Below are 57,671 nucleotides of genomic sequence, written 5' to 3'. Positions count from 1 at the left end.
TTAGATTAAATCCTTCTTTTTCTTTAAAACCTTGCTTCACTTGGTTACGATACTGCACTAGGTTTGTGACATCGACTTCCACCATCATCCAAGCGTGAGGAGCCTCATGCTTGCTTTTCACCATGTTAGCAGCAATTGCCTTTCTTACTCCTGACACAGGAATTTCAACATCACCTTTAGCTATTGGTATATCAACTATCGGCTCTTCTGTCAAAGGCTTAACAATAGATTGTTCCGGAGCTTGCTTCTCTCGGTTTTCTTTGACATTCGTTGCCACTGATGATGTAGTAGCTACTGTGCGCTTGCCACTATCGAGTAAACGTTGCAAGTCTTTCCGCGTAATCCGTCCTCCTTTTCCAGATCCGGTTACTTGTTCAAGATCAATGTCATGTTCTTGCGCCATACGCAAGACAGCAGGAGAGTAACGACGCTTCTGTGATTGATCCGGTTCTTGTACAGATGATGTAGAACTAGTCACTGTATCGATAGGTTGAGGGCTCTTAATGTCACGCGAATCACTTGATTCACCTTCTACTGTAATTGTACAAATCACGACTCCCACTTCTACGGTTTCATCTTCTTGAACAAAAAGCTCTTTGATTGTACCTGAATAGGACGATGGAACTTCTGCATTTACTTTGTCCGTCATTACTTCGGCAATTGGATCGTACTTATTGACAAATTGACCTGGTTCAACAAGCCATTTGCTGATGGTTCCCTCTGTCACACTTTCCCCAAGCTGGGGCATTTTCATTTCTGTCGCCAATCGGTATCCCTCCTATCGCTTAAAATTCTGCTAGCTCACGCATTGCTTTTTCGACTTTTTCAGGATTGATCATAAAAAACTTTTCCATCGTTGGTGCATATGGCATTGCTGGTACATCTGGACCAGCTAATCGTTGAATGGGTGCATCTAAGTCAAATAAGCAGTGTTCCGCTATGATCGCTGCTACTTCACTCATAATGCTGCCTTCTTTGTTTGCTTCTGTAATTAGAAGGACTTTTCCTGTTTTCGAAGCAGCTTCAATGATCGCGTCTTGATCAAGTGGATACACCGTACGTAGATCAAGGATATGTACGCTAACCCCATCTTTTTCAAGACGTTCTGCTGCTTGCAACGCAAAGTGAACAGATAAACCGTACGTGATAACCGTTATGTCTTCGCCTTCGCGTTTGACATCGGCCTTTCCGATTGGAAGAGTGTAGTCTTCTTCAGGTACTTCCCCTTTAATTAAGCGGTACGCACGTTTATGTTCAAAAAATAAAACAGGATCAGGATCGCGAATCGCCGCTTTTAATAGACCTTTGACGTCATATGGGGTAGACGGCATTACGATTTTTAATCCTGGTACATTAGCAAAAATTGCTTCAACAGATTGCGAGTGATATAGCGCACCATGTACTCCGCCTCCGTATGGAGCACGGATCGTAATCGGACAACTCCAGTCATTGTTTGAGCGATAGCGAATTTTGGCTGCTTCCGAAATAATTTGATTCACAGCTGGCATAATAAAATCAGCAAATTGCATTTCAGCAACTGGTTTCATGCCATACATGGCCGCACCAATTCCCACACCAGCAATCGCCGATTCTGCAAGTGGTGTATCAATAACCCGTGCTTCACCAAATTTTTCATATAGTCCATTCGTCGCTCGGAATACACCACCACGAGCTCCAACATCTTCCCCAAGAACAAACACGTTCTCATCTCGTTCCATTTCCTCTTCTAACGCTTGCGTTACAGCTTCAATATATGAAATAACAGCCATCGTCCTATTCCCCCTCTCTATTCCTCTGCGTACACGTAATTCATTGCACTTTCAGGGTCCGCATAAGGTGCTTGTTCTGCATATTCAGTCGCTTCATCAATAATCGTTGCTATTTCTTTCTCAAGCTGTGCAGAAATTTCTTCAGTTAAAATACCGATTCCTGTTAAATAATCAGCAAATGTAAAAATAGCATCTAGCTTCTTTGCTGCCTCTACCTCTTCTCGCGAACGATAAGCTCGGTCATCATCATCACTAGAGTGTGGAGTTAACCGGTAAGAGACCGTTTCTATCAAAGAAGGACCTTCACCATTTCTGGCCCGGTCTGCTGCTGTTTTCACTGCTTCATAGACAGCAAGAGGATCATTTCCATCAACTGTCACCCCTGGCATTCCATATCCAATTGCTCGGTCTGACACTTTTTCACAAGCAAGTTGCTTTTCAATTGGAACTGAAATCGCATATTTATTATTTTCACACATGAAAATAACAGGTAGCTTATGAACCCCTGCAAAGTTAGCTCCCTCATGAAAATCTCCTTGGTTGGAAGACCCTTCACCAAACGTTGTAAACGTGACAAAATCCTTCCCTTGCATCTTCCCTCCAAGAGCAATTCCTACCGCATGAGGAACTTGAGTTGTAACTGGAGATGAACCCGTTACAATACGATTTTTCTTTTGTCCAAAATGTCCAGGCATCTGACGACCGCCTGAGTTTGGATCCTCTGCTTTCGCAAACCCTGATAACATTAAATCTTGAGCTGTCATACCAAACGTTAAGACGACTCCCATGTCGCGATAGTAAGGTAATATATAATCCTTGTTGCGATCAAGGGCAAATGCAGCTCCAACTTGAGCGGCCTCCTGACCTTGACATGAAATAACAAACGGTATTTTCCCTGCCCGATTTAAAAGCCACATGCGCTCATCTATTTTTCGTGCAAAAAGCATTATTTTATACATCTCAAGTACTGTTTCATCAGATAAGCCTAGAGCATGGTGTCGATTTTCAGTCATCTTATTTCCTCCTTCAAGAACATGTTTAAGAATGGATCGCAAGACCGTCAACAGCTAAGGCTGCTTCTTTCATAACTTCAGATAAAGTAGGGTGCGGATGAATCATGTCAGCTATTTCAAAATGTGCTGCATCGACAACTTGCGCTAATGCCGCTTCAGAAATAAGATCGGTTACATGAGGCCCAATCATATGAACGCCTAAGACATCGTCATTTTCTTTATTTGCTATGATTTTGACAAAACCATCCGATTGTCCGTAAACGAGAGCTTTCCCGATCGCCTTAAACGGAAAGGTTCCCACTTTCACATTGAAACCTTGTTCTATCGCTTGCTTCTCTGTTATCCCGACACTGGCCATTTCTGGGGAACTATAAATACACTTTGCGATTGTATCATAATTAATTGGTTCTACTTTCTTATCAGTGATATGGTCAACAGCGACAATGCCTTCATGAGAGGCAACATGTGCTAATTGTAAACCACCAATGACATCGCCAATTGCATAGATGTGCGATTCTTTTGTTTGGTTGTATTCATTTACCGAAATCGCACCATTCTCAACTTGAATATCTGTATTCTCAAGGCCAATATCAGCAACATTCGGACTACGACCAACAGAAAGCAACAATTGATCAGCATGGAAGGTTTCCTGTGTGCCATTTACCTCAGCAGAAAACGTAACTCCTTGATCTTTCTCAAACGTTTCTGGCAAAACGTTAGCGCTTGTTATAATTTTGATGCCTTTTTTCTTTAAGATCCTTGCCGCTTCTTTGGCTATATCAGCATCCTCTGTTGGAAGAATTTGTTCGCTGTATTCAATAACCGTCACGTCTACACCAAAATCATTAAGCATAGATGCCCATTCAATTCCAATAACCCCTCCGCCTACAATTATGATAGTGGACGGCAATACTTCTAGCTCGAGCGCATGATCTGAATACAATACGTATTTGCCATCAGCTTCTAGGTCTGGCAATCCACGAGGAGAAGAACCTGTTGCGATGATAACATTTTTCGGAATAAGCATTGTGTTTTCTTGCCCATCAGAACGTTCAACTGAAATTGTTCCAGGTGTCGGTGAAAAAATCGATGGACCGAGAATTCGTCCTTTCCCTTCAAAAACATCAATTTTTCCCTTTTGCATTAAATGTTGAACACCACGATGTAATTGTTCAACAATGGATTCTTTTCTTTTTTGCACCTTCGTGAAATCAAGACTCACATCACCTGTAATTACTCCAAAGTCATCTGAGCGTTTCGCAGTAGCCAACACTTCAGCACTTCGAAGCAGTGCTTTACTAGGTATGCAGCCTTTGTGCAAACAAGTTCCCCCAAGTTTTTCTTTTTCGACTACAGCTACTTTTAATCCATGTTGAGCAGCACGTATCGCTGCAACATAACCGCCTGTACCCGCTCCTAAAATTACAAGATCGTATTCTTCAGCCATGCAATCGATCCCTCCTTGCTCCTTATGTAAGTGGTGGTACTACACGACTTATAATTGTTATGAAAAATGGCAGTGGCTTCGGTCACTCATACCGCGGATGAGAAATTAGTACTCTTAGCCCGAAACCCCAGCAAAGTCTTTCCGGTCTTTTGGTCTATTTCCGGTCACCCGTACATCTATTCATTCTTCATTCGTACGCCTGCTATCAATTCATACCAGGATATTATACAAGCTCTTTAGCGGCGAGATAGAATGTGTTGTCCGTTTTGTAAGAATTGACGTCTAGATCTTCTCATACGCTCAATTCTTTCTTCCGCCATACGATCCGCTGCTTTAAATGTTGGGATTTGATCTCTTTTTGATATATTTATTACTTTTTCTATGTTTTGATAAATCCCTTCTACTTTCTTTAGCGCACGTTCGCTATTGTAACCATTTAATTCATCTGCTACGTTAATAACGCCACCTGCATTAATAACATAATCCGGTGCATATACGATACCCATTTCGTGAATTAAGCTCCCATGGCGCTCTTCTTTTAATTGATTGTTAGCAGCACCAGCAATTACTTTTGCTTTTAATTGTGGAATCGTTTGGTCATTAATAATCGCCCCCAATGCACATGGAGAAAAAATATCACATTCCACACCATATATATCATTTACGTCAACTGCCTTAGCATTAAAGTCTGCTACTGCACGTTGGACAGATTCCTTGTTGATATCTGTAACGATTAAAGACGCTCCTTCTTCGTGAAGGTGTTTGCACAAGTTGTAAGCAACATTCCCTACTCCTTGAACGGCAATCGTCTTTCCAGCTAGGTCATCCGTACCAAACGCTTCTTTTGCTGAAGCTTTCATCCCTACGTAAACACCATAAGCTGTTACTGGAGAAGGATTTCCAGATGAACCAAAAGCAGGAGATATTCCCGTTACATAGTCAGTTTCTTCATAAATTGTATCCATATCTTGAACCGTTGTACCGACATCTTCTGCTGTAATATAACGACCATTTAGTCCTTGAATATACCTGCCAAAGGCCCGAAACATTTCTTCATTTTTATCTTTGCGTGGATCTCCTATTATAACTGTCTTTCCCCCACCAAGGTTCAACCCTGCCGCAGCATTCTTGTACGTCATTCCTTTTGCCAATCGTAATGCATCTTCAAATGCGTCTGCTTCTGTGTCATACATCCACATTCTTGTACCGCCAAGTGCCGGTCCAAGCGTCGTATCATGAATGGCGATAATAGCCTTTAAACCCGACACTTTATCTTGACATACAACGACTTGTTCATAGTCGTAATTTTCCATATATGAGAATAATTCCATTTTGTTGCCTCCTTGAATATGCCACATCGTTAAAGATGAGCCCTTTGCCTTCTTCCTGCAAGTTCCATGCCATTTGAGGAATCCAACCCACTCCAGAACTTCTTCCAATGAAAAAGTTAACTTTATCCTACTTTTTTAAAGTGAAAGACAGATCCTAGTTAAAGGCATCATTTCTCTTACATGCCTATCTTAACCCTCTTTCATTCAAAATAATTGATGATACAATTATCGTCTTCACACCAGCTCTGAAAGGAAAAAATTTTATAAGTTAAAAATAATCCTTATTAGTCTTCACAAAACGATCACATTCCAAAATGAAACATGCAATATTTTTCATTGCTACGCAACATATTGCATGCAACATTATGCAATATTGTATTTCTCCATTTTATAATAAAGAGAGCGAAGCGATATCCCTAACACTTTTGCTGCTTTCGTCCGATTTCCTTGGCATTTGTCTAACGTTTGAATAATTACAGTTTTTTCGTATTCGTTTACTACCTGTTGGAGATCGCCATCTACCTCTATCAGTTGGTTGCTTTGATTAAGAAAATTTGGTGCAGCGTTCACATGATGGAGTGGTGGTAAATGATGTCGCTCAACACACTGACTAGACGGCTCCATGTAAATCATTGTCCGTGCTAGTACATTTTCTAACTCTCTGACATTTCCCGGCCAATGATATGTCGTTAAATTATTTATCGCCTCTTTTGAAATTGATTGGACGTACCTACCATAATCTCTATTTAATTTCATTAAAAGGTGTACAGCCAATTGCTCAAGGTCATTCATTCTCTCACGTAAAGGAGGGATATAGATCGGGAACTTATCTAAACGATAATAAAGATCTTCACGAAAACGGTTCTCAACAATAGCTTTTTCTAAGTTTACATTTGTTGCGGCAATAATCCGAACATCAATGGAAATCGGCTTCGTTCCCCCAACTCTTACAATCTCTTGTTCCTGCAAGACTCTAAGCAACTTTGCTTGCATCGAACTGGATAATTCACCTATTTCATCAAGAAAAATACTTCCATTATCAGCTTCTTCAAAGAGTCCCCGCTTCCCTCCTCTTTTCGCACCAGAAAAGGCACCCTCTTCATATCCAAACAGTTCACTTTCAAGTAATTGTTCCGATAATGCCGCACAATTCACTCGAACAAATGAATGATGGCTCCTCTTACTTTCATTATGTATAGCATGAGCAAATAGCTCTTTTCCTGTCCCAGATTCCCCTCGCAACAAAATTGTTGCTGGAGTAGAAGCTGCTAATTTCGCTTGGCCAATCGCTACTTTCATCTCGTTGGACGTACCGACAATTTCATTAAACGAATATTTCGCTTCAAGCGTTTGGATTCGCTTCTTCGCCTTTTCAAGTTGAGTATGTAATGCTTTTAATTCTGATACATCATGGATAACTCCAACGCTTCCACGCTTAGCACCATCTACAATAATCGGTGCTACGTTTACGATTACGTCTTTGTTATTTGGTCCAACCTTTAATGTCACACCGCGGACTGCTTTCCCTGTTTCGAGAACTTGTAAATGCATACTTTCTCCTTCTGAAATATCAGCTGTAGCAGGATGCCCAATTACATACTCTGGCTGCAAGCCTGTTAGACGTGTATAAGCAGGATTTATCATTAAGCCAATTCCCTTTTCATCCACAACTGAGATCGCATCATCAGAAGAATGAATAATCGCCTCAAGCATTGTCTGAATGCTTTTCAAATTTGTTACTTGATCCGACATCTCAACAAGGTCTGTTATATCTTTAAAAACAGCTAGAGCTCCAATGCAACGCCCTTCCTCAAACATTGGTACTCTTGTTGTAATCACATTCGTTCCGTTCTCTAATTGCTGTTTCCGATGATGCTCGGCCTCCTGAGTTCTCATGACCCGAGGCAATCCACTCGACTTCAAAACGTCTTTTATCGGTCGACCAATTGCAACACTAGCATTCGTTCCCGAAATTCTTTCAGCAGCTTTATTAAAAATTAACACATGTCCATACGAATCAATTGCGATCATGCCATCATGTGTAGAATTTAATATCGTTTCCTGTATCGACATTTGTTCATTTAAACGCTGAATAAGCTGATCTTTGTCTTGTATTAACGAGTAAAAAAGTCTAGCAAGTTGAGACGGAACAATCATCGTCTTAGAATCGAGCGTTTTTCGTAGTTCTAGCAACACACTTGGTTTTCCCGTTGCTTCGAAAACATAATCAATCTGTTTATGACAAATCTCTTTCCAATCGGTACCCGTTAGAATGTGATGTTTTTTCGCCTCTATTATACCAGGGGCTGACGTTTGAATATCAAACATAGCTACAACTTCTATATGTTCAATATCCATGAGCATCTGAAACAGGGCTGTCCCACCTTGTCCAGCACCAATTATTATGGCTCGCTTCATTTACATCACCTTTTTTATGACTTGGTCTTAACTTCTACTATTAATTTTCCTTCTTTTACTATTACGCAAAAGACACAAAAATGCAACTACTAAGATGTACACAGTAAAGAATTTTAGATATGATAGAGTTTGGGAGGTTGATACAAATATCGACCTTGAATTTATTAAAAAATTGCTTCAATCGTTTGCGTTTGTTCATACAAGTAGTAACCAATAAGTACGCTATACTATTTGCTGATAAACAGAACGATAAGTCTAAGAAAGAGGAATGTTTGATGGGACGTTTTCTAGCGCTTATGATATTAGTTATACCAGGGTTATTTGCTGGCTATGGAATAAAATTAATGAGGGATACTTTTTTCCAGATTCTCAATTTCCCTTACCCAAATTTATCATTACAATTTCTAGTAGGTTTGATTGCTTTTATAGCTGGTTTAAGCTTTATTGGAGGATTTATTTTCTATCGTGATCGAAAAAACGGGAAAATTGCTCCTCGGTTTCAAAAGCCTAAATCTTAATGATACATTGTTAGATGCTGAGTCAAATCGGTACCCTCTCACCTTGACTCAGCGCAATAATGCAATAATTATAACCACTGCATTTCTTACAGTAACAGAGCCTCGCTGTTTACTTTCTCATCACACCAAGCTGATCGATCCTTCTTAAAAGTGTAGACTTTTCGATTACTTTAGAAAAAGAATATTTTTCAGCTAATGCAATAAACATTACGACGAACATAAGAAGGACTATTTGAAGCAGGAAACTAAGATGATTTAAACTAATCACGGCCAAAATCGCACCAATCACTGTAGCTCCGTTATCCCCCAACATTGCTTTTTTATATCCTTCTAATACATATAGAACATAAAGGATCGATAGTAACATCATAATGAAGGGAAAAGCCGGCAACGGATTAACAACAATGACAGATATGACTATACATACTGTCACCTTCCAAACTCTCAACGGACGTGTATCAAATAAGTTCATAACATGGGGAAACCCGGTTAACAAACACAAGGCAACAAACGAAGCAAAAATAGAGACAGGCTGATTCATCCACAGAAATAAAACTGAAAATGCAACAGTTCCTACTGCTTTAACTAAACCTGTTGTGAAAACACCTTTTCCAATTGCATGCATTATATGGCCTTTTAGCCCTTTTGGATAAGACTTTCCATAAATGTCATCCATTAGCCCAATAAACCAAATACTAAACACGTATAAAAAAGCAGAGAAGGATAACGTTTCATTTATTTGAGGAGGAAAAGCGTAAGCAAAAGCAAAACTATAAATAATGACAACACCTAGGCTATAAGGCACTTGCTTCCCTTCATAATTTAAAACACCTAAATTCATTGTTTGGAAAGCGATCATACTTAAATAGGCAACAACCGGTAATGAAATAAAAAATACGATCATGGCTTAGCTCCTCTGAGCTGCTTCTTTATGTCAGCCCATTGTCTTATACGATGAACAAAGCCTTTCATATCCTTTCCCATTTCTCTATGCTGCATAGTTGTAGGGATTTCTAAACACTTTGCCCCCGCCTGTAATAAATCAATTGTCATCTGTGTTTCAATTCCAAACCCATGATAAGCCTTTTTGAGTAAAACCTTCAACCACTTTCGATGAAAGACTCGTTGACCTGATAGGGGAGCCTGTAATTTCACACCAGTTTCCCTGAGAACGATAGATTGAACTCTTCGTTTGACAAACCCCATTCCAGCTTGTCTTCCAGGTTTAATTATCGAAATGGTGACATCTGCCCTTCCCTGTTGAAGCGGCTGTATAAGTGAGAAGACGTCTTTTGCCGATTCCTCTAAGTCCGCATCTAAACAAGCAATATAGGTTCTCGTTGCTAAACGCCACCCCTGTTGCATTGCGTAGCCCTTTCCTCTATTGATCGAACTTGAAAAAACCGTATCCGCATACATTTCAGCAATTTCTTTCGTCTTATCACGACTGCCATCATCAATTACAATTACCTCAGCTGAAGGAAAATATTTCTTAATAGTTTCTAATGTTTTCCCTATTCTCTCTTCTTCATTATAGGCTGGGATAATAAAGGAGATATCATTCATGACGAAGAACCCCCTTCTTCTTCGATGCTACGATACGGTCGTTCACAAGGGTTTGAATTGCTTCAACAAACGATGGTTTCTTGTGATCTTTCCTTTTTTGCCATTTGAATACGAGCCTATTGTTGCCCTCCAACGTATGAATTCCTTTTAAATCAGTTATTTTATCACCTGCTTGAATTCGGCACAGCCATGTTGAACCCATACCAGCTCGTCCTTTTTCCAGAAATTCTGTCATTCCTGTTCGACAGCCGATTAAAAATAGTCGGTCTGCTCCTGCCCAATAGGAAGCTGTAATCGCAACATCTTCACTTGTTCCAATAAATCGGATCGTGTCAACATCTAATCCTAGCTCTTGTAAGCGTTCTTTTCCTGGAGAGTGTCCATTCGGATGCTCATGGCAAATAAGCACAGCCCCACAATGAATTGCATTTTCACTTATAGAATCCATATCACCGATAATAAAATCAGGAACGACTTTATGTTTTAATAGTCCATCTGCCGCTCCATCTACTGCCACAATACACGTTTTTGATTTTGCTAAGGCGTGACGTACAGCTTTAATATCCTTTTCGTAATTTGTATTTCTCGCTACAACAAAGACTTCTGTCCCTTTTAACTTAGAAAGAGAAGCTGGTAAATCAGGAATGTCTGTAAACCAGGCAGACTCACGTTCAGCATATTGTAACGTATTTTGAACAAAATGTTGGAATTGATTGGAATAATTGCGCTCTGCTAATTTCTCTTTCTCCTCAATTAGGTGTTCTGTATACGTGAGCAAACTAGCTACATACACAGGTTCATCCTGATGTTCAACATAAAGTTCATTTTGAAAAATAATCGCTTCTTCCCCTTGATAGCCCTCTTCTGATTTTGAAGAATCCATCACATCAAAAACTGGGATTCCAGCTTGTAGTAGATGTTTTACATGATCTTGAGGATACCGACCACTCATTGAAGTCTTAGCGTTGATTACAGCCTTCACTTTCGCCTCAATTAATCCATCTACCGCCACACCGTCTAAATCTTCATGCCACAAATAAACAATAGAGCGTTTCGGTAAATATTGGAGCAGCTTCTTTGTCTGTTTATGTTCATAGATAGGTCCTTTAATTAACTTAGTCATATGAAAACCCTCTTTGCACCGTTTGGTCATAATATGAGCAGTTTTCATAAATTTATTTATCAATCATTCATGAACTTACATTTGTTCTAAATTTACTATATTCAATGTTTCGGTTATTTGGCCTTAAACCTTTAATTCATTTTCAGGAAAATTAAAAACACTCCTGAATTGGAATGCCTATAATTTTTTCTTTTTCTTCATCTGACACCAGACGAATAAAAGAATACTTGCTACCGTAAATTTCAGGATTATCGCTGTTCCGATAATGAAGATAATATTCACTCTGTTATCATTAAACAAGAAACCACGCTCCTCTCTAGATTAAATACTATATAGACAGTGGAAACCCTTTTCTTTTTTTATAATTTCAGACACTTTCTTAACAGACAATAAAAAAACACCTCTACTTTGTTAATAGAAGTGTTTTTAGATCAATCTTTTCGATCTGATTTGTTAGGGTTCTTTCAAGACACTTTATGTTCAATCCGCAATTTATCAGCAACCATAGCAATAAATTCAGAGTTCGTTGGTTTTGCCTTTGAATGACTTACCGTATAACCAAATAAACTTGAAATAGAGTCTATATTGCCACGACTCCAAGCCACTTCGATTGCGTGACGAATGGCACGTTCAACTCGACTTGATGTTGTATTAAACTTCTTGGCAATGTCAGGGTAAAGAACCTTTGTAATTGACCCTAGAAGTTCAATATCATTGTAAACCATTGTAATCGCTTCACGTAAATACATATAACCTTTAATATGAGCTGGTACACCAATTTCATGAATGATACTCGTGATGCTCGCGTCTAAATTAAAAGTATTATGGTCCTTCTTCTGTGCATTTGATATGAATGATTGCGTTGAAGATTGTTGAATAAATGATCTTGTTTGTCCACTCACTTCTCTAATATTGGAAATTAACACTTCCATATCAAATGGTTTTAACACGTAATATGCTGCACCTAGATCAACTGCCTTTTTCGTAACATCCTCTTGTCCGAATGCTGTAAGCATAATGATATTCGGTCTTTTCTTCAAATTCAGTTTATTAATTCGCTCAAGTACAGCCAGACCATCTAAATGAGGCATAATAATATCCAAGATAAGTACGTCCGGTTCTTGTTCCTCAATTAAACTCAAGCATTCTTGACCATTATAAGCTGTCCCTACAACTTGTAAATCATTCTGGGTTGATATGTATTCATTTAGTAAGTTGACTAACTCACGGTTATCATCAGCGATACACACTTTGACTTTTTGCACTTAAATAGCCTCCTCTGTTTCCTGTTTTCTCTCTTAATTTACGTTTTCGACAGCGAGCATTCAATTCCTTTTATTTTTTTTATATTATTTAAGTTTTTTTCGATTTACTCAGTGTTTCTCCAGTATACTTCCTCATTCGACCTTATTCGCATTTTGACAAATTCATAAAACTAACTTTGTCGAATTTTCTTTGCTTATTCTTATCATACCACATAATATTGAAAAGAAAAGAAGCCAAAACGATTTAACTCGCTTTGGCTCCTTGTTTATTTGCAAAATGATCCGTTACTCCTGCTTCTTCTAACATCCAACTTATATGACAACCGTATCCACTAGTTGGATCGTTGACAAAGACATGGGTAACCGCACCAATTAATTTTCCATCTTGAATAATCGGGCTTCCACTCATCCCCTGAACGATTCCACCTGTTGCTTCTAGTAATTTAGGGTCTGTTACTTTAATAACCATCCCTTTTGTAGCTGGTTGTTTTTGTGGGACTGAGCTTACAATTTCGATGTCATATTCTTCAACATCTTCCCCTTCAACAACTGTTAAAATCTTTGCAGGCCCCTCTTTCACATGAGTAGAAAGCGATATAGGCATTTTATCATCATGTATTTTATTTTTTAAATTTGCTTCTTTTAATGTTCCAAATATACCAAAGGAACTATTTTTTTCAATTGTACCTAAAACATCACGTTGTTCGGATAAACTTGCAAGCTTTTCGCCCGGGTCTCCATTGCTTCCTTTTTCAATTGAGGTAACCGAAGAGCGAATAATTTGACCATCATGGACAACAATTGGTTTTTGTGTGTCCACATCAGATATTACATGACCCAATGCCCCGTATTTTTTTGAATTTGGATCATAAAAAGTTAACGTACCTACACCAGCTGCTGAGTCTCTTATATAAAGACCCATTCGGTAAGAATGCTCTCCTTTTGCTTTTAAAGGTGTTAAGTTCTTCTCAATCGTTTGATTGTCTCGCTTTACTTCTAGTTTAAGGCTGCGACCAGCTTCACCTGCTGTTTGTACATACTCACCAACTTGACTCATTCGTTGAATCTCATGATCATCAATCTTAGTGATCATATCGCCTACTTCGATTCCTGCTTCTTCTCCTGGCGAAGCTTCTCCATCATCATTTTCTACAAGATGATGACCAACTACGAGCACTCCTTCAGTATTTAACTTAACACCAATCGATTGCCCACCCGGTATAACTTCTGTTTTCGGAAGAACATTAACATCAATGCTTTTTACAGGAAATCCTGCAACTTCTAATGACACTTTATCTGTTGGTTCAGACTCACTTGTTCCAGTCATTTGAAATGTAAGCGCTGATGGCGCAGTTGATGCCGTAACCGCTTTGAATGACTTCGTTGCATCTTCTATTGGTGACAACTCGCCTTCAAATATCGTCATCGTTGTAGGAATTTGAACCCATTCACGAACCCCATCAGAAAAACCTAGGCTTACTACAAATATAAAAACAAGGACCCCTACTGTTTTCCGTATTATATCGCCTCTCACTCACTTCACTCTCCTAGCTCCTTGCCCACACCTCCGTTATTGGCTGTACTATTAATGTTGCCTTCTGTGTGAACATTTATAACTGGAACAAAAAGAAAAAAGCTAACCTTTTTTGGATGCTACTGAAAAGGTTAGTTTTTGAGGGCACTGAAAAAGGTCGATGTTTAAGGCCACTGAAAAAGCAATAAGCGTAGCCGTTGCCTTGTATTAAAGCCCGCTATGAGTGGGTTTCTCAATCCGCGGGCGCGCAACGTGCGGAGCCATTGTGGCTTCTGGTTTGTGCCTTTTTCAGTGTTTTCTTTTTTGGGGTAGCTTTTCAAGCAGGCTGTTTATGCAATTCTGCGAGCTCCAATAATTCCTTCGCATGTTGGATCGTTAAGTCAGTCATTTCTACTCCGGAAATCATACGAGCAATTTCGTTTATTTTTTCTTCTGTTGATAGTAATTTCACTGATGTTTTGACTCGTTCATTCTCTTCCTGCTTATGAATGTACAGGTGTGAATCAGCCATCGCCGCGACCTGTGGCAAATGTGTAATGCATAACACTTGTGATCCGATAGAGATCGCATGTATTTTTTCAGCAATTGCTTGAGCAACGCGACCACTCACGCCTGTATCAACTTCATCAAAGATAACAGACGTTACACCTTGTTGATTTGAAAAAATTGATTTAATCGCAAGCATAATCCGTGAGATTTCTCCTCCAGAAGCGACTTTAGAAAGTTGCTTCATCGGTTCACCTGGATTAGTCGACAAGTAAAACTCTACTGAATCTATCCCATCTTGGCCAAAAGGGGTTGCTTGTCCATCAATAAGGGGTGAAAATTTGCTGCGAGCTTTTTCAGTAACACGTACATCAAAGATTGTTTTCTCCATATATAAAGAACGAAGTTGCCCGTGAATTGCTTCGGTTAATTCCTTTGCTCCTTGCTTTCTTATTGCTGTTAATGCTTTTGCCTCAACAAGAATATCTCGCCACAAAACATCTAATTCTGCCTTCAGTTTAATAATACGATCATCTTTATGGATAATTGAGTCTAAGTCTTCCTCTACTCTAGAAGCATATTCTAAAATATCATCGACTGACTCCCCATATTTCCGTTTCAACCGCTGAATATCGTGAAGTCGACTCTCTATAAATTCTAGTCGATTTGGATCAAATTCAATCTGTTCAACTCGGTCCCTTATTGTAAAAGCAGCTTCCTCTAGTAGAAAATAGCTATTACTCACCGATTCAAGTAATGCTTTTAACTCTTGATCAATATTTGCGGCCTCTTCAAGATGGGTCACAGCGGTACTCAGGAAGTCAAGACCTCTCCCCTCTCCATATAAGCTTGTGTAGCTATCCTGAAGTAGAGAATATAATTTTTCACTATGAGTCAGCTTATGTCGCTCATCCATTAATTGAATGTCTTCGTTCGGCACCAATTTCGCTTGTTCAATTTCTTCCAATTGGTACTGAAACAAATCTAATTTTTGTGCCATTTCCTGCTCGTTTTTACTTAAGCTTGTCACTTGATTTTGAAGCTGGAGTGCCCGTTTATATAAATTCTGATACTCTTCAAGTGTTGGAGAAAGTTTATGCTGAATAAATCCGTCCAGCATTGCTATATGCTCTTCCGGTTGTATTAGTGTTTGGTGTTCATGTTGGCCATGAATATCAACTAGCGTTCGTCCAATTTCACGTAAAATCGCTAGAGTAACCAATTTCCCATTGACTCGGCAAATGCTTTTTCCTTGTGAAGTAATATTTCTTCTTAGAATAAACATGGAATCTTGAACATCTATTCCTACTTCCATTGCCTTTTCCATAATAGGATGGTTTTCTTCCACGATGAACAATCCTTCAATTTCGGCACGCTTTTCTCCGTATCGAACAAATTCTGCTGATCCTCGACCACCAAGAAGCAACCCAATTGCATCAATAATAATCGATTTACCCGCTCCAGTTTCCCCAGTTAAAACGGTTAACCCTTTTTCAAACTGTACTGTTAGTTCCTCAATAATCGCAAAATGTCTAATTGATAATTCAATTAACATGCACGTCCCACCCTTATAGCATATCTAAAAATCGCTCGGTAACTCCCGGGCATTCCTCTTTTCTTTTGCAAATAATTAATATCGTATCATCCCCGCATATCGAGCCCATAATCTCAGTCCAATCAAGGTTATCAATCAACGCGCCAATGGAGTTTGCATTACCTGGTAATGTTTTCATAACAATTAAATTTTCTGAAAAGTCAATGCTGACAAAGCTATCCATTAAAGCACGTTTTAGCTTCTGCAATGGATTAAAACGTTGGTCTGCAGGTAAGCTATATTTATAACGCCCATCTTGCATCGGAACCTTAACTAGGTGCAACTCCTTGATGTCCCTTGATACCGTTGCTTGAGTTACGTTATACCCTGCTTGACGTAATTGTTCAACTAAATCGTCTTGTGTTTCAACCTCATTATTTGCAATAATCTCTCGAATTTTTATATGTCTTTGTCCTTTGTTCATCTTATCTCACCTATTTCTATACTATCTCATACATTCATTATCCATGTATTTTTGTAACAATACAACATTAGAGACGACAAATATTGCAAAAAAACAAGAAAACTATTTGTTTTTCTCATTTTAAGTAGCAAGTTTGCGCTATTTACAAAAATGTAAACTATCAGCATTTTAAAAAAGCCTTAGTCCATTGCTGAACTAAGGCCTCCTAATTAATGATCCGCTTCGACTTGTTTCGTTTTTAATGATTCATGAGCTTGATCAACAACATCTTGTACCGAGATCTCATCATCAATCATGCCAACTTCTTTTGTACCCTCAAAACGTAAATGCATGAGAAATTCAATATTCCCTTCTCCTCCTTTAATCGGAGAAAAGCTAAGACCTTCCACATCGTATCCTTCAGAGGTCGCAAAATCTGTCATTCTCTTTAACACATCTTCATGAACAGATCTTTCACGAACAATTCCTTTTTTTCCAACTTGCTCTCGTCCCGCTTCAAATTGCGGTTTAACTAGAGCAATCACATCACTACTTGAAACAAGAATTGTTTTTAGAACTGGTAGTATGAGCTTTAAAGAAATAAAGGAAACATCAATAGTGGCAAATTGAGGCAAGCCTTCCTGTAAGTCTTCTGGTGTTACGTAACGAAAATTAGTTCGTTCCATTACGGTTACACGCTCGTCCTGCCTTAGCTTCCATGCTAATTGATTATAACCAACATCTAATGCGTACACGGCTTTTGCTCCATTTTGCAATGAGCAATCGGTAAACCCACCTGTTGATGCACCTATATCAATCACAATTTTCCCCTCTAATGAAAGGTTAAAAAGAGAAATAGCCTTTTCTAATTTTAATCCTCCACGGCTGACATATGGAAGCGGATTTCCTTTAATCTCAAGAGGGGTATTACGATCAACCTTTATTCCTGGCTTATCGATTCGTTCTGTCCCAGAAAAAACAAGACCAGCCATTATTGAACGTTTCGCCTTCTCTCGCGTTTCAATAAGCCCTAGTTCCACAAGCAAAACATCAATACGCTCTTTCTTAGTCAATGTCCGTTACGCCCTTTGTCTTTTTTTTGGTAGCATTGTCACAAGTTGATCAAGAACATTTGCTGAAGTCAGACCAATTTCTTCAAGCAATTCAGATACACTACCGTGCTCAATAAATTTATCTGGAATTCCCATTCGTTTCACTTCGACGTTGTGAAAACCTTGGTCATGGAAATATTCCAATACTGCACTGCCAAAGCCACCTTGAAGAGCTGCTTCCTCTAGAGTTAATAGTGGAATTTCTAACTTTGCTAAATCATGCAAAAGTTGCTCATCTAATGGCTTTACCGAGTTGGCATTTACTAATTTAACTGAAATACCTTGTTTCGCTAGTTGACTTACTACTTCTTTTGCAACTGGTAGCATTGTTCCAAACGTTAAAATACAGGCTTCTGTGCCTTCATGTATCGTGTCCCATTTCCCGATCGGCAGTTTCTTCAATTCTTCATCCATTTTAATGCCATATCCATTTCCTCGAGGATAACGAACAGCTATCGGACCATCATCATATTGACAAGCTGTATAAATCATATGCTGTAATTCATTTTCATCTTTTGGCATAATAATTTTCATGTTTGGAAGGTGACGAAGATACGCAATATCAAATACACCTTGGTGTGTTTCACCGTCTGCCCCTACAAGTCCTGCTCGGTCAATCGCAAAGACAACATTTAGGTTTTGTCTACAAATATCGTGAACAACTTGATCATATCCACGTTGTAAAAATGTTGAATAAACAGCAAACACCGGCTTCATCCCTTGTGTCGCTAATCCACCAGCCATTGTCGTTGCGTGTTGCTCCGCTATCCCTACATCAAACATTCGCTTCGGAAATTCTTTTGCAAATACATCAAGTTTCGTCCCACCTGGCATCGCCGCTGTTAACGCAACAATTCGTTTATCCTCGCGTGCGATTTTCTTTAACGTTTCAGCGAAGACGCCACTATAACTAGGAGGACCTGGCTTTTTCACGACTTCACCAGACTCAATTTTGTACGGTCCAAGGCCATGCCACGTCCCCTTCGCGTCGTTTTCAGCTGGTTCATACCCTTTTCCTTTTTTCGTCAGAACATGAACAAGTACTGGTCCTTTTGTTTTCTTAGCATATTTCAAGTTTTCTGCTAAATCATCGAGATCATGTCCATCAACAGGGCCTAAATAGGTGAAACCTAATTCTTCAAAAAAGATTCCTGATACGAGTAGATATTTCAAACTATCCTTCACTCGTTCAGCAGTAGAAGCTAGCTTTCCACCAAACGCTGGGATTTTTTTAATTAATTGTTCTAGCTCTTCTTTTGCCTTATGATATTTCCCTGCCGTACGTAAACGCGCTAACACATTATGCAAGGCCCCTACATTGGGAGCTATCGACATTTCATTATCATTTAAAATAACAATTAAATCGGTTTGCTCATGTCCAATATGATTTAATGCTTCAAGTGCCATCCCACCTGTAAGAGCACCATCTCCAATGATCGCTATGACGTTCTCATCTGTACCTTTAATATCTCTTGCTGTAGCCATTCCCATAGCAGCAGAAAGAGATGTTGAGCTATGTCCAGTTTCCCAAACATCGTGCTCACTTTCGTTTCGTTTCGGAAAACCACATAATCCTTTGTATTGACGTAGTTTATCGAATTGGCCTGCCCGACCAGTTAGAATCTTATGAACATATGCTTGATGACCTACATCCCATATAAACTTATCCTTAGGACTCTCAAATAAATGATGCAAAACAAGTGTAAGTTCTACAACTCCTAAATTCGGTCCAAGGTGTCCTCCTGTAACGGATAGTTTTTCAATTAAAAAATGGCGGATATCTTCAGCGAGATCCTCGAGTTGTACTTTTGAATAATTCTTAAGGTCGCTTGGGTCTTTAAATTCCTCTAGTTTCATAAAGGAACCCTCACTTTCGAGTCAGTTTGTCTTTTTTCTTCGTTTTTCCATTTGTTGAAAATATTTTTATTTTTAATCTTACCTCTAAAAAATATAATAATCTACCTACTTGATAGATGATCGGAGTTGAGTAGTGAATCGCCAAAGTTTTCCCAACAGCTTTGCCCCCAACTGTTAAAGCAGCGACTACACTCGTAAAAAGAATAGAGATTGCAAATTGCTGGATCGACGTATCTCCATAGCCTAACTGTACAGACAGTTGCAAAACGACGTAAGCAGATGCGGTTCCACTTATAATACCAGAAATATCACCAATTACATCATTACAAAAGTTAGCAAATTTATCAGCATTTCTAGTTATTAGCACAGCATGTTTTGCTCCATATAAGCGTTCTGAAGCCATTGCATGAAATGGTTTCTCATCCGCTGCAGTTGCGGCTACACCTATTGTATCAAAGAACACACCTAAAAAGACAATAATAAAGACAATCCCCATGCCGATTGCCCAAGTAACGCCACTTAAAATAAATGTTGAAATAACTGAAAAAATAGCCGCTAACACAAGTGTGATAACGGCGATTCCCAAACTCCAATGTATTGATTTCTGAAGAGGTTTCATAATTATCTATCGATCACCTTTTTTTAAGAAAAGTACTATGTATATGTTTGGAGTGGTCATTTAAAGAGTAAACTCTGTAGCTTAGGTCCAGTAGGATTTCCCAATTTAGCTCCTTTGCGTCGCCGCAGAGGCGGTTTCCCTTTATACTAAACTTGACGTTGTCACCAATCGTCAGACTGGATTACCACTTAGTCTACACTGCAATCCTCTTTAAATGTCTCTTGAACAGTCTAGGAGATTTCCTCAGCAGTCCCTTGCCATTCTTTTATCCTCTTTTGCAGAGTAGATTTCATATGGGTCAAAGTCAAAACCTGTTGGCCGACACGTTTTGACCTCATTTCCATAATCCCCTCTCCCTCCACTCAAGGCAGGCTACGCTGCAGACAAGCTCCCTAGCTTGCCGTTGCAGGTTCATACCCTTTGCCCTTAAGCCATACTCTTGTATGGCCCGAGCAAAAGGCCTCCACGGTAGGAGGGTCAACGCCCACATGCCTTTGTGGATCGCCCTACTACCTTTTCTCCCAGTCAAGACCCAAGGCTGGGCGCCTCAAGCCAAGACAAGGAGCTTCATCGATGTGCCCTTTGGCGGATTTTTAGCCCCGCCTTCAAGAACGGAGGACTGACTAGAATACTGCACCACTCTCGGTCTCGCTATTATAGCATGAGCCATTTCTAACCTCAATGGAAATGCTTTGAATTAATGGTCACGCTCTGCTACATAGGTAGTTAATGTCAAAAGGAGCTCATGATTCATGTTAACATTATATAAATATTCTTTTGCCCGTAACATATGCTCATCAAGTTTCTTTTTAGCGCCATTTAATCCTAACAAATTAGGATAGGTACTTTTATTATTTCCATCATCACTACCACTTGGTTTTCCAATTGTCTCCGTATCCCCTTCTACATCAAGGATATCATCTTTGATTTGGAACATTAGTCCTAACTCTTTAGCAAAAAGCCTTAGATTCCTAATATCATCTGTTGTAGCTCCAGCAATAATTGCTCCTGCCACGATTGACATAGCAAGAAGCTCACCCGTCTTATGCTGATGAATGTATACAAGCTCCTCTAATGTTAAAGCTTGATTTTCTCCTTCAATATCAGCAACTTGTCCACCAACCATTCCTTCTGGTCCAGCTGCCTTGGCCAACTCTTGGATCAAGAGTAATTTTTGCGTTGCAGTTATTTCCTTTTCATTCATTGTTGCAACGAGCTCAAAGCTATATGTAAGAAGCGCATCTCCAGCTAAAATTGCCATCGCCTCACCAAAGACTTTGTGATTTGTCGGTTTCCCCCGACGTAAATCATCATCATCCATGGCAGGTAAGTCATCATGGATGAGAGAATATGTGTGAATCATCTCAATTGCACAAGCCATATCCAAGCCGCTCCTGATTGGCTTTTCAAAGCTTTTTATTGTTGCGAGTAGCAGGGCTGGTCTAATTCTTTTCCCACCAGCATTTAATGAATAAATCATAGCGTCCTTTAATACAAGTGGTGCCCTTAGTTGTTCTAGGTGTTTAGGCAATCTTTCTTCAATGTCATATTTTATTTCCTGTAGAAAGGAAGTAAGCTCTTCAGTCACTATCACTCATCCTCCTGAAAATGTAACAGTTCCAACTCTCCATCTTCATGAAGGATGTGGTCCATTTGTTTTTCAACCTGTTCAAGCTTTTCGTGACATTGTTTCGATAAATTCATTCCTTCTTGAAACATGGAAATGGCTTTTTCAAGTGGCACATCTCCTTGTTCAAGACGTTCAACGACCTGCTCAAGCTCTTGCATTGCATCTTCGAAATTCAGCTCTTTTTTCTCTGTCATTTTTTCTCCTCCTATTCCATTGGGTCTGTGTCCTCAACAAGACATAGAAGTGTCCCGTCTTTAAGACGTATATCAACCTTTGTACCAACCTCGACTTGCTTGGTTGATTTAATTAATGATTTCTCATCACGATCATAAGCCAAACTGTATCCTCTATCCATCAATCTCAAAGGACTAAGAAGATTCAATTCACCAATAGCTTTCTCAAATGGCAATCGCTTTGACTTAATTTGCTCTTTCATTGCTTTTATTAACGACTGCTGTAGTTGTTTCTTTTGGTCCTTTGCTTGTTGTACTCTTACATGTGGATGAAGCCTTGATAATGATTTATCTAAATGCGTTAATTGAGTAGATGACTGTGTAACCGTCGATACAATAGCTCGCTTTAGCCGATCAAAATAGCCATCTAACTGCTGTTCCTTTTGACGAATTAATTGTTCTGGATACCTAAACGCATAAGAACGCTTCAATCTCTCTAACTTATCAGATTCAGCCGTTACTTTATCATTCATAACTTTCTGAAGTCTTTTTCGCATCATGGATAACGACCTATGAACTTCCCGGTAATCAGGTACAGCCAACTCAGCTGCCCCCGTAGGTGTCGGCGCTCGTAAATCGGCAACAAAATCGCTTATCGTAAAATCTGTCTCATGGCCAACTGCAGATATAATAGGTACCTCTGCTGTTGCAATGGCTCTTGCAACCCCCTCATCGTTAAACGCCCATAATTCTTCAATTGAACCGCCTCCTCGACCAACTATTAAACAATCAAAACAATTAGCAAGATCCGCTTGTTCAATGGCTCGCATAATGGAATTAGGAGCCTGATCTCCTTGCACAAGAACAGGTAACAACGTAATTTGAGCAATTGGATAGCGACGCTTTAAAGTAGTTACAATATCACGAATCGCGGCACCTGTCGGAGAAGTAATGACCGCAATACGAGAAGGAAATAGTGGAAGCGGCTTTTTTCTTTCAGGCGAAAATAACCCTTCTTTTTCCAATTGCGCTTTGAGCTTTTCGTAGGCAAGATACAAACTGCCCACTCCATCAGGTTGCATTTCCTTTGCATAAAATTGATACTGACCATATGGCTCATATACATTGACCTCACCACGGAGCAATACCTTCATTCCATTTTCCGGCTTAAACGTTAAATACCGGTTATGACCAGCAAACATAACGGCCTGCATGCGTGATTTATCATCTTTTACTGTAAAATACAAATGACCACGACTATGCATCTTGACGTTTGAAAGCTCACCTCGTATCCAAACACTTTGAAGCATCACATCTTCTTCCATTAGCGATTTAATATAACGGGTCACTTCAGAAATCGTTAAAACACTCTTAGCAGCCATTAATCACCCTACGAACGCTTTCTGGCTGATAAAATTGTATTTTCAAGAAGCATCGTAATCGTCATCGGACCTACCCCGCCAGGTACAGGTGTTAAATATGAAGCTTTTTCTTTCACGCTATCAAAATCAACGTCACCACATAGCTTCCCATCAACTCGATTAATACCTACATCAACCACTACCGCACCATCTTTAACGTCGTCTGCCCCGATGAATTTTGGTTTTCCAATCGCAACAATTAAAATATCAGCAAGATTCGTCATTTCACGTAAATTCTTCGTGCGAGAATGAGTGTATGTAACCGTTGCATGTTCATTTAACAAAAGCTGTCCAACTGGCTTGCCGACAATATTACTTCTTCCTACAACCACAGCATGTTTCCCAATAAGATCTATGTTTGCCTCTTTAAGCATCTCAACAACACCAAAAGGAGTACACGGCAAAAACGTATCTTCTCCTGTCATCATTTTCCCAATGTTAATTGGATGGAACCCATCTACGTCTTTGTTAGGAGCAATTCGTTCAATGACAGCCTGTTCAGAAATATGTTCTGGAATTGGCAATTGAACTAAAATTCCATCAATTGTTTCATCATTGTTAAGACGATCAATTTCAGAAAGTAGTTCTTCTTCTGATATTGAAGTTGGCTTTTTAATTAAAACAGAATGAATCCCTGCTTGCTCACATGCTTTTTGCTTTGCTTTAACATACGATTGTGAAGCTGGATCTTCGCCTACAAGAATTACGGCTAAGCCAGGCACAATATTTTCAGAGGCTAATACCTCAACGTCTCTTTTTAATTGTTCTCTTTTCTTTGCAGCTAGTTCTTTTCCATTTAATAATAAAGCTGTCATGAATGTGTCACTCCTCTTTGGATTTGTTTAATTTTGTAACTTTTCCATCGCTTTCGATAATACACCGTTCACAAACTTTCCTGATTCTTCTCCACCAAATGCTTTGGCTAATTCAATCCCTTCATTGAAGGTAACATTTACAGGAATGTCGTCAATGAATTTCATCTCGTAAAGCGTCATACGAACGATCGCTCTGTCTACAAGTCCCATACGATCAAGTGTCCAACCTTGTAGGCTAGAAGAAATGACAGGATCAATCGTACTTTTGTGTTCAAGTGTTCCACGAACAAGGTCAAGCATAAATGAACTTGGCGTTTCTCCCTCATCTAGGACACTCTCAATCGCACCCTCACTGTCACCATCCGTTAAATCTATTTGATAGAGCGCTTGTGCAGCTCTTAGTCTTGCTACTCTTCGATTCATTAGTCAAACTCCTTCTTGTACTTTTAATATGTTGATAATAGCATAACATGTAGTGCTAAAACAGAACAATTTAGATTGTAATGTGAAGAATCTTTCGCTTTCTCTAATCACTGTTACAACTTGTCCAATAAATGGACATTCTTATTATTAATGGGTTTGTCTAAAACCATGCAACGGCTTCGCTCATTGCTTTTGGAATAGTCTCTTCTATTATAGCCCAAAATGACGAAAAGACAGCCAAGGTAACTACCCTAACTGTCAAAAACAACGCGCATTGTTTATTGGACTTCGTCTTGTTCAACCGGATCAGTTGTTTCAAATTGAACTCCAACAACGTGTACATTAATTGCTTGAAGTTCAATCGCTGTCATCGTTTGCAGAGCTTGCTTAATATTTTGCTGAATTAGATTAGCAACCTCTGGAACTGCTACACCGTACGTGATGATAACTGAAACATCCACTGTTATTCCGTCTTCAGCTAATTCAACTTTAACACCTTTTCCGTGATTTTTTCTTCCTAACTTTTCTGCTACACCCGCAGCAAAATTGCCACGCAACATCGCAACCCCGTCGACCTCAGATGCAGCAATACCAGCAATGACTTCAATTACCTCTGGTGAAATTTCAACTGTACCAAGTTCAGACTTTTGTTCTTCTAGTTCAAGAATGTGGTTATCATTCATTGTTCATTTCCTCCTATTTATAGAGTGTTCAATTGCAAAATCAAACAACTCTATTTATTGTCAGAGTTTTACAGACATCACATCATAAAGTTCAAGGAATTTTGTATTGAAGTCACCTGAAATAAACGTTTCATGATTTAACAGACGAAGGTGAAAAGGGATCGTCGTTTCAACTCCCTCAACTTCAAACTCCTCTAATGCTCGTTTCATTTTGGCAATGGCTTCTGCACGTGTTGCTCCGTGAGTAATGACTTTTGCAACCATTGAATCATAAAAAGGTGAAATCACATACCCTGGATAAGCAGCAGAGTCCACTCGAATACCTAAACCACCTGGTGCTAAGTAGTTCGTAATTTTCCCAGGAGAAGGCATGAATTTCTTTGCAGGGTTCTCTGCATTAATCCGGCATTCAATTGACCAACCATTAAAAGTTACATCCTCTTGAGTAACGGATAAGATTTCTCCACTCGCTACGCGAATTTGTTCTTTAATTAAATCGATTCCTGTAACCATTTCCGTAACAGGATGCTCTACTTGAATTCGTGTATTCATTTCCATAAAATAAAAGTTTCCATTGTTATGGTCATAAATGAATTCAACTGTCCCTGCACCAGAATAATCAACTGCCTTTGCTGCACTGACAGCTGCTGTGCCCATTTCTTTCCTTGTTTTTTCTGAAATAGCTGGGGATGGTGTTTCTTCAAGTAGCTTCTGTAAGCGCCGTTGAATACTACAATCTCGTTCCCCAAGATGAATCACATTCCCATGATTGTCGGCTAATACTTGGATTTCAACATGGCGGAAGTCCTCGATGTATTTCTCAATATATACCCCCGGATTTCCAAAAGCAGTGGCTGCCTCTTGTTGCGTAATATTCATGCCTTTTCGAAGCTCTTCTGGTGTTCTAGCAACACGAATCCCTTTGCCTCCTCCACCAGCAGTGGCTTTAATGATAACTGGGTAACCAATTTCCTCTGCAACCGAAAGACCCGCATCAATGTTTGCAACAATCCCTTTGGAACCAGGTACGATTGGTACACCTGCTTTTGCCATCGTTTCCCTTGCGACATCTTTCGTTCCCATTTGATTAATCGCTTGAGGACTCGGACCAATAAACGTAATATTACAAGCAGCACAAATTTCTGCAAAATCAGCATTTTCGGCTAAAAAGCCATAGCCCGGATGAATAGCGTCTACTTCCGTTAATGTAGCCGTACTCATGATATTCGTCACATTTAGATAACTTTTGTTAGAAGGTGTTGGGCCTATACAAATGGCTTCATCTGCTAGTCTAACATGTAAGGAATCCCTGTCTGCTTCTGAATAAACGGCCACTGTTTCAATATCTAATTCTCTACATGCGCGTATGATTCGCACTGCAATTTCCCCACGATTTGCAATTAAAACTTTTTTAATCATTATATCTCTCCTATGTTAAACAAGCTCTACCACAAATAATGGTTGTCCATATTCAACAAGCTCGCCGTTCTCAGCAAGAACTTCCGTAATCTTTCCTTTAACTTCCGCTTCGATCTCATTCATAAGTTTCATTGCTTCCACTATGCAAACAACTGATTCTTCTGTTACTTTATCCCCTTGCTTTACATATGCTGCTGCATCAGGTGATGGTGCTGAATAAAACGTCCCCACCATTGGTGATGTAATTGTATGTACATTAGCACTTGGCGTACTTTCTATTTCCTTTGTTTCTTCCTTTGCTACAGCAGCAACAGCGCTTGTTTCAACTTGAACCGGTTGTGCTGCAACTGGTGCTGGTGCTGCTACCTCTTGATAAGCTACTTTTTCTACCGGCTGTGTTGGTTCTGGGTGTTTTTTCAAGATTAACTTTGTTCCATCTTGCTCAAATTTAAGTTCATCTACATCTGATTGATCAAGTGCTTTTATTAATTCTTTTAACTCTTGAACTTTTAACATATTTGTGCACTCCCTCTTTCCCCGTATTAATTCATAAACTAGTTACACGGGTTTCAAAAATAATTATAAGAAATTATATCATAATTGTAACGCATTAATATCTTCGACAGGGATAAGCGAATCCCTTCAATACAAACTTCAAATAGAATTAGTCTGGAAAACTAAATATTATTTTAAAAGAGGGTATTCCAAAACGGGCGATCCCCCCTTATTTGCAGTCGCTTATTCTTGTGATAAGTCTTGTCCACTATTTTCAGCTTCCGCTTTTACTAAAACATCCTTCTTGTATTGACGAAAAACAGGAAACTCTGATAAATTATCAGGAATCTTTCCGTTTTCGAGTAGAATAATCTTAACAATGTTTTTATTTCTAGCCATATGATACTTATCACCATACTCATTTTCTTTCGTATAGCGTTTAAGATTTTGATAATCTTCCTCTTGAATTGAAACAGCATATGTATCTTCTTGACCTTCTTCAAATTGTTGCTCAAACCCAATTTCAAATTCGACAATCTGAATATTATCATTTTTAATATTGCGTGTTTGCTCTAGTACAGCTTTCGCACCATCTGTTAAATCATTCCATTCCATACTAATCGCTCCTTGAGATTTAGTTACTTTGCGTATTATATCATAGACAAATGAGGAGTTGCATCTTCAATTGTTTTCATCAAACTTTTTGTAATAGTAAACTTATTAGAGAAATAACGAAAAGCCACCCTAATAAGGGCGAAGCTAATGAAAAAGGTCGTTTTTTGAGGGCACTGAGCATAGCCGTTTCCTGGAATAAAAAGCCCGCTATGAGTGAGTCTCATAACGGGCGCGCAACGGAGCCATTGCCGCTTCCTCGATGGACTTTTTCAGTGGCCTCTGATTTTCATCTTTTTCAGTGGCTTCATAAAGGGCGACTCCCTATTTATTTAGCGGCTTGATGAGCAACTGTAACGGTGTTGTTCTGTCCCAAGTGATCATAAACCATGCTTAAGATTTCATTTGCTTGTTCACGAGGAAGCTCTTCTGTTTGAACAATAACACGAACTTGGTCATCCTCTGCCATAACAAGAGCATCTTCGTATCCTTTTGCTATGATCAGTGTTTCTAGTTGAGATTCTTTTTGTGATAATCGTTGTAGTTCAATGCTTTTATCATGAGCTTGCACTTTCATTTCAGCTGACGCATCTGCTGACGCTCTAATGGAAGTGTATTCTTCAGCCATTCGATCACGACTTGCTTGGAGTTCCATTCGAATTGTAGCAAATGCTTCATTTGTTGAGATACTTGAAATAACACCTGATTCAGACTCTTCTGTCTCTGCATCTGCCTCTTCTAATTCTTCAGCAATGTTAACGACTACCTCATTTGCATCATCTTCTGGCATTTCCTCCATATCCATTCTTCCTTCTTGACCTTCATCGACAAATGCAATTTCCTCACCAGGTACTGGCCCCGGGGATTGTACGTAATACACGGAAAGTACGATAATTAAACTCAACATTGTTAACAACCAAACTGTTTGCTTTTTTAAGACCATTATGAATCCTCCTTTGTTTTCTTCGGCATAACCGAAACTCTATGACTTGGTACATCAAGTGATCGACTTACTGCTTCGACTACCCAGCTTTTCACTTGGGCATTCTCTACTCCTTTAGCAACAACGAGCACCCCTCGAACGTTTGGTTTCTCCTGTTCGACTAGAATGGGTTCTTCCTTATCACCATTTCGTGTAATAACAAGCTGTTCGTCACGAGAAATATCTTCCACTTTTCTTGTGCCACCTTCACGATCTGTCTCATCCGTGTTTTGTTGCTTCTCATTTGTGTTTCTTTCATACACATTGCGCTCTGTATTGGCTAAGTTCACCATTACATTGACATCGGATACGCCTACAATTTGTTCGAGCACTTCTTTTAGCTGATTTTCATAGCGCATTTCATAGTCTTGCATTGAATTCGGTTCAGCTGATGTGTTTTTCCCAAATGCTGTTTCAGCTTCTTCCTCTTCTTCATTAAAGACGGGTAAGGTTTGTTCTTCGTCTCCTGTTGGATTGGTCAGAAGGTTGCCCGCTATCATGAGTGCAAGTCCTACACATCCAAGAAGCAAGATATAATGGAGGGGCAATCGTTTCTTTTTTCCATTTTCCGGCTTCTTAAATAGGGCCTGTAGCCATTGTTGATCCTTCTGTTCGTCGCGATTCATTTTGCTTGTTTCCCCCCTTCCCACGCTAATAAAATCTTTTCTTTCGGGATGTGCCAATTTTCTGAGAGAAGCTGTTGAACAGGAATTAAATCAGGATTTGTTTCCTCCGCATCGTTCGTTATTGATCTTCTTGTGTCAATTTGAACAACTTGTACGAGCGACACTTCACTTGATTTCTCCTGTTCATTTTCATTTACAGAGGCTTGTGACTGTACATAAACATGGACTGCCTGAATTTGCTCTACAATCTGCTCTTCGTCCATTGTTTGATCCAGATCACCCTTAAGCTTAATATCAACATGTTTAATTTCTAGTGAATGTTGATCCTCTAATGTCTCTCTTACTTGTCTCTTCAATTGGACAGCCACCTGTTCTAAGATATATGCACTTACACCCAACTCTATTTCTCTTTTTTGCAAATTAATTGAATCATTTAGTGATTGTTCTGTACGTTCGGTTTTTTTTGATAAAGAAAACAGCCATTCATCAACATCTTCTGTAAAAATTGATAGTAACGGTTGGAGCATAACAACAAGTAGAAGCAAACCGACAACCATTTTGACGTATCGTTGCATATTCGAATTTGGCAGCATCAATTCAAGTATGGTCGCAAGTAAGATTAATAGGATGATATTCGTTAGCCACTCCGTCAAAAATCCCATAGGCTATACTCCTTTCTAGAGTTTATACAAAAAGGAAAAAACGCCCTTTTTGCATTTTTTTGTGTCAATTCAAGGAGATGCAATGGCTCCGCTCGCTGCGCGTCCTTTATGAGAAACCCGCTGTTAAAGGACTTAAATACTTGCATCGGCTTCACTCATCACTTTCGAGTTTATACAAAAAGGAAAAATCGCTCTTTTTGTATTAACTCTTCTACCTCATCATTAGAGACAAATTTCCTGCAGCTACCATAATTGTGATTGCTAGAAAGAACATAAGGCATACAACTGCCATTGCTGCGAATACGAAGATTACGGCCTTACCAATGATTGATAAACATTCAATGATTGGGCCACCTCCTAATGGTTGGAGAATGGCTGCAGATAAATTAAAGATAATAGCGAGAGTCAATACTTTTATTGCAGGAAATGCACAAAGCATTAATAATATCCCAAGCCCAGCAATTCCAATCGTGTTTTTCAATAAGAGAGAGGCACTTAATACGGTATCAGCAGCATCTGTGAACATTCTTCCAACCACAGGTACGAGACTTCCAGCAAGAAATTTAGCTGTTCTAACCGTTATCCCGTCTGACACTGCCGTTGCTGCCCCTTGCACGGATATAACACCAAGGAAGATCGTCAAAAATACTCCTAATGTCCCTACGGCTAAGTTACGCAAGAAAGTTGCTAGCTTCGTCACTTTATAATGGTCTGTAAGTGTACTGACAATACTAAGAACAGCAGATAAGAACAACAACGGAAGGACAATATGCTGAATAAGTAAGCCGCTCGTATTGACTAAAAAGATAATTAAGGGATGAAATAGAGCTGCAGATGTAATATTTCCAATTGCCGCCATCATAGCTAGCAATAACGGCAATAACGCAATCATGAAATGAATCATACTACTAACAGCTTCTTGTGCGTATGTGATCGCAACATGAAAGCTATTTAACGCAATAATCATTAAAACCATATAGGTGATGGCATATGCAACTTTACTGACTGTTTGCTGTTCAAATGCATTTTGGAGAGATTGCAAGATCATACAGAAAACGGTCAGCAATATAAGTGAACCTAACAATTTGCCATTTACGATTAACTCATGCAGAAAGTAGCGGACAAGCCCCATTCCCCATTCTTTAATCGAAAATTGCTTTTCTCCACGAACAAATTCCATAAATGATCCTTTTTGACTTTCAGGTAAAAATCCACCATACTCGTTAGAAATTTGTTCCCAAAATGAGCGGACTTCATCTAATTGCAGTTGTTCTATTTGTTTATCAACAAACCCCTGCTCATCCAACGGTTCCGTTTCAGCTAAGCTGACTGGTGCAAACAGTATTAAGACGATAACTACGACTATTCCTTGAACAATGAACCGTTTGTTCACGCTTGTCCCTCCCCCAATCTAGCTCTCTATTACGTTGGTAAAAGTGCGAGAACCATTTCAATAACTGCTGTTAAGATTGGTATTGCCATCACTAAAATAAGAATTTTCCCAGCAAGTTCAATTTTAGAAGCGATAGCAGCTTGTCCTGCATCCTTAGCAATTTGCGAGCCGAACTCTGCTATGTACGCTATTCCTATGATCTTTAAGATCGTTTGCAAGTACATCATATTCATATTTGCTTGCTCAGCGATGCCTTCAAGCATGTCAATTATTTTTACAATTTCATCTATTAAAAACAGAAAAATAAGGATTCCAACAAAAACAGTTAGCATGAAGGCAAATAGCGGTTTTTGTTCTTTAATTACTAGGGCTAGGAAGGTTGCGATAAGCCCTAACCCGACAATTTGGATAATATCAATCGCAACTCACCCCCCTACCCTTGGAACAGGAATACCCCTTTTATTTTCTGAAATAAATCATCTACAATGGTCGCCACCATATACAAAACGACGACAAACCCAATTAACGTAACCCAATGAGCCCAGTCTTCTTTTCCCATTTGCTTTAAAACCGTATGAATCATTGCTACAACAATTCCAATTCCTGCTATTTGAAAAATGGTGTTGACATCATACACCACAGCCCTCTCCTCCTGTCCGTTACTACTAGATCATTAAAATAACAATTAGTATTCCAGTGAGAAATCCTAAACTTTTTATCATCCGTTCATATTTATATTGACGGTCCTTCGCCTCTTGTTCTTCGCGCTCAAGATGAGACAAGGTTAATTTTATTTGTTTTTGTTGCTGCTCACGGTCATGTTGACCAAGTGTTGAACCAAATTGCATCATGACTTCCCTTTCACTATCGAGCATCGCTGTATGATTCCACGTTTCATTTACACTTTCTTCCCATGCTTCAAAAGCGGTTTCTTGTCTGTTTATTAACCGGTAGGAAAAATTTTCAAAGAGATAAGACACTGGTTTGGGCATTTGTTTAGCAATATGCTTACTTGCTTCAGCCAGCGGGGTAAGACCATACATAATTTCTGCTTCAAGCGACTGAATCGCTACTTTCAGTTGACGTAACTGCTTCGGTCGCTCACTAAGCCGTTTGGCACATTCAAACCCTATCCAGGTTGTTGCGAGAATGATGATGACAGCTCCGATCAACTTCACGTCATTTTCACCACATCTTTCCTCTCTTGATTACGAATTCGCTTTATGACACCAGCTTGAGTCGTTCTCGTCAACTCAACACAACGTTCAAATGCACCTTGGTCGAGTAACGACTTCAACTCGGGCCTTCGTTCAATATCTTCGAGAGAGAACCCGTGTGCTGTTGTCATCACCTTCACTCCAGCATGGAGCGCTTCTTGGACAGCGAAAGCATCTTCTTTTCTCCCGATCTCATCAACAATAATGACATCTGGACTCATAGAACGAATCAGCATCATCATTCCTTCAGCTTTTGGACAACCATCAAGCACATCAACACGCGACCCTAACTCTAGTTGAGGAATTCCTTTCATACTTGCAGCAATCTCAGATCGTTCATCTACGATTCCAACTTTTAACGGTGCAATCTTTCGACTTGGCATCCCTTGGCTTATTAATCTCGCTACATCGCGTAGCAATGTCGTTTTCCCTGTTTGAGGAGGACCGATAAAGATCGTATTTAGCCATCTTTGATCATATAACTGGGAAATGAGTCGTTCTGCTACTCCGATTGTTTGCCTTGCAATTCGTATATTAAACGAGCTTATATCTCGCAATGTTTTAACTTGTCCGCGGTCGAGTACGACTTTGCCAGCCAACCCAACTCGGTGTCCTCCTTTGATTGTGATAAAGCCCCTCCGTAGTTCCTCTTCAAAAGCGTACATAGAGTACTGGCTAAGTTGATTTAATAAATACTTTGCATCCTCGGCTAGGACAATGTAATGACGATCTTGAATTGACGGATAGTACGGTTTCCCCCCTGAAACGACTTCAAGAGGTCTGTTGACACGAAGACGGATTTCTTCTGTTTTTTGTACAACATTTGGTTGTAGGCGATTGATTATTTCTCGTATGTTCTCTGGTAAAATGGCTGCTATATCTTGTAACATTTCTACCCGCCTCCCTTACTTTCTGATTCCAATTAGAATCAATACAACTCCAGCACCTATAAAGATAAATTTCGATGCCGATAATTTGTCAGACATTCCGATTAAACCTAACGCGACAGAAGCAATAAAAATAGTTGGGCCAATAATAGCTAGCATCGCATTTAACGCAACTGCCTTTTCAATGCTATTAAACTTCAGAATTAAACCTGCAACGGTTAATTCAATTAGCCCCGAAAGCAACCTTAGCCCGACCATCACAAGCAATGTCATTTCCACCGTGTAAAACCACGTCTTCATTGTTCCACCTCAACTAAAATCACTTTGTACAACCTTATGAATGGAACGTCCTATTCAGAACAAAAAAAAGACGAGCTAGCGAGCAGCTCATCTTTTTTTAATAGTTTGAATGCACATATTCAATTAATTTTAAAATTGTAGATTGCTGATTCAAAAAAGACTGTGAGACAAATTTATGTCTGACAGTCTTCTTGTAGTATTACAGTTATTACGCACGTGACACATATGAACTACTACGTGAATCGATAATTAAAACATCACCTTGATTAATGAAGAAAGGAACTTGGACCGTTAAACCAGTTTCTAACGTTGCTGGCTTCGTTCCACCAGAAGCGGTATCTCCTTTAATTCCTGGCTCCGTCTCAGTCACTTCAAGTTCAACCGTATTAGGTACTTCTACACCAAGTGTTTCGCCTTGATAAGTCATAATTTGAACAACCATATTTTCTTTTAAGAATTTAAGTTCATGTTCAATTTGAGCAGTCGGTAACTCAATTTGTTCATACGATTCATTATCCATGAACGTATGCATATCTCCACTCGCATAAAGGTAAGCCATGCGACGGTTTTCAATGTGTGCTTTCGATACTTTCTCGCCCGCGCGGAATGTTTTTTCTTGCACCGATCCTGTACGAAGATTACGTAGTTTAGAGCGCACAAAAGCCGCTCCTTTACCTGGCTTAACATGTTGGAATTCCATTACTTGCCAAATCCCATTGTCTACTTCAATTGTTAATCCTGTTTTAAAATCATTTACAGAAATCATACCTTTATTCCTCCATCTTTTCCATTCAAATAATTGAACGTTCAGTCATACTTTTACTATACCATAGCTTGGAAAAAGTTTCTTATCTTATTTTTTTTACAGCTATTCGCCTAATACAAGCAGTTCTTTCGGTGAATGAGTAAAAGAGCAGTTTCCGTCTTCTGTTATTAGCGTATCATCTTCTATTCTCGTTCCACCAACACCTGCGATATAAATTCCAGGCTCAACTGTTACGATCATACCTGGTTCAAGTACTGTGTTTGATTTTATAGACAGCGAAGGTCCTTCGTGTACTTCCATCCCAAGCCCATGCCCAGTAGAGTGACCGAAATAATCTCCATACCCTTTTTCCGTTATATAGTCCCGTGTCAATGCATCTGCTTCTTTTCCTGTCATGCCTGGCTTAATGCCATCCATACCTCGTAGTTGCGCATTGAGAACTGTATTATAAATATTCTTTAATTCATCACTTACCTCACCAACGGCAACAGTCCGAGTAATATCTGAGCAATATCCTTTATAGTAAGCTCCAAAATCAAGTGTCACTAGTTCTCCTTTTTCGATCATCTTTTCGCTCGCCACACCATGCGGGAGTGCTGATCTGTAACCAGACGCGACGATAATATCAAAAGATGAACTAACTGCACCCTGTTTTCTCATGAAAAATTCCAACTCATTAGACACTTCTAACTCCGTAATTCCAGCTCTAATATATGTAATAATGTGTTCAAAGGCTGCATCAGCAATATTTGCTGCGTCTTGAATCAGTTGGATTTCTTCCTGATCTTTAATCATTCTGACTTCTTCAACTAAACCAGCAACAGGAATTAATTGGACATGTTCCATATTACGTGCATACACTTGATGTGCTTCATATGTAAGGTGAGCTTGCTCGAAACCAAGTTTTTTTAAGCCAAGCTTCTCTACTTGTTTTGCAACTTCTTCAAAAATAGGTCCAGTATGTTGAACAATTTCATATCCTTTTGCTTGTTCCTTTGCTTGCTCCATATAGCGAAAATCTGTAATGAAAATTGCTTTTTGCTCTGAGATAATTACCACTCCTGCAGTTCCAGTAAACTGTGTCATATACTGTCTGTTATAAGAGCTTGTTAACAATAACCCATCAATTTCGTGTTCTTTGAATTTTGTTCGCAATGCCTCAATTCGTTTCAATATTATCCCTCTCCTTCACTCGAGTCAGATAAAGATCGTGTTTCTCCTGTAAAGTTTGGAACTTAAACAAAAAGACAATTTAGTTCCTTCACAAGTATTTTCACTCATCTTTCAATATAATTGTAGCATAAACGAAAAGAGGCTGAGTGATCGTGTAAAATGTTTAGTCATTTCGATGCTGCTCTGCATATTCATAAGAAATAGAGTATCCAATGAAGGTACCATATAGGACATATAAGCATATTGATGTAATAATAGTATTAAAATCAAGGTTTTGTACTGATTTAAGTCCAGGGAAGAATGGATTTAGTAGGTAAAAGACGATAAGCCACAAAACAAGACCGAAGCCAATTCCCACCCATAGCTTTTGAAATTTTTGTAATACTAGTTTATATAAAAAAGCTAGTCCAATTGATAAAATCGCGATAACTGCCACACCAACAAGCTGACCAATGTACGTATCCTTCCAATCCCCAACGACAAAAGGCATTAAAGCAAGAGCTGGACCGACTCTTATAAAATTAAAATAGAAGGCAAAATAACCAACTAACGACCAAATCAACCCTCCAAATAAGCCAATTAATGCTACTTTTACTGAAAATGACATTTGTTCTTCCTGTCTGTTTTCTTGTTGTTTTTCCACAAGAACCACCTCCATCCGTAGTATGTCCGATTAGAATGTTGAAAAGTCATGAAATTTATGTTGTCCATATAGAATGAAGGCTATCAAAAGTGGGTATACTATAAAGAAATTGTTTTTTTAAATTGGGTAATGACCAAGCATTTACATTAGAGGATTTTTTCAGTTTCATGTAGAATTAAATTTATAGAATAGATAAGTTTATTCCCTCATTATTACGTCAAAGCTTTTGAAACTTGGCGCAAAGATATAGTGGTACTCGAGATGTATTTTAACAGAAAAGTTTCAAAAAACAGAAACGGTGTAGCCTGTGACATCATTACTCTTTGGAGGTGTAGACAATGCGTTCGATAATGAAATACATCATACCTGCTGTTCTTATTTTTGCTATTATTGGTCTTGGTTACGAATTATTATATAATCCTTTAGGTTTCTTAACTCGAATTCTTATGATGGTTGGGTTCATCGCTGTATTCTTTCTTATTTACCGCTGGTTTATGGCGCGACGTTACGGAACCCCGCTATTTCCATCACAGTCGGGTCCAAGTCGTGCACAACTTCGTAAAGCAAAGCGAACGAGTTTAAATCGTCAATCTTCTCCTTCAAAAACGGCAGCGTTTAAACCTAAAACAACAAATGTCGTTAGCGCTAAAAAGAAGCCTGCCCGTCCAAAACGTCGACGAGAAGATCATAATTTAACTGTCATTGAAGGCAAAAAAAACAAAAAAAAGAACCGCGCATTCTTTTAAAAGGTTGTTCAAAAAGGTCGTACCTTTTTGAACAACCTTTATTAGTAACTCCAGTTTTTCAAAAAAAAATTCGTCTCTTCTCTCCCTAGTACGATAAGATTTTCTTTCTGCTTTTCAGTTAGCTCAAAATCCGTCGCCTTTACATCCAAAACAGGAATAAATACAATGTTACGAGCGTGATCCTGATCAATGTATCTTATATCATGTGCTGAACTCATCGTTTCGAATAATGCACGAAACATTTCTACAGCATTATTGATTTTATTTGCAGGCATTTCACTTAATTCAGGTGTTAATTGAAATCCAATAGCAGGACGTTTCCATCTCTTCGTATTCCCATCCATAAATAACCACATTGGAAAATTACTGAGGATTCCCCCATCTACAATATAAGATGGTTTTCCCGCACTAGCACGATCATAGATTTTTACTGGTTCAAAGAAAAATGGAATACTACAGCTCATTCTGACAGCTCTTGCAACTGGAAATTTTTCAGGGATAACTCCGTATTGCCTTAAATCATCAGGTAGCACCAATAACTTCCCTTTTGATAAATCAGATGCAATAATTCGTAATGACCCTTTCGGCAAATCACCAAAAGTACGGACCCCTTTAGCTTCAAGTACTGTTTTCAGCCAAGACTCTAGAGCATTTCCCTTGTACAACCCTAACCGAAAATACATGTGTACCCACTTAGCGAGAGAAAATGGAAGGAACGACATCCGTTCATCTTTAAACGACTCAACATCTAAGTCATCTAGCATTGTAAAGATCTCCTCACTGCTATACCCGACTTTTATTAATGCGGCCACGATGGAACCTGCACTTGTTCCTGCCAAGCGCTCAAACACATATCCTTCTTCTTCCATCACTTGTAGCGCTCCGACAAACGCAAAGGCTTTTACACCTCCACCCGCAAACACCCCGTCAATTTTCATCAGATATCGCCTCCTACCTTATCCATATGTCTATACCAAAGTAGGACGTCCCTATAAATTTCTAGAAAACCATGACTTCACCAAAATCGAATTTAATAAAACTATTCAAGTCAATAACAACTTTTGTCCCTGCTCCCTAGCCAAATTATTCTTTTTTTAAACACAAAAAAACACCCGTTAGCAGGTGTTTTCTCTTACGATTCATCTTCTTCATTACTTTTTTGAATATCTCTAAGTTCTGTTACTCGTTGTTTCTGTTCTTGAAAAAATTGAACTAAATCTCCAATTCGATCAATCGCATCCCAACTAAGATGATGCTCAATTCCTTCAACATCTTGATAAATATGCGCTTCATCAACCCCTATAAGCCTCATAAAATCCTCTAGAAGTTCATGACGGTAGACAAGTCTTTTCCCTATTTTCTTTCCTTTTGCTGTTAGAACAAGACCACGATATCGTTCATATATTAAATAATCACTTTTATCCAATTTTTGAACCATTTTTGTCACTGATGAAGGATGGACTTCTAATGCCTCTGCGATATCGGAGACCCTTGCATAGCCTTTCTCCTCAATCAACATGTAAATTCTTTCTAAATAATCTTCCATACTAGGTGTTGGCATAGTGTCCCCTCCATTTTTGTCGCCAAATTACCCTGTTTGCAGGCTACTACGGTGTTTATACAAAAAAACTCTGTATTATATACCTATTCTGGCACATTTCAAATGCTACTCGAAAATGTGCAACAGTTTTATTTTACACTACAATGTAGGAAGAGGACAATGACTTGTATCACATTAAGTAAAGTATTCAATTTTTGCTTCTGGAAAGAAACGATCAATATAGGATTGGATTGTTTCTTTTAATTCCCCTGCTTGTTCATCTTGATAAACATACTTGCCGCGTCCATATTTACCCCATTTATACTTTCTTTCTTCTTCATTCATTTCAAGTTTCGATTTAGGATAACGCTTTTGAATAATATTTTTGGCTGTTTTTGTATAACGATGTTGGATTAATTCAAATGTAAGATCTTTCTTTGCATACAGCGGTAAAATGGCCTCTAATCGTTCAAATAGTTCATAATAGCCTGCATTCCAACCCTCATGCAAAATTAACGGTGCCACGATAAATCCTAATGGATAATTTGCTTTTGCTACTTTCCCCGCCGCTTCTATTCTTTCTAAAAAGCTGGACGTCCCTGGTTCAAATTGTTTAATTACATAGTCAGAATTCACACTAAAACGGAAGCGAGTATTTCCATTATGTTTGGCATCAAGCAAATGATCAACATGATGATATTTTGTTACGAAGCGTAAGCGTCCTAGGTCTGTTTGACCAATATGTTCAATCGTCTTTTTCAAAGAGTGCGTTAAATGATCAATTCCAACTACATCTGACGTACAAGCAGCCTCAAAACGAGTGATATCAGGTGCTCGTTCCTGTATATATTGATCTGCAGCATCAAATATATCTTCTAAATTCACGTAAGTACGAATATATGGCTTATTTCCAAGTGTCGTCTGTAAGTAACAATAATGACAATGCCCCATACAGCCTGTCGCTAGTGGTAGTGCATATTCTGCGGAAGGTTTTGATGTATCGAACTTTAATGTTTTCCGAACACCAATTACAAGTGTAGATTTCGCATTTCGATATTGTTGCAATTCGTTCTTCCCCGGAATGTTTCGGACTTGATTATGCGAAGTCGTTTCTCTAATCTCCACACCTTCTTTTTCAAACTTCTCTTTTAATTCACGACCTAGCGCGTACTCTAATGCACCAGGTTCTATGTAAACCAATTGCGGCTGAAAAGCCCTCATCATACATGCACCTCTTTCTTTTTTTTATAGCTTGTGCACGTCTTATTGATTCACACTGCCATTTACTAACAAAAGGGGGAACTGCAACAACCCACTAACAAATGCAAAAAAGGACTCAATCTATGTAATGTGATTGAGTCCTTTTTTATATGATTATTCATCTTTTTTCCTGTTCCTTAAAGACCACACTTTAACTGTGCACCGCAGCTTGTGCATGTATTACAACCGCCAATATCTTCAACTTGACCTTCACGACAAACCGGACATGTATTCCCAACCTCTGATCCAATCGTTACGTTTGTTGATCTCACTTCAGAAATCGTATCGATTAGGACAACTTTCTTCTTTTGTTCCGTATGTGTAGACTCTTCCTCAAAGCGATTTTCTTCCGCTTTTAAGGAAAGAACTTGCGCATCACGACTTCCATCTACATATACTGTACCACCTTTTGCACCGCCACGGTATAGACGCTCATAGACACCTTGAACCTGTTCAACTGTATAGCCACGAGGTGCATTTACCGTTTTTGAAAGAGAGCTATCTACCCAGCGTTGAATAATACATTGGACATCAGCATGCGCTTCTGGAGAAAGCTCCATAGTCGAAATAAACCATTCTGGTAGTTGATTTTCATCTGCACCAGGATTTGCTTGTAAATACTCTTCTACTATGCCTGCTTTTACTTCAATAAACTTCCCAAGTCTTCCACTGCGGAAGTAAGAGAAAGAGAAATACGGCTCAAGACCCGTTGACACGCCTACCATCGTTCCTGTACTTCCTGTAGGGGCAACCGTTAGCAAGTGTGAATTTCGGATACCATGCTCTAATATGCCTTGACGGATATCTTCCGGCATGTCCTTCATGTACCCAGTGTTAATGAAGGCGTTACGTAATTCCGCTGTTTCTTGTGCTGTCGATCCTTCTAAGAAAGGAAAGCTCCCTTTTTCTTTCGCCAGCTCAATACTTGTACGATATGCAGTTGTTGCAATCGTCTCAAACACTTTATCAACAAGCTGATTTCCACTCTCTGATCCATACACTGATTCACAATAAATCAATAGATCATGAAGACCCATTACTCCTAAACCAACACGGCGCTCACCTTTTGCTTGCTTCGTGTTATCCTCTAGGAAGTACGGCGTTGCATCAATGACATTATCTTGCATACGCACACCGACTTCAACGGTCTTTTGTAATTTTGCAAAGTCAATTTCCTTTGTTTCTTTATTGGCCATTTCTGCTAAATTAATAGCCGCTAAATTACATACAGAATAAGGAGCAAGTGGTTGTTCCCCACACGGATTAGTTGCTACTACTTTTTGACCGTAGGCCTTAGCATTCGTTTTGTCATTTGCATTATCAATAAAAAATATGCCTGGTTCTGCACTATATGTAGCGCAAATGTTAATCAAATTCCATAACTCTTTTGCTCTTAGGATCCGATACGTTCTGACACCGTAACCTAGTTCTTTCCACTCGCGTACATCACCAATTTCATGCCACTTTTTATTATAAGTAGCCATCTCTTCTTCCGTATAGTTTTCAACATCAGGGAAGCGTAGAGCATATTCTTCATCATTTTCAACAGCTTCCATAAATTCTTTTGTTAAACATACAGAAATATTTGCACCTGTTAAAAATTCTGCATTGTTAACAGAATACGTTCCGCCAACTCGCAGCTTTTCTTCTGCATCTCGGATGACTTTGAGATCAAATCCACCGTGACCCGCAATGGTCTTATAATTCACAATCCCTTGGTACATAGACTCCTCTACTACACTTAATGGAGTAAACGAAAGCTTGTCTTTTACGAGCTTTTGAATGTATTCATCTTGTGTATTTTCAAGTAAGAACCGTAAAATACGAGGATTTTGCATTTTAGAAATAATAAATTCCAATATGTCAGGATGCCAGTCGGAAAGCATAATCATTTGAGCACCACGTCTTGACCCACCTTGCTCAACAAGATGCGTTAGCTTTGCAATATCATCAAGCCAAGAAACAGATCCAGATGATTTTCCGTTCACTCCACGAGCGAGCGTATTACGAGGCCTTAATGTAGAACCGTTTGTTCCAACGCCCCCACCGCGACTCATAATCTCCATCACTTGCTTGCGATGTTCTGAAATTCCTTCGCGTGAATCTTGTACATACGGCATTACATAACAGTTGAAATACGTCACATCCGTCTCAGCCCCTGCACCATATAACACGCGACCTGCTGGAATAAAGTTCATTGAAACAAGTTGCTCATAAAATTGTTCAAATGCTTCTTGTCTTTTTTGTTCAGTCGTTTCCACCGATGCAAGGCCTGTAGCATTACGCTTTGCAATTTGTTCATAATAAAGCTCAAGTGGCTTCTCAATCGTATCAAGTGAACGCGTTACGACACCACTTTCTGCTTCATCGCCTTCAAGCACTCCACGAAATTCTTCGTCTACTAGTACTTTTGCTTGATTTTTGACACGATCTAATTCCATGATAAATCCGTAACCACGAGCTGGAAACTTCGGATCGTCTTTTACAGTTAATACGACAAAATCTCCTTCTTTTAATGTTTTCTTTTCCGTATCTTTGAATGTATAGCGGTCTAACATTACCAGTCTCGATACACCTTTTTTTGTTATGTGCATATCACTTGTAATAGGGTGAACTTGAGGAAACTGCTCAATATCCTCATTTAATCTTTCTACATTTAGGCGCATTACTTTCGACATTGTCATTGCCATTCGCCTCTCCTCCTCTTTCTCATGGAAATCTATTAAAACATACGTACATCTAGTTGTAGATGAAGTCGTTGTGCATATCCATATTCAACATTCTTGGGTAAGCTTACCACAAAGATCAGTTCAGATTCAATATATTGTGCTCATTTTTATTTTTAATACACCATATATTGTGTTTAATTCTATTTTGATGCTATTTGTCAACTTTGTAAAGAATCAAAAAAAGAAGCATTTACGAGTTTATTAGATTTTTATCCGTTTTTTTACGTTATTTTGAAGAAATTTGTCTCTTGCTTAAATAAGGATAACTTCAACTTCATGTTTCATCATTGTTTGCTCGGCAAGGTCAAAATGATTGACAAAATTTTTCATGGATGCTCATACTATATGATATTCTAGTAACATGCAATAAATAGAATCCAACCAAATACTTACATTTTAAAAGCTGGAGGAATCGTGATGGAATATATTATTCAAAATGAAACACTTATACCAAAAAAAGAAGCTACGGTTAATTTGGATGACCGCGGTTATTATTTTGGTGATGGTGTTTATGAAGTAGTAAAGGTTTATGATGGAAGTCCATTTGCTATGGACGAACATATCGCGCGTCTACTTTCGAGCCTAAATAAACTAGATATTCCACTAGCTTTTTCAAAAGAAAAACTAGTCGAATTAATCCATTCACTAATTGAAAAGAATTCAATTGAAAATGGCCTTGTTTATTTCCAATTCACTCGCGGAGTTGAACCTCGCAATCACCTATATACCAGAGAGTCAACACCTGTGTTCACAGCATTTACACAGGCAGCTCAAAACCTTGAAGACATTCAGAAAAACGGCATTGATGTTTGGTTAACTGATGATATACGCTGGCTCCGTTGCGATATTAAAACAATCAATCTGTTAGGTAATGTTATGGTTAAACGCGAGGCTTCAGATAACAATTGCCATGAAGCGATTTTACATCGTAGTGGCACGATTACAGAAGGTTCATCATCAAATTTATTTCTTGTTAAAGATAAAGTTCTATATACCCATCCTGCAACAAACCTTATTTTAAACGGAATTACAAGGCAACTCATTATTGACTTAGCAAAGCGTCATAATTATTCAGTAGTTGAAGAGCCTTTCCCAGTTGATGTTTTAGAACATGCCGATGAAGCATTTATTTCTAGTACCTCCGTTGAAATTGCTCCAATTAAAGCTGTTAAAGGACAATTGTCAACTACATTCGAAATTGGTCAAGTGACACAAGACCTCCAACTCAAGTTTAAGGAACTGCTACCAAAAGCTTAAATAGATAAAGAGGGTACCCAAAAGCCAGCGTTTGGAATACCCTCTTTTTTCAAATAATTGATATTATTTTCTAAAGTTCCATTCATCCTTGCCATAACGGTCTCTCGCTATTTGGCTAACAACTTCTTCTTCTTCTTCTGTTAACGTGTAAGCTTCTAACTCAATGTTTAAACCCTTTTCAAATCCTCTTTTAAATGCAGCCTTTGCTTCTTCCATTGTTAAAGAGTCACTTCGTAATGCGTTAATTGCCACCGCTTTATTTTTAAAGTTCTTTTGCATTCTCTCACGTAGGCGGTCACTAGAATACTTAAACAAATCAAACAATTTATCCTCATCAATATCTAAAATAATCGATCCATGCTGCAAAATGACGCCCTTTTGTCTCGTCTGAGCACTCCCTGCAACTTTTCTTCCTTCTACAACCAGTTCATACCAAGAGGGAGCATCAAAACAAACAGCTGAACGCGGATTTTTCAGTGCACTTTTCTCTTCATCCGTGCGAGGAATCGAAAAATAAGCGTCCAGTCCTACATTCTTAAAGCCTTCCAATATCCCTTCTGAAATCACTCGATACGCTTCAGTAACAGTCGTAGGCATTTCTGGATGATCTTCAGAGACAATAACACTATACGTTAATTCTTTATCATGCAAAACTCCTCGGCCTCCAGTAGGTCTACGAACGAAACCTAAGCCGTATTCACGAACCTTATCCAAGTTAATTTCTTTTTCAACCTTTTGAAAATATCCAATTGACAATGTTGCTGGATTCCATCCGTAAAAACGAATAGTTGGCGGAACTAAACCTTTACTATGCCAATCTAGTAAAGCTTCATCTAAAGCCATATTATAAGCAGGAGAACACTCTCCTGAATCAATGTAACGCCATGTTTCCTTCATCAGCCATCGCCACTTTCCACTCATTTATCTTGTCATTTTAACAAACAGCTCACTTTTAGCCAAGCCATTTGCCTAGTTAACTTATTGCGTATTTGCCTCCCGGCTATTATAATATATCATGACGGAAGTACGTAAAGGAGTGTAGAAATTACCCAATGGAATTCTTATGGCTTATCTTACTTGGATTAGTGGCGTACACGTTGTTTAAGCGCTTTTATAATCCAAAATATTTGAAGACATTAACACAGGAAGACTTTATTAAAGGCTATCGAAAAGCACAATTGATCGATGTTCGCGAACCACGTGAATATGAAGGGGGACACATTTTAGGTGCACGGAACATCCCCATGTCACAACTTCGTCAACGAATCAATGAAATTCGTAACGATCAACCTGTTTACCTATATTGTCAATCAGGTGCACGCAGTAGACAAGCTGCCCAAATGATCAAAAAGAAACGTGGCACAGACGACATCTCCCATCTAAAAGGTGGATTTAAAAAATGGTCTGGTAAAATAAAGAAGAAGAGCTAATTCAAAAAGACGATGTTCCCCTTTTGAATAACTCTGAGTGGGCTTTCTTACTTCATTGATTGACTTAAAGCCTGAGCAAATGCTCAGGCTTTTTCATATTTTAAAATTGGCTTACGCGCAGCTGTTGTTTCATCTAGCCTTGAGATAACCGTTGTATGAGGAGCCTCTTGAACAATCTCCGGATTCTCTTCTGCCTCACGTGCGATTTGGATCATCGCATCAATGAATTCATCTAATGTCTCTTTCGACTCTGTTTCAGTTGGCTCAATCATCATGCATTCCTCTACATTTAACGGGAAGTAAATCGTAGGTGGATGATAGCCAAAATCTAATAATCGTTTCGCGATGTCTAAAGTCCGCACACCAAGTTTCTTTTGTCGACGGCCTGAGATAACAAATTCATGCTTACAATGCTGTGTGTAAGGCAAATCAAAATGTGGTTCAAGTCTACGCATCATATAGTTTGCATTTAAAACCGCATATTCAGATACTTTCCGCAAACCATCTGGACCCATTGTACGAATATAAGTATATGCACGAACATTAATTCCGTAATTTCCATAATACGGCTTCACACGTCCAATAGAATGTGGACGATTATATTCAAAGTCATATACACCATCTTCACGTTTTACAATAACCGGTTTTGGTAAATACGGAATTAAATCCTTCTTCACCCCAACTGGACCAGACCCTGGGCCACCACCACCGTGTGGACCTGTAAATGTTTTATGCAAGTTAAGATGAACGACATCAAAGCCCATGTCACCAGGTCTTGCGATACCTAAAATCGCATTCGAGTTCGCACCATCATAGTACAGCTTCCCACCTGCTCCGTGAATGATTTGTGCCATCTCTACAATATAGGTCTCAAATAATCCAAGTGTATTGGGATTAGTTAACATAAGAGCAGCTGTGTCTTCTCCAACGACTTCACGCAAATGAGCTAAATCAACAAGTCCATTTTCATCAGTTCGTACCGTAACCGATTCAAAACCAGCGACCGTTGCTGATGCGGGATTCGTTCCGTGAGCTGAATCTGGTACAATGACCTTTGTTCGTTGGAAATCTCCATTGGCTTCATGATAGGCACGAATCATCATTAACCCCGTCCACTCACCATGTGCACCAGCTGCAGGTTGAAGAGTAACTTCATCCATCCCTGTGATTTCAGCAAGCGATGTTTGAAGCTCATAAAGCAATTCCATCGCACCTTGGACTTGCTCGACTGGTTGATATGGATGAATATGAGCTAAGCCTTCAAAGCGTGCTACATTTTCATTGATCTTTGGATTGTATTTCATCGTACAAGAACCAAGTGGATAAAAACCAGAATCTACACCATGGTTTCGCTTGGATAGCGCTGTGTAATGACGCATGATCTCAAGCTCTGAAACTTCCGGTAACTCAGGTTCTGACACTCGTAAATACTCTCTAGGAATTAACTCTTCTATAGCCTGTTCTTCAATATCGAGTATTGGCAAGCTATGTCCAACACGTTCTGGTTTGCTACGTTCAAAGATTAGCGGTTGGTCTTTTGTCATCATACTAACGCCCCCAATTCCTTAGCAAAAGTATCTATCTCTGCTTTTGTTCGTACTTCCGTCACAGCTAGAAGCATTTGACCTGATAATAGATCATCGTCACGACCTAAGTCGTACCCTCCGATGAATCCTTTTTCAAGCAAAAGCTCATTTACTTGTGAAACCGGTCCTTTCACATCTACAACAAATTCATTAAAAGTTGGTTGCTCTGACACGATTTCCACTCCATGTTCCTTCAACTTCTGTTTCAAATAAGCCGCTTTCTGAACATTTTGATAAGCCATTTCTTTTACACCTTTTTTCCCAATCGCACTCATTGCCACCGAAGCAGCTAAGGCATTTAATGCTTGATTTGAACAAATGTTTGATGTCGCTTTTTCACGTCTAATATGCTGCTCACGTGCTTGCAGGGTTAGAACAAAGCCTCGTTGCCCGTGATCGTCTGTTGTCTGCCCGACTAAACGACCAGGAACTTTTCTCATGAGCTTCTTCGTTGTTGCAAAATAACCACAATGCGGCCCCCCAAATTGAGTCGCAATTCCAAATGGCTGTGCATCACCAACAACGATATCAGCCCCAAACTCTCCAGGTGGCTTAAGTAGACCTAGAGCCAATGGATTACTAGATACAACAAACATCGCTTTATTACTATGTGTAATTGTTTCTAATTCTTTTAACGGTTCAAGGTTTCCATAAAAGTTAGGATGTTGTACAACAACACACGCTGTGTCATCACCATATAACTCTTGTAGTTGTTTGAGATTAGTCACACCTTTGTCAGTATCAATCTCAATCACATTTAAACGCTGACCTATTGCATTTGTTAGCAACACTGCACGAGCTTCTGGATGAACTGCCTTGGACACTAAAATTGTTTTCTTTTTCGTTTGCCCAGCACTAAGCATCGCAGCTTCAGCAAGAGCAGTCGGACCATCATACATAGATGAGTTCGCTAGGTCCATTCCCGTTAGTTCACAAATCATAGTTTGAAACTCAAAGATTGCTTGAAGTTCTCCTTGTGAAATTTCTGGTTGATAAGGAGTGTAAGCCGTATAGAACTCAGAACGTGAAATGACATGATCAACAATTGATGGAATGTAATGCTCATATACACCTGCACCTAAAAAAGATGGTGTTTGTTTCATCGACACATTCTTGCCAGCTAACCCTTTGAAATAAGAAATAAGCTCAGGTTCTTTTAACGCTTCCTTTAACTTCATTTCTCCTTTAAAGCGGATTTCTTTTGGTATATCAGAAAACAAATCTTCAATCGACTGAGCACCAATTGTCTCAAGCATTTCTTTTTGATCAACATCTGTCATCGGTAAATAACGGTGATTCATATCAGTTCCTCCCCTAAGCCTTCTTATAAAATGGTGTTTGAACGACTTTTGCTTTTAAGCGTTTTTTTCGAACTTGTACTTCTACTTCTGTTCCAATAGCCGTAAAGTCAAGTTCAATGACAGCTAGTCCTATATTTTTCTTTAATGTCGGCGATTGCGTTCCCGTTGTAACAAAACCAACTTGCTCTTCATTTACAAACACCTCGTACCCTGTACGTGGAATTCCTTTTTCAATCATCTCAATTCCAACAAGCTTTCTTGAAAGTCCATCTTCCTTCTGTTTCTTCAAAGCATCTTTCCCGATAAAATCATCTTCTTTATTCACTTTAACAGCAAACCCTATACCAGCCTCGAGTGGTGAGATATCTTTTGTTAATTCTTGTCCATAAAGTGGAAGTCTCGCTTCAAATCGTAATGTATCACGCGCTCCTAGGCCACAAGGAACAAGTCCATCTGGTTCACCTGCTTCAAGCAAGGAATTCCAAAGCTTAGAAGCTTCTTTGCCGTTACAATAAAGTTCAAACCCATCTTCACCCGTATAGCCCGTTCTAGATACGAGTGACTTCACACCAGCAATATTGACTTGATCTGCAAAGCGAAAGAATCGAATTGATGACAAATAAAAATCCGTTTGTTTTTGTAAAATCAGCTCCGCAAGAGGGCCTTGGATTGCTATTTGAGCGATATCGTTAGAAATATTCACTAACGAAACATCATCAATCAGATGTTGTTTCATCCACGCGACATCTTTCTCAATATTTGAGGCATTAATAACTAACAAGTAATCATCCAATGCCTTTTTATAAACGAGAAGGTCATCGACTGTTCCTCCATCCTCATAGCACATCGCGGTATATTGAGCCTGCCCATCAACCAGTTTGGAGACATCATTTGTCATTAGCTTTTGCAAATAAGGTAGGGCCTGCTTTCCTTTAACTTCTACCTCACCCATATGGGAAACATCAAATAATCCAGCTTTTGTACGAACTGCTTCGTGCTCATCCTTAATACTTGAAAATTGTACTGGGAGATCCCATCCTCCAAAATCAATGGTTTTCGCTCCCTTTTTTTTATACTGTTCAAACAAAGGTGTTCTCTTTAATCCTGACATGTATAATGACCTCCTTAGACTTTCCCAAATTGATAATCGTACGCATGAATCCTTATTAAAATAAAACAAAAAAGGACAGAGTTATACACACAATCGTGTATAACTCTGTCCTGATACCAGAAAGTTTCCTATATTCAATCATAGCAGAATATAGTGTCTTCGTAGGTGGCTCTATTTTCGAGCACTCTCCAGAGTTGCGTCAAATAAGAGTCTGTTTGCCTGAGAGATTCGTGTTGATAACACACTATCTAACCACTTGCTCCTTCGGCGTTGCAAACATTCTTGCAAGCTCTCCCCTTATTCTCATCCGCAATCGAATTCAATTGTTAAAGAATCATACTCATGAATTTGAATATTTGGTACATACTACATGTATAAGCATTTAAAGATATGGTAATTCGGATTTATATTAATATCCTACCAAGATGAACGACCAGACGCAACTATTTATTTCTGAAATCAGATTATTTTATAGATTTTTTAGTTTTTCATTCGGATATAGACGTAAAGTTATTCGAAAGGATGATAAGAAATGAATATCGAAATCCATTTTGACCAAGAATGGTCAGATACCTTTAAAGATCGATTAGACCAAGATGGCCCTTGGTCTAATTGGGAACTTTTCAAACTTGCATATGAAGCTGAGGAGCATCAAATCATTCCTGAGTTTCATGGTTTACAAGCTCCAAAACACTTACCGCAATTAGAGCCGTTCCCTCATCAAATAGAGGTAGCTAATACCGTCATTGAGCAAATGAATGGCAAAGCGATTTTAGCGGATGAAGTCGGGCTTGGCAAAACGATTGAGGCTGGCTTAATTTTAAAAGAATATATGATTCGTGGGCTTGTAAAAAAAGTATTAATTCTTGTCCCAGCATCACTAGTCTCTCAATGGGCAATTGAATTAAATACAAAATTTCACATTCCTGCTGTTGCACAACGAAAATCTTATGTATGGGAACAATGTGATGTTGTCGTTGCTTCAATTGACACTGCAAAAAGACAGCCCCATCGAGATATCGTACTTGACCAACCATATGATTTAGTAATAATCGATGAAGCTCATAAACTAAAAAATCCTAAAACAAAAAATTACGAGTTCATCAAACGTTTAAAAAAGAAGTTCTGTCTCCTGCTGACAGCAACACCTGTACAAAACAAACTAGAGGAAATCTTTAACTTGGTCTCCTTATTAAAACCTGGTCATCTAGGCGATATTACTTCATTTGAACAAGAATATCGCACAAAAAAGCGATCACCTAAAAACGAAGAAAAGTTAAAAGAATTAGTCAATAAGGTAATGGTCCGTAACCGTCGTGAAGAAACAGGAATTGAATGGACAAAACGAATTGTCGAAACAGTACCAATTGAATTCAGTGAATCAGAGCGTGCGTTTTATAATGAGATTGAGCAATTAAAAGATGGCTCAAGCCATTTTGCTCTGCTCACCTTAAAGAGAGAGGTTTGTAGTAGTAGAGAAGCGGCATTTATGACCTTAAAAAATATGGTTGAACGTGCGCATGCCGACGGTCGTACTCTACCTGATGCTGAAAGATTGTTAAATAAAATTGGCGAAATCGATGGACATGCTAAAGCGGAGAAAGCTCTTGAACTTATCAAAGAGATCAATGGGAAAGTAATTATATTTACTGAATACCGTGCAACCCAACTTTATTTACAGTGGTACTTAAAACAGAACGGTATTTCATCTGTACCATTTCGAGGTGGTTTCAAACGTGGAAAGAAAGATTGGATGCGTCAACTTTTCCAAAATCAAGCACAAGTCTTAATTGCTACAGAAGCAGGTGGTGAAGGAATTAACCTTCAATTTTGCAGTCATATTATTAACTATGACTTGCCATGGAATCCAATGCGGATCGAGCAAAGAATCGGTCGAATTCATCGCTTAGGACAAAAAGAAGATGTTCGTATTTACAACTTTGCCGTCACCGATACGGTAGAACAACACATTCTTAAGTTATTATATGAAAAAATTCATCTCTTTGAAGCTGTAATAGGCGAACTAGATGATATTCTAACAAAAATAAACCTCCCTTCTGTTGAAGACCATGTTCAGGATATTCTCCTGCAATCGGACTCAGAAGGAGAAATGCGAATTAAATTTGACCATCTTGCCGCGATTATGAATGATGCCGCACAAGAAGCAGCGAACTCGAATGAGGAGGAATCAGGCGATGCTACAGCCTCAAGTTCATGATTTTTTAGAGCGTTATTTTGAAGCAAATGACAGCCCTATTCTTGAAAATGACTCAAGTTATTTAAAGGTTCAACTATCAATTGAGCTTGATAAATTATTAATGAATCGTCCTTTTTATTGGCATTATCTAGAGAAAACGGGGGGCGAGCCCCGACCAATGCAAGTAACATTTATAACCGATCAAAACAAGGCACCGGACGATTTAAGAGGGGAACAAATTCACTTTGGCGCACCTCGCCTTCGTCAATTATTCGCATCTACCCGTGAGCTTGGCGGTTATATTCGACTTTACGAGAAAATTGATGCATCAGGCCGACAATCAATTCCCCTACAGCCATGGCTTTGTCTTAACGTAAAAGTTTCCTTTCAATGTGATCGAAAAAAGGATGTTTTGTTATCACTTGGATTAAATTTAATTCACGGTCAAATTGTTCCTCAGTTTTATGAGAAAATACGACAAAAAGACCTTACACCTACGATCTCTGATTTTTGTTTTAAATTATCACCTTTAATTACGGTTCATAGTGGTTTAATTCGGTTACAGAAAATGGTCCAAACGTATGTTGAAAATGAAGATAAAGTGTGGGCGGAAGAGGCCATTGAGAGATGGAATACTGATCTTGCTTTACTTGAAAAATTTTATGAAGATGAGGAAGAAAAGCCTGAAAGTTATCACGTTGAAAAACAAGCGTTAAAAGAACAATATGAACCGAATATCCATGTTTCAATCGTTAATGGCGGCATGTTCTATATCCAACAGCAAGTATTTTAGACTCGAAAAAAGGCAAACTACATAAACGTAGTTTGCCTTTTTTCAAAGTGATCTTAGTGAGCTGTCGGAGCGCCCCCGCCTGTTGTAATGATTGATATAATTGTTGCAACTGCAAACCAGCCAAATACAACAAATGAGATACCTGCAAAGCCGACTGCAAAAAAATTTTTTCTGCGAAGTTCGCGAACAATTGCGAAAGCACTCAGTAGAGCGACCACTAAAAGTATGATAGAAAAGATCATAATAACTTCCCCTCCTTATGTAAAACTAAGAACCCAGCTTAACTAGTCCTATTATAAAGCCATCTGAGAATGTTGTCAGCTTTAATTTTGACGAAGCTAGTACAATTACCCTCAACTATTATAATGGGCATTTTTCATTTATTTTACTCTTTTTTTTAGCGTTTGTCGAGTAGCTCCTCGTATTGTATGATAGGACTACAAACTATTTTGGAGGGAATTATATGAAATGGACACAACTTCCACTGGGACCTTTGCAAACAAATGCTTACGTACTTCAAAACGATGCGAATGAAGCTATCATTGTTGACCCAGGTGGTGATGGAACAGCCTTCATCGAATGGATTAAGTCTCAATCACTCAAACCTTTAGCTATCTTGTTAACACATGCCCATTTTGATCACATTGGTGCTGTTGATGATGTACGAGATGAATTCGCTTGCCCAGTCTATATTCATCACCAAGAAAAGGATTGGCTGTCCGATGCAAATAAAAATGGATCAGCACGATTTATGGGAGAGCAAGCTATCTCCATTAGACCTGCTGATTACATTATTGACAAAGAACAAACTCTTACAATTGGACCATTCTCATTTTCTGTATTCGAAACACCAGGTCATTCACCTGGTAGCGTTTCCTATTATGTTGAAGATGAAGTCATTGTTTTTTCCGGAGATGCATTATTTGCACAGAGTATTGGCCGAACGGATTTACCTGGTGGCAATCATAAACAATTACTAGATAGCATTCATCAGAAGTTACTTGAATTACCTGAAGAGACGATTGTAGCTTGTGGTCATGGACCAACGACAACAGTTGCAAGTGAAATGGATGGAAACCCCTTCTTAACTGGATTTTAATAGGCATGATTGTTATACATAAATGATACTGATAGCTCGGTGTTTTTCAGTAGGAGTGCAAACTTTCTTTTTTTATAATTAAAGACCTCCAATATTTGTTGGAGGTCTTTGTGGGGAGTAAATCGTATTGATGTAAGACATTGAGGGGGAGGGGGACTCCCAATCAAATACTCATCAATCTCCTTATATTTTATAAACAGTTTATCACTATGTCAATAGTATTAACTACAATAAAAAGTGAACCGCCCCTTCAGAAAAGGGGTGATTCACTTTTGCACATATGTACCCAAAATCTTAATGTCCACCAAAACTTGGTACTAACAAGAACGTCGAGTAATACGTAAAGCCTACAAAGAAAATTGTTAAATAGGCACCGAAAATGTAAATATACACACGCTCAGATAAGTTCAGATAGCTAAGAGCTAATAATGCACCCGTTTGTGCAAAAAATAAAAGTGCTACATTATACATATGTCCTACAAAGAACAGAACAGCAAAAATACCTGTCCAAAAAGCTAGAACACGATACATACGATCCATTTGTGTTTCCCTCCTTCACACACAAAGTTTTGCCTGCATGGCATTACTTGCTTAGGATATCAAATGTTAGATTACAGCCTTATTATATACGACTACCTCTTCACTGTAAATGCCTAGTACAATGGCAAAACTGTGTCATCATAAAAAGACTATAATTTCACCACCGAGTAAGAGCACGCTTTGGCTTGTGGATCTGTAATTTTCATATTGTCCCTAAGTATATGTTCTCCAAGAAAGAAAGAAAAAATGCCTTTAAATAATTCATGATGCATCGAACATAATGAGACAGAGTGCTCTGACATTAATTCTTTAAACGTACAATTAAAAATACTAAACTCAATTTCATCCTTATCTTCCACATAAGTAATCTCAGGATTTAATCCTTGATTAATCGCAATTTGTTCAATCATTCGTACTTTTTCTTCGATCGTTGAATTCGTCATATCAAACTGAAACTGTCTAACATATAACTCTGCACTTTCTCGTCCATATTTATAACCAATTTTTTTTAATGCTTCTAGCCCTGAGTCACCTAGTTCAATTAAAGATTCTAATGACATTTGCGCTAACCGTTGATAATCTCTATATGGAAACTGCAGTTGGATTACTTCATCCGAGAGTTTATAAAAACGACTAGGACGACCACCTTTTCCAGTCTTCTGAGTTTCAGAAACAATCATTTTCACGTCTTCTAACTTCGTTAAGTGTAGACGTGCAACATTTGGGTGTATGTTAAATTGATCAGCAACCTCTTGTACAGTGACGTTTCCATGTAATTTGGTAACATATTGATAAATAGAAAATCGTGTTGGATCAGACAATACGCTTGTAATTTTCAGTGTGTTTTGGTCCATTCTATTCACTCCCAAACTTCCCATACTCCTTCCATTATAGTACAGTTGAAAGAGCAAAGGAATGGCTTGTTTTCTATTTTATTAAATAATGCAAAGAGCGAGTGTCTAAGACATCCTCGCTCTATCTTCTTTCCTATTTTTTCTTAGTTCTATTTTTCAAAAACAAAGAAATCCCTAATGGAATTATCCCAAAGGCTTGCGTCGAGAGTGATTGACGCTCAGCTCGCCTCTCCTCTCTTCTTGTTAGCCTTTCTTCCTTTGGTTGATCCATTCTTCTTACAGCTTGCTGTGTTAAAAATTTGACATAGTCATTTAAGGACATAGCATTCACCTCTGTCTGTTCTAGGAGCTAGTATGCCCATATTCGTACAATCTAAGCACCGTTTCCCGGTATCACTATATATACTCTTTTTTTAACTATTTGCTGCTATTTTCGTCAGCTCTTTTTCCTTACTAAATATAAATGAAATGCTATCTGAAACTTCCCAATAATAATTAACCGTTGAATTTGTCCAATTATAATAAAAGCCTGCTATTCGCTCATGTCCTGATTCTAACTGGACTTTGACTGAAATGAAACTAACACCATCTTTATAATCCTTTACAGTAAAAGTTACTATGTCAAAACCATAAGAATATAGAATGCTTTCATTTAATTGTGGTTCGTGCTCATTTTTCAGAAATTCTTTCATTCCAACTTGAAGCAATGTTTCAAGTTGCAACAATCTTTCCTGTTCATAGAGAAATCGTTTTTCTTTCATGTATAAATTCATTTGATGCAAAACAATTGGAACCATTAATAAGCAAATGATCATTGTTACAGGATAAATAAACCCTCTTTCTTCTCTTACCATTCCTCACCTCTCCAACCATAGGGAATAAGCATTGATTTGTTGGCTTGGTACCCACTTATCAACTCAACTTGACAATGTACTACCTGGAATGAAGCAGTACAAGAAAATAGTGTAACTTGTTCAAGAAGGAGAACATGCCCTCTCCATTTCTAGTCCTCCTGATCTGGTTTGATGAAAGCATTTCAACTCTAAATTTGTCTCCGTTTGATTTAGTTATAACGACCCCATTATCAACCACTTCAACTTTAACAGCTTCTCTCACATCATGAGCAAGATGATTAAAAAATGTGGTCACTTGTTGAGAAGAGACCGTCTGAACGTGAGACCCATTTGATACTGTTTTCAGAAGTACTGGAAAAATAGAAACAATTATAAAGAAGAGGGTCAACACAATTAGCATTTCAATCAAAGTAAACCCTTTTTTATCTAGTGGCCAACAAACACCGTTCATACATCCTCCCATTTGTTGCTACCCACTCAGCGCAAAAACGTACAATCTCACCATCCACTTCTTCACTACTTAAAATCCATGACTCATCACTACTATGCGTTCTGATCGTTGAAGTTTCGACGTAATAATGGATTGTTTCTTCTAATTCATACAACACCTTTTGTTCTTCACGTATCGCTAACCTCTCTTGGTACACTGTGATTAAAATAGAGAAAGTAGAAGCACTAAACACCATTAATAAAGTGACAGCACTTAGTACTTCTATCAACGTAAAACCTTCAGATTTTCTTATACGAAACCATCCCTTTCCCTAAGTAAACAGTATATTGATAACGATGTTTCCCAATTCGCAGAAGAAATGAACCCGACCTCTTCGGATGCCCATTAGGAAGAAACGCAATTGCTGAAGGTTCCAAATTAATCGTTTCAACGAGCATATCTGGATGTTGATAAGGAGTTATGGAGTATACTTCAAATATAGAAAAGCGTATAATAAACTCTTTTGCATTATTGTCTAAACGTACGAATGTTTCTCGTCCAGTAGACATAGCAACATGTTGAGCAAGCTGAATTTCTTCTTTCAATTGTTGGGCAACTAGATCAGCTTCATGTGATGAATTAGATAAGTTGGGTAACATAATAGCTGGAATAAGCAGTAGGATTGAGAGGGTGGAGAGTGTTACGAGTAGTTCGATAAGGGTGTAGCCTGATTGGCATTTCATTATTCTGATGAAGTTTGGTTTGTTACGTCTTCCAATGTAAGCTCGTTACCATCAGCACAAGCGATAGAGTCTACAAATCCTTTTTCTACTAAGGTGTTTAATTTAGTCAAAGGCTCTTTGGGGTTCTCAAGGTTATATGCATGAACTTGCGATTGTAATAGTTTAACTGTCGCTTCACAACCCTTACTAGCTGCAACATCATTATTCTTCATCATGTTTGGTACAGCAATGAGTAATAAAACGGAAATAATCATCAGAACAACTAACATTTCGATAAGAGTAAATCCTTTTTCATTATTCAATTTTCATCACCTCAGAGGAATTTTTAATACGGGGCTTTAGAAATTGGGATGGAAGATTAAAACGTAATGCTATCTAGATCTCCTTTCTTTTCGATATTTGTTATAATTAGACATCGTATGACATATTTCCTTCTCGATTTTAAAATTTTTTTTAAAGGTGGGCTTTTTCATTATGAAAGCTTTATTATTGTTTATCATTCAAATTTATCAAAGAGTTATATCGCCACTAAAACCACCTACGTGTCGATTTTATCCGACCTGTTCCCATTATGGTTTTGAGGCAATTGTTCGTTTTGGTGCACTTAAAGGAACGTGGCTGACAATCAAACGAATATTTAAGTGCCACCCTTTCCATCCTGGTGGCATCGATCCTGTGCCTGAGAAAAAGTCGAATAGTGACTCAAATAAACAATAATACAAAAAAACCATACATATTGTATGGTTTTTAAAAATGCGGGTGAAGGGAGTCGAACCCCCACGTCATAAGACACTAGATCCTAAGTCTAGCGCGTCTGCCAATTCCG

General features: G+C 38.7%; 62 protein-coding genes and 1 riboswitch (1 of these 63 running past the window's edge). Of the genes, 8 read left to right on the top strand and 54 right to left on the bottom strand.

Features of this window, described 5'->3' with window-relative positions; translation table 11 throughout:
• The 6 genes from SLH51_RS16880 to SLH51_RS16855 all read right to left on the bottom strand — a co-directional run.
• A protein-coding gene (locus tag SLH51_RS16880) for a dihydrolipoamide acetyltransferase family protein (RefSeq protein WP_335962571.1) crosses the window boundary here: on the bottom strand, nt 1-766 show its 5' portion. The gene continues 536 nt to the left of window position 1, outside the view; only the first 766 of its 1,302 coding nucleotides appear in the window; its start codon is at nt 764-766; its stop codon lies beyond the left edge, outside the window.
• A 19-nt stretch (nt 767-785) separates the two neighbouring features.
• The gene (locus SLH51_RS16875) at nt 786-1,769 is read right to left on the bottom strand and encodes an alpha-ketoacid dehydrogenase subunit beta (protein ID WP_335962569.1); all 984 of its coding nucleotides are present in this window, start codon (nt 1,767-1,769) and stop codon (nt 786-788) included.
• 17 nt (nt 1,770-1,786) lie between these two features.
• Nucleotides 1,787-2,782 carry a thiamine pyrophosphate-dependent dehydrogenase E1 component subunit alpha gene (locus SLH51_RS16870; protein WP_335962568.1) on the bottom strand — a complete coding sequence of 332 codons (996 nt, stop codon included), beginning with the start codon at nt 2,780-2,782 and terminating at the stop codon, nt 1,787-1,789.
• Between the two features lie 25 nt (nt 2,783-2,807).
• Nucleotides 2,808-4,229, bottom strand: a complete 1,422-nt coding sequence (lpdA, locus tag SLH51_RS16865) for a dihydrolipoyl dehydrogenase (protein ID WP_335962567.1) — start codon at nt 4,227-4,229, stop codon at nt 2,808-2,810.
• Nucleotides 4,230-4,465: 236 nt separating this feature from the next.
• Entirely contained in the window at nt 4,466-5,560 is a 1,095-nt protein-coding gene (gene bcd / locus SLH51_RS16860) for a branched-chain amino acid dehydrogenase (RefSeq protein ID WP_335962565.1), read from the bottom strand.
• A 363-nt stretch (nt 5,561-5,923) separates the two neighbouring features.
• Nucleotides 5,924-7,978: a sigma 54-interacting transcriptional regulator gene (locus tag SLH51_RS16855; protein ID WP_335962564.1), complete on the bottom strand. Its 2,055-nt coding sequence runs from the start codon at nt 7,976-7,978 to the stop codon at nt 5,924-5,926.
• Between the two features lie 275 nt (nt 7,979-8,253).
• Here SLH51_RS16855 and SLH51_RS16850 point away from each other — a divergent pair, with 275 nt between their 5' ends.
• Nucleotides 8,254-8,496 carry a DUF2627 domain-containing protein gene (locus SLH51_RS16850; protein ID WP_335962563.1) on the top strand — a complete coding sequence of 81 codons (243 nt, stop codon included), beginning with the start codon at nt 8,254-8,256 and terminating at the stop codon, nt 8,494-8,496.
• Between the two features lie 109 nt (nt 8,497-8,605).
• Here the strand turns inward: SLH51_RS16850 and SLH51_RS16845 are convergent, their stop codons facing one another.
• The 31 genes from SLH51_RS16845 to SLH51_RS16695 form a co-directional block, all read right to left on the bottom strand.
• Nucleotides 8,606-9,400 carry a hypothetical protein gene (locus SLH51_RS16845; RefSeq protein WP_335962562.1) on the bottom strand — a complete coding sequence of 265 codons (795 nt, stop codon included), beginning with the start codon at nt 9,398-9,400 and terminating at the stop codon, nt 8,606-8,608.
• Nucleotides 9,397-10,062 carry a glycosyltransferase family 2 protein gene (locus SLH51_RS16840; RefSeq protein ID WP_335962561.1) on the bottom strand — a complete coding sequence of 222 codons (666 nt, stop codon included), beginning with the start codon at nt 10,060-10,062 and terminating at the stop codon, nt 9,397-9,399. The genes SLH51_RS16845 and SLH51_RS16840 overlap by 4 nt, the downstream gene beginning before the upstream one ends.
• Entirely contained in the window at nt 10,055-11,185 is a 1,131-nt protein-coding gene (steA, locus tag SLH51_RS16835; RefSeq protein WP_335962560.1) for a putative cytokinetic ring protein SteA, read from the bottom strand. Before steA ends, SLH51_RS16840 begins: the two co-directional genes overlap by 8 nt.
• Nucleotides 11,186-11,649: 464 nt before the next feature.
• On the bottom strand, nt 11,650-12,450 hold the full coding sequence (gene spo0A, locus SLH51_RS16830; RefSeq protein ID WP_335962559.1) for a sporulation transcription factor Spo0A: 801 nt from the start codon (nt 12,448-12,450) through the stop codon (nt 11,650-11,652).
• A 244-nt stretch (nt 12,451-12,694) separates the two neighbouring features.
• Complete coding sequence (gene spoIVB / locus SLH51_RS16825) at nt 12,695-13,984, bottom strand: SpoIVB peptidase (RefSeq protein WP_335962557.1); 1,290 nt, start codon at nt 13,982-13,984, stop codon at nt 12,695-12,697.
• A 316-nt stretch (nt 13,985-14,300) separates the two neighbouring features.
• Nucleotides 14,301-16,025, bottom strand: a complete 1,725-nt coding sequence (gene recN / locus SLH51_RS16820) for a DNA repair protein RecN (RefSeq protein WP_335962555.1) — start codon at nt 16,023-16,025, stop codon at nt 14,301-14,303.
• Between the two features lie 13 nt (nt 16,026-16,038).
• Nucleotides 16,039-16,488, bottom strand: a complete 450-nt coding sequence (ahrC, locus tag SLH51_RS16815) for a transcriptional regulator AhrC/ArgR (protein WP_335962554.1) — start codon at nt 16,486-16,488, stop codon at nt 16,039-16,041.
• A gap of 209 nt (nt 16,489-16,697) precedes the next feature.
• Nucleotides 16,698-17,540, bottom strand: coding sequence for a TlyA family RNA methyltransferase (locus SLH51_RS16810; RefSeq protein WP_335962553.1), 843 nt, complete (start codon nt 17,538-17,540; stop codon nt 16,698-16,700).
• 6 nt (nt 17,541-17,546) lie between these two features.
• Nucleotides 17,547-19,436, bottom strand: coding sequence for a 1-deoxy-D-xylulose-5-phosphate synthase (gene dxs, locus SLH51_RS16805; RefSeq protein ID WP_335962552.1), 1,890 nt, complete (start codon nt 19,434-19,436; stop codon nt 17,547-17,549).
• 10 nt (nt 19,437-19,446) lie between these two features.
• Nucleotides 19,447-20,055, bottom strand: coding sequence for a hypothetical protein (locus SLH51_RS16800; RefSeq protein ID WP_335962550.1), 609 nt, complete (start codon nt 20,053-20,055; stop codon nt 19,447-19,449).
• A gap of 697 nt (nt 20,056-20,752) precedes the next feature.
• Nucleotides 20,753-21,643 carry a polyprenyl synthetase family protein gene (locus tag SLH51_RS16795; RefSeq protein ID WP_335962549.1) on the bottom strand — a complete coding sequence of 297 codons (891 nt, stop codon included), beginning with the start codon at nt 21,641-21,643 and terminating at the stop codon, nt 20,753-20,755.
• 2 nt (nt 21,644-21,645) lie between these two features.
• Nucleotides 21,646-21,879, bottom strand: coding sequence for an exodeoxyribonuclease VII small subunit (locus SLH51_RS16790; protein WP_335962547.1), 234 nt, complete (start codon nt 21,877-21,879; stop codon nt 21,646-21,648).
• Nucleotides 21,880-21,890: 11 nt separating this feature from the next.
• Entirely contained in the window at nt 21,891-23,240 is a 1,350-nt protein-coding gene (gene xseA / locus SLH51_RS16785; protein WP_335962545.1) for an exodeoxyribonuclease VII large subunit, read from the bottom strand.
• An 8-nt stretch (nt 23,241-23,248) separates the two neighbouring features.
• Nucleotides 23,249-24,094 (bottom strand): bifunctional methylenetetrahydrofolate dehydrogenase/methenyltetrahydrofolate cyclohydrolase FolD, encoded by an 846-nt coding sequence (gene folD, locus SLH51_RS16780; protein ID WP_335962544.1) that lies wholly within the window; start codon nt 24,092-24,094, stop codon nt 23,249-23,251.
• 27 nt (nt 24,095-24,121) lie between these two features.
• The gene (gene nusB / locus SLH51_RS16775; RefSeq protein WP_335962543.1) at nt 24,122-24,517 is read right to left on the bottom strand and encodes a transcription antitermination factor NusB; all 396 of its coding nucleotides are present in this window, start codon (nt 24,515-24,517) and stop codon (nt 24,122-24,124) included.
• 278 nt (nt 24,518-24,795) lie between these two features.
• Nucleotides 24,796-25,200 (bottom strand): Asp23/Gls24 family envelope stress response protein, encoded by a 405-nt coding sequence (locus SLH51_RS16770; protein ID WP_335962541.1) that lies wholly within the window; start codon nt 25,198-25,200, stop codon nt 24,796-24,798.
• 60 nt (nt 25,201-25,260) lie between these two features.
• Nucleotides 25,261-26,619 (bottom strand): acetyl-CoA carboxylase biotin carboxylase subunit, encoded by a 1,359-nt coding sequence (gene accC, locus SLH51_RS16765; RefSeq protein WP_335962539.1) that lies wholly within the window; start codon nt 26,617-26,619, stop codon nt 25,261-25,263.
• A gap of 15 nt (nt 26,620-26,634) precedes the next feature.
• Nucleotides 26,635-27,135, bottom strand: a complete 501-nt coding sequence (accB, locus tag SLH51_RS16760) for an acetyl-CoA carboxylase biotin carboxyl carrier protein (RefSeq protein WP_335962538.1) — start codon at nt 27,133-27,135, stop codon at nt 26,635-26,637.
• 222 nt (nt 27,136-27,357) lie between these two features.
• The gene (locus SLH51_RS16755) at nt 27,358-27,729 is read right to left on the bottom strand and encodes a hypothetical protein (RefSeq protein WP_335962537.1); all 372 of its coding nucleotides are present in this window, start codon (nt 27,727-27,729) and stop codon (nt 27,358-27,360) included.
• Between the two features lie 325 nt (nt 27,730-28,054).
• Nucleotides 28,055-28,669 (bottom strand): SpoIIIAH-like family protein, encoded by a 615-nt coding sequence (locus SLH51_RS16750; RefSeq protein WP_335962536.1) that lies wholly within the window; start codon nt 28,667-28,669, stop codon nt 28,055-28,057.
• A complete protein-coding gene (gene spoIIIAG / locus SLH51_RS16745) occupies nt 28,669-29,334 on the bottom strand; it encodes a stage III sporulation protein AG (RefSeq protein WP_335962535.1) in 666 nt (221 codons plus the stop codon). Before spoIIIAG ends, SLH51_RS16750 begins: the two co-directional genes overlap by 1 nt.
• On the bottom strand, nt 29,331-29,996 hold the full coding sequence (gene spoIIIAF / locus SLH51_RS16740) for a stage III sporulation protein AF (protein WP_335962533.1): 666 nt from the start codon (nt 29,994-29,996) through the stop codon (nt 29,331-29,333). Before spoIIIAF ends, spoIIIAG begins: the two co-directional genes overlap by 4 nt.
• Before the next feature lie 211 nt (nt 29,997-30,207).
• Nucleotides 30,208-31,389 carry a stage III sporulation protein AE gene (gene spoIIIAE, locus SLH51_RS16735; protein ID WP_335962531.1) on the bottom strand — a complete coding sequence of 394 codons (1,182 nt, stop codon included), beginning with the start codon at nt 31,387-31,389 and terminating at the stop codon, nt 30,208-30,210.
• A 29-nt stretch (nt 31,390-31,418) separates the two neighbouring features.
• A complete protein-coding gene (gene spoIIIAD / locus SLH51_RS16730; RefSeq protein ID WP_335962573.1) occupies nt 31,419-31,808 on the bottom strand; it encodes a stage III sporulation protein AD in 390 nt (129 codons plus the stop codon).
• Nucleotides 31,809-31,822: 14 nt separating this feature from the next.
• Nucleotides 31,823-32,029, bottom strand: a complete 207-nt coding sequence (gene spoIIIAC, locus SLH51_RS16725) for a stage III sporulation protein AC (protein WP_034630453.1) — start codon at nt 32,027-32,029, stop codon at nt 31,823-31,825.
• Between the two features lie 25 nt (nt 32,030-32,054).
• The gene (gene spoIIIAB, locus SLH51_RS16720) at nt 32,055-32,567 is read right to left on the bottom strand and encodes a stage III sporulation protein SpoIIIAB (RefSeq protein WP_335962530.1); all 513 of its coding nucleotides are present in this window, start codon (nt 32,565-32,567) and stop codon (nt 32,055-32,057) included.
• On the bottom strand, nt 32,564-33,496 hold the full coding sequence (spoIIIAA, locus tag SLH51_RS16715) for a stage III sporulation protein AA (RefSeq protein ID WP_335962528.1): 933 nt from the start codon (nt 33,494-33,496) through the stop codon (nt 32,564-32,566). The genes spoIIIAB and spoIIIAA overlap by 4 nt, the downstream gene beginning before the upstream one ends.
• Nucleotides 33,497-33,511: 15 nt before the next feature.
• On the bottom strand, nt 33,512-33,793 hold the full coding sequence (locus tag SLH51_RS16710) for a YqhV family protein (RefSeq protein ID WP_335962527.1): 282 nt from the start codon (nt 33,791-33,793) through the stop codon (nt 33,512-33,514).
• A gap of 208 nt (nt 33,794-34,001) precedes the next feature.
• Nucleotides 34,002-34,559 carry an elongation factor P gene (gene efp, locus SLH51_RS16705; protein WP_335962526.1) on the bottom strand — a complete coding sequence of 186 codons (558 nt, stop codon included), beginning with the start codon at nt 34,557-34,559 and terminating at the stop codon, nt 34,002-34,004.
• 102 nt (nt 34,560-34,661) lie between these two features.
• Complete coding sequence (locus SLH51_RS16700; RefSeq protein ID WP_335962525.1) at nt 34,662-35,732, bottom strand: M24 family metallopeptidase; 1,071 nt, start codon at nt 35,730-35,732, stop codon at nt 34,662-34,664.
• 163 nt (nt 35,733-35,895) lie between these two features.
• Nucleotides 35,896-36,390, bottom strand: a complete 495-nt coding sequence (locus SLH51_RS16695) for a YqhR family membrane protein (RefSeq protein ID WP_335962524.1) — start codon at nt 36,388-36,390, stop codon at nt 35,896-35,898.
• 323 nt (nt 36,391-36,713) lie between these two features.
• On the opposite strand from SLH51_RS16695, the gene SLH51_RS16690 reads away from it, so the two are divergent.
• On the top strand, nt 36,714-37,121 hold the full coding sequence (locus tag SLH51_RS16690) for an SA1362 family protein (protein WP_335962523.1): 408 nt from the start codon (nt 36,714-36,716) through the stop codon (nt 37,119-37,121).
• Between the two features lie 41 nt (nt 37,122-37,162).
• On the opposite strand, the gene SLH51_RS16685 is transcribed toward SLH51_RS16690, so the two are convergent.
• The 4 genes from SLH51_RS16685 to SLH51_RS16670 form a co-directional block, all read right to left on the bottom strand.
• The gene (locus SLH51_RS16685; RefSeq protein WP_335962522.1) at nt 37,163-38,059 is read right to left on the bottom strand and encodes a patatin-like phospholipase family protein; all 897 of its coding nucleotides are present in this window, start codon (nt 38,057-38,059) and stop codon (nt 37,163-37,165) included.
• Nucleotides 38,060-38,253: 194 nt separating this feature from the next.
• Entirely contained in the window at nt 38,254-38,682 is a 429-nt protein-coding gene (gene mntR / locus SLH51_RS16680) for a transcriptional regulator MntR (protein WP_335962520.1), read from the bottom strand.
• 174 nt (nt 38,683-38,856) lie between these two features.
• Complete coding sequence (gene splB / locus SLH51_RS16675) at nt 38,857-39,885, bottom strand: spore photoproduct lyase (RefSeq protein WP_335962518.1); 1,029 nt, start codon at nt 39,883-39,885, stop codon at nt 38,857-38,859.
• 173 nt (nt 39,886-40,058) lie between these two features.
• On the bottom strand, nt 40,059-42,611 hold the full coding sequence (locus SLH51_RS16670; protein ID WP_335962516.1) for a vitamin B12-dependent ribonucleotide reductase: 2,553 nt from the start codon (nt 42,609-42,611) through the stop codon (nt 40,059-40,061).
• A gap of 456 nt (nt 42,612-43,067) precedes the next feature.
• Here SLH51_RS16670 and dat point away from each other — a divergent pair, with 456 nt between their 5' ends.
• Complete coding sequence (gene dat, locus SLH51_RS16665) at nt 43,068-43,907, top strand: D-amino-acid transaminase (protein ID WP_335962514.1); 840 nt, start codon at nt 43,068-43,070, stop codon at nt 43,905-43,907.
• A gap of 63 nt (nt 43,908-43,970) precedes the next feature.
• Here the strand turns inward: dat and SLH51_RS16660 are convergent, their stop codons facing one another.
• Nucleotides 43,971-44,807 (bottom strand): lipoate--protein ligase family protein, encoded by an 837-nt coding sequence (locus tag SLH51_RS16660; protein ID WP_335962572.1) that lies wholly within the window; start codon nt 44,805-44,807, stop codon nt 43,971-43,973.
• Nucleotides 44,808-44,959: 152 nt separating this feature from the next.
• On the opposite strand from SLH51_RS16660, the gene SLH51_RS16655 reads away from it, so the two are divergent.
• Nucleotides 44,960-45,337 carry a rhodanese-like domain-containing protein gene (locus tag SLH51_RS16655; RefSeq protein WP_335962513.1) on the top strand — a complete coding sequence of 126 codons (378 nt, stop codon included), beginning with the start codon at nt 44,960-44,962 and terminating at the stop codon, nt 45,335-45,337.
• An 83-nt stretch (nt 45,338-45,420) separates the two neighbouring features.
• Here SLH51_RS16655 and gcvPB read toward each other — a convergent pair whose 3' ends face one another.
• From gcvPB to gcvT, 3 genes are read right to left on the bottom strand one after another with little or no spacing between them, the layout of a single operon-like run.
• Nucleotides 45,421-46,884, bottom strand: a complete 1,464-nt coding sequence (gene gcvPB / locus SLH51_RS16650; RefSeq protein WP_335962512.1) for an aminomethyl-transferring glycine dehydrogenase subunit GcvPB — start codon at nt 46,882-46,884, stop codon at nt 45,421-45,423.
• Nucleotides 46,881-48,224 carry an aminomethyl-transferring glycine dehydrogenase subunit GcvPA gene (gcvPA, locus tag SLH51_RS16645; RefSeq protein WP_335962511.1) on the bottom strand — a complete coding sequence of 448 codons (1,344 nt, stop codon included), beginning with the start codon at nt 48,222-48,224 and terminating at the stop codon, nt 46,881-46,883. The genes gcvPB and gcvPA overlap by 4 nt, the downstream gene beginning before the upstream one ends.
• 13 nt (nt 48,225-48,237) lie before the next feature.
• Entirely contained in the window at nt 48,238-49,335 is a 1,098-nt protein-coding gene (gene gcvT / locus SLH51_RS16640; protein WP_335962509.1) for a glycine cleavage system aminomethyltransferase GcvT, read from the bottom strand.
• Nucleotides 49,336-49,532: 197 nt separating this feature from the next.
• Nucleotides 49,533-49,642, bottom strand: a riboswitch (glycine riboswitch).
• A gap of 225 nt (nt 49,643-49,867) precedes the next feature.
• On the opposite strand from gcvT, the gene SLH51_RS16635 reads away from it, so the two are divergent.
• Both SLH51_RS16635 and SLH51_RS16630 read left to right on the top strand, forming a co-directional pair.
• Nucleotides 49,868-51,553: a DEAD/DEAH box helicase gene (locus tag SLH51_RS16635; RefSeq protein ID WP_335962508.1), complete on the top strand. Its 1,686-nt coding sequence runs from the start codon at nt 49,868-49,870 to the stop codon at nt 51,551-51,553.
• Nucleotides 51,531-52,325, top strand: coding sequence for a YqhG family protein (locus tag SLH51_RS16630; protein WP_335962507.1), 795 nt, complete (start codon nt 51,531-51,533; stop codon nt 52,323-52,325). The genes SLH51_RS16635 and SLH51_RS16630 overlap by 23 nt, the downstream gene beginning before the upstream one ends.
• 53 nt (nt 52,326-52,378) lie before the next feature.
• On the opposite strand, the gene SLH51_RS16625 is transcribed toward SLH51_RS16630, so the two are convergent.
• Entirely contained in the window at nt 52,379-52,567 is a 189-nt protein-coding gene (locus SLH51_RS16625; RefSeq protein ID WP_335962506.1) for a DUF2759 domain-containing protein, read from the bottom strand.
• A gap of 221 nt (nt 52,568-52,788) precedes the next feature.
• Here SLH51_RS16625 and SLH51_RS16620 point away from each other — a divergent pair, with 221 nt between their 5' ends.
• Nucleotides 52,789-53,424, top strand: coding sequence for an MBL fold metallo-hydrolase (locus SLH51_RS16620; RefSeq protein WP_335962505.1), 636 nt, complete (start codon nt 52,789-52,791; stop codon nt 53,422-53,424).
• Nucleotides 53,425-53,718: 294 nt separating this feature from the next.
• Here the strand turns inward: SLH51_RS16620 and SLH51_RS16615 are convergent, their stop codons facing one another.
• The 8 genes from SLH51_RS16615 to comGC form a co-directional block, all read right to left on the bottom strand.
• Entirely contained in the window at nt 53,719-53,964 is a 246-nt protein-coding gene (locus SLH51_RS16615; protein WP_335962504.1) for a DUF2626 domain-containing protein, read from the bottom strand.
• A gap of 149 nt (nt 53,965-54,113) precedes the next feature.
• On the bottom strand, nt 54,114-54,818 hold the full coding sequence (locus SLH51_RS16610; RefSeq protein ID WP_335962502.1) for a helix-turn-helix transcriptional regulator: 705 nt from the start codon (nt 54,816-54,818) through the stop codon (nt 54,114-54,116).
• 133 nt (nt 54,819-54,951) lie between these two features.
• Entirely contained in the window at nt 54,952-55,140 is a 189-nt protein-coding gene (locus tag SLH51_RS16605) for a YqzE family protein (protein ID WP_335962501.1), read from the bottom strand.
• Nucleotides 55,141-55,231: 91 nt separating this feature from the next.
• A complete protein-coding gene (gene comGG, locus SLH51_RS16600) occupies nt 55,232-55,672 on the bottom strand; it encodes a competence type IV pilus minor pilin ComGG (RefSeq protein WP_335962500.1) in 441 nt (146 codons plus the stop codon).
• Between the two features lie 79 nt (nt 55,673-55,751).
• Entirely contained in the window at nt 55,752-56,123 is a 372-nt protein-coding gene (locus tag SLH51_RS24500) for a prepilin-type N-terminal cleavage/methylation domain-containing protein (RefSeq protein WP_390183855.1), read from the bottom strand.
• On the bottom strand, nt 56,095-56,391 hold the full coding sequence (locus SLH51_RS16595; RefSeq protein ID WP_335962499.1) for a hypothetical protein: 297 nt from the start codon (nt 56,389-56,391) through the stop codon (nt 56,095-56,097). Before SLH51_RS16595 ends, SLH51_RS24500 begins: the two co-directional genes overlap by 29 nt.
• 10 nt (nt 56,392-56,401) lie before the next feature.
• A complete protein-coding gene (gene comGD, locus SLH51_RS16590; RefSeq protein WP_335962498.1) occupies nt 56,402-56,845 on the bottom strand; it encodes a competence type IV pilus minor pilin ComGD in 444 nt (147 codons plus the stop codon).
• Nucleotides 56,845-57,147, bottom strand: a complete 303-nt coding sequence (comGC, locus tag SLH51_RS16585) for a competence type IV pilus major pilin ComGC (RefSeq protein WP_335962496.1) — start codon at nt 57,145-57,147, stop codon at nt 56,845-56,847. The genes comGD and comGC overlap by 1 nt, the downstream gene beginning before the upstream one ends.
• A gap of 172 nt (nt 57,148-57,319) precedes the next feature.
• On the opposite strand from comGC, the gene yidD reads away from it, so the two are divergent.
• Nucleotides 57,320-57,562, top strand: coding sequence for a membrane protein insertion efficiency factor YidD (gene yidD, locus SLH51_RS16580; RefSeq protein ID WP_335962495.1), 243 nt, complete (start codon nt 57,320-57,322; stop codon nt 57,560-57,562).
• Nucleotides 57,563-57,671: the final 109 nt, after the last annotated feature.

The sequence above is a fragment of the Halalkalibacter kiskunsagensis genome (genome assembly GCF_037027555.1).
In the GTDB taxonomy this organism is placed as follows: Bacteria; Bacillota; Bacilli; order Bacillales; family Bacillaceae_D; genus Halalkalibacter; species Halalkalibacter kiskunsagensis.
This window is presented reverse-complemented; position numbering and strand designations above follow the sequence as displayed.

Coding starts and splice junctions, on each gene's coding strand:
- SLH51_RS16875 (WP_335962569.1), bottom strand. CDS start 1,769: ATGGCTGTTATTTCATATATTGAAGCTGTAACGCAAGCGTTAGAAGAG.
- SLH51_RS16870 (WP_335962568.1), bottom strand. CDS start 2,782: ATGACTGAAAATCGACACCATGCTCTAGGCTTATCTGATGAAACAGTA.
- lpdA (WP_335962567.1), bottom strand. CDS start 4,229: ATGGCTGAAGAATACGATCTTGTAATTTTAGGAGCGGGTACAGGCGGT.
- bcd (WP_335962565.1), bottom strand. CDS start 5,560: ATGGAATTATTCTCATATATGGAAAATTACGACTATGAACAAGTCGTT.
- SLH51_RS16855 (WP_335962564.1), bottom strand. CDS start 7,978: ATGAAGCGAGCCATAATAATTGGTGCTGGACAAGGTGGGACAGCCCTG.
- SLH51_RS16850 (WP_335962563.1), top strand. CDS start 8,254: ATGGGACGTTTTCTAGCGCTTATGATATTAGTTATACCAGGGTTATTT.
- SLH51_RS16845 (WP_335962562.1), bottom strand. CDS start 9,400: ATGATCGTATTTTTTATTTCATTACCGGTTGTTGCCTATTTAAGTATG.
- SLH51_RS16840 (WP_335962561.1), bottom strand. CDS start 10,062: ATGAATGATATCTCCTTTATTATCCCAGCCTATAATGAAGAAGAGAGA.
- steA (WP_335962560.1), bottom strand. CDS start 11,185: ATGACTAAGTTAATTAAAGGACCTATCTATGAACATAAACAGACAAAG.
- recN (WP_335962555.1), bottom strand. CDS start 16,025: ATGTTAATTGAATTATCAATTAGACATTTTGCGATTATTGAGGAACTA.
- ahrC (WP_335962554.1), bottom strand. CDS start 16,488: ATGAACAAAGGACAAAGACATATAAAAATTCGAGAGATTATTGCAAAT.
- dxs (WP_335962552.1), bottom strand. CDS start 19,436: ATGAAACTAGAGGAATTTAAAGACCCAAGCGACCTTAAGAATTATTCA.
- SLH51_RS16800 (WP_335962550.1), bottom strand. CDS start 20,055: ATGAAACCTCTTCAGAAATCAATACATTGGAGTTTGGGAATCGCCGTT.
- SLH51_RS16790 (WP_335962547.1), bottom strand. CDS start 21,879: ATGACAGAGAAAAAAGAGCTGAATTTCGAAGATGCAATGCAAGAGCTT.
- xseA (WP_335962545.1), bottom strand. CDS start 23,240: ATGGCTGCTAAGAGTGTTTTAACGATTTCTGAAGTGACCCGTTATATT.
- folD (WP_335962544.1), bottom strand. CDS start 24,094: ATGACAGCTTTATTATTAAATGGAAAAGAACTAGCTGCAAAGAAAAGA.
- nusB (WP_335962543.1), bottom strand. CDS start 24,517: ATGAATCGAAGAGTAGCAAGACTAAGAGCTGCACAAGCGCTCTATCAA.
- SLH51_RS16770 (WP_335962541.1), bottom strand. CDS start 25,200: ATGAATGATAACCACATTCTTGAACTAGAAGAACAAAAGTCTGAACTT.
- accC (WP_335962539.1), bottom strand. CDS start 26,619: ATGATTAAAAAAGTTTTAATTGCAAATCGTGGGGAAATTGCAGTGCGA.
- accB (WP_335962538.1), bottom strand. CDS start 27,135: ATGTTAAAAGTTCAAGAGTTAAAAGAATTAATAAAAGCACTTGATCAA.
- SLH51_RS16755 (WP_335962537.1), bottom strand. CDS start 27,729: ATGGAATGGAATGATTTAACAGATGGTGCGAAAGCTGTACTAGAGCAA.
- SLH51_RS16750 (WP_335962536.1), bottom strand. CDS start 28,669: ATGGTCTTAAAAAAGCAAACAGTTTGGTTGTTAACAATGTTGAGTTTA.
- spoIIIAG (WP_335962535.1), bottom strand. CDS start 29,334: ATGAATCGCGACGAACAGAAGGATCAACAATGGCTACAGGCCCTATTT.
- spoIIIAF (WP_335962533.1), bottom strand. CDS start 29,996: ATGGGATTTTTGACGGAGTGGCTAACGAATATCATCCTATTAATCTTA.
- spoIIIAA (WP_335962528.1), bottom strand. CDS start 33,496: ATGTTACAAGATATAGCAGCCATTTTACCAGAGAACATACGAGAAATA.
- SLH51_RS16710 (WP_335962527.1), bottom strand. CDS start 33,793: ATGAAGACGTGGTTTTACACGGTGGAAATGACATTGCTTGTGATGGTC.
- efp (WP_335962526.1), bottom strand. CDS start 34,559: ATGATTTCTGTAAATGATTTTAAAACAGGATTAACAATTGAAGTAGAC.
- SLH51_RS16695 (WP_335962524.1), bottom strand. CDS start 36,390: ATGGAGGTGGTTCTTGTGGAAAAACAACAAGAAAACAGACAGGAAGAA.
- SLH51_RS16690 (WP_335962523.1), top strand. CDS start 36,714: ATGCGTTCGATAATGAAATACATCATACCTGCTGTTCTTATTTTTGCT.
- SLH51_RS16685 (WP_335962522.1), bottom strand. CDS start 38,059: ATGAAAATTGACGGGGTGTTTGCGGGTGGAGGTGTAAAAGCCTTTGCG.
- mntR (WP_335962520.1), bottom strand. CDS start 38,682: ATGCCAACACCTAGTATGGAAGATTATTTAGAAAGAATTTACATGTTG.
- splB (WP_335962518.1), bottom strand. CDS start 39,885: ATGATGAGGGCTTTTCAGCCGCAATTGGTTTACATAGAACCTGGTGCA.
- SLH51_RS16670 (WP_335962516.1), bottom strand. CDS start 42,611: ATGGCAATGACAATGTCGAAAGTAATGCGCCTAAATGTAGAAAGATTA.
- dat (WP_335962514.1), top strand. CDS start 43,068: ATGGAATATATTATTCAAAATGAAACACTTATACCAAAAAAAGAAGCT.
- SLH51_RS16655 (WP_335962513.1), top strand. CDS start 44,960: ATGGAATTCTTATGGCTTATCTTACTTGGATTAGTGGCGTACACGTTG.
- gcvPB (WP_335962512.1), bottom strand. CDS start 46,884: ATGATGACAAAAGACCAACCGCTAATCTTTGAACGTAGCAAACCAGAA.
- gcvPA (WP_335962511.1), bottom strand. CDS start 48,224: ATGAATCACCGTTATTTACCGATGACAGATGTTGATCAAAAAGAAATG.
- gcvT (WP_335962509.1), bottom strand. CDS start 49,335: ATGTCAGGATTAAAGAGAACACCTTTGTTTGAACAGTATAAAAAAAAG.
- SLH51_RS16635 (WP_335962508.1), top strand. CDS start 49,868: ATGAATATCGAAATCCATTTTGACCAAGAATGGTCAGATACCTTTAAA.
- SLH51_RS16630 (WP_335962507.1), top strand. CDS start 51,531: ATGCTACAGCCTCAAGTTCATGATTTTTTAGAGCGTTATTTTGAAGCA.
- SLH51_RS16625 (WP_335962506.1), bottom strand. CDS start 52,567: ATGATCTTTTCTATCATACTTTTAGTGGTCGCTCTACTGAGTGCTTTC.
- SLH51_RS16620 (WP_335962505.1), top strand. CDS start 52,789: ATGAAATGGACACAACTTCCACTGGGACCTTTGCAAACAAATGCTTAC.
- SLH51_RS16615 (WP_335962504.1), bottom strand. CDS start 53,964: ATGGATCGTATGTATCGTGTTCTAGCTTTTTGGACAGGTATTTTTGCT.
- SLH51_RS16610 (WP_335962502.1), bottom strand. CDS start 54,818: ATGGACCAAAACACACTGAAAATTACAAGCGTATTGTCTGATCCAACA.
- SLH51_RS16605 (WP_335962501.1), bottom strand. CDS start 55,140: ATGTCCTTAAATGACTATGTCAAATTTTTAACACAGCAAGCTGTAAGA.
- comGG (WP_335962500.1), bottom strand. CDS start 55,672: ATGGTAAGAGAAGAAAGAGGGTTTATTTATCCTGTAACAATGATCATT.
- SLH51_RS24500 (WP_390183855.1), bottom strand. CDS start 56,123: ATGAACGGTGTTTGTTGGCCACTAGATAAAAAAGGGTTTACTTTGATT.
- comGD (WP_335962498.1), bottom strand. CDS start 56,845: ATGAAATGCCAATCAGGCTACACCCTTATCGAACTACTCGTAACACTC.
- yidD (WP_335962495.1), top strand. CDS start 57,320: ATGAAAGCTTTATTATTGTTTATCATTCAAATTTATCAAAGAGTTATA.